Raw genomic sequence first — 54,817 nt, forward strand, 5'->3', positions numbered from 1 at the left:
CTGGCGTGCCACGAGCTGGCCATCGACGCCGGTGCGCCGGATCAGATGACCCTGCGGTTGGACAACCGTCCGGTCATGGCGGCCTGGTGCGGCGGACATGCCCCGGACGATCCCGGCAGCGACGTCCTGCTTGTCGACGTTCCGGACGCCGGGCGGGCGGTGATCGTGCTTGGGCAGACCGTCGAGCGCACCGAGACCGGCTTCCGCAAGGTCGACGCCCGAACCGCGATCTGAGCGGCGGATTACGTGCAAGGTGTCATCTCGACACAAACCTCCAGTGGCTAAAGGAGAACGGCAGATGAACTCAGTGACGGACGACCGACTCGCACGGATCGCCCAGTTCGAGACCAAGCTTCACCAGGCGATCGACACGCTCTCGGCGGTCATCGAGGACCCGGAGTTGAGCGACTACCAGCCGCGGCGCACAGCGCTGCTGGACGCGCTGAACTGGCTGGAGATGGAGGCAACCTGCGGTGACTGCATCGAGGGCCGCTGTCACTGGGGCGGTGAGAAGTCGCGTGCGTCCATCGCCGCGGCGGAGGCCGGCCGCGAGTACGTCGAGCCAGGGGTGGGGCGGTGTGGCTGCGGTCGGCACGAGATCAGCGTGCAGGCACGGCAGCGCCGAGCGCGGCTGCGCGCGGCCGGGATCCTGTCATAGCCACCCCTGTGCCCGAGGTCGCATCGGCATCGGCGTGACCAGGGCCGACGACCTTCTTCACCACGAGCATTGACCAGGAAGGACTTCACCACCGTGACCGAGGACGAGGCGGCCCGCCGACGCGCCTATCAGGAGCTGTACGAACGGCACCGCCAGAGTCAGCTCGCCCGGATCTCGACCGGCGGTTTCACGTACATCCACGACCGCGCCGACCCGCAGGCGCAGCTCGCCCGCCGGATTGGCGCCGCGCTGGTCGAGGCCGGGTTCACCCTCTACGACCGGGTCGCGGAGGACCCGCTCGGCGGAGCGATGATCATGCCGCGCACCGATCCCGAGGGCGGGGTGTACGTGGGCTGGACTATCCCCGACGAGCTCAGCAACGACTCCAGCAGGCCGGCGCTGCGCGCCCACATCACCAGGACGATGAACCAGGCCGTCCACGACGTCCTGGAGGCCTACGGCTTCGACGTCGGCGAACACCATCACCCTCTGCTGGTCACGTTGGGCCCGGATCCCGAGCGTGCCCTGGAGGAAGAGCTCGACGAGTTCGGTGAGCACGTGGTTGAGCTGTGCAACCAGGTTCGTCCCGGCGGTCACATCCCCACCGAGTGGCCCGAAGCCGACCAGATTGCCGTGGCGCTCGTGCTCCTGCAGCACTGGCACATCCAGGAGATGAACCGCACGCCCCGCGACGCGGCCCGCGAGCTGTTCGACGGGCAGGAAGTCAACCCGATGGCCTGGATCGAGTCGATGCGAACCGCGCTCGGGCTGCCCACGCGGGACCTGTGGTCCGCCGACTCGAGGCTGCCGATCACGGCGCTGCGCGTCCGGGCGGAGGGTCTGGTCGACTTCGAGCCGACCGACGAGGAACTCGCCGCGGTGTGGTCCGACGAGGAGTTCGCGGCCGAAGCCACGATCTTCGGCTGGGACGACGCGAAGGTCCTCGACCGGCTGCGCACCCACCTCACCACCCTGGGGTCGCTGCGGGCGCTCGGACCCGACGACCAGTAACCCGGACCGACGTAGCCGGCGAAGTCCCCGACGTCCATCGCGAACGAGCACACCAGCCCAGAGGAGGAAGAACGTGAGCTCCAGCCTCGTGCTGGCCGAACCGGCGTTCGTGCAGGAGTACCCGGAACTGCAGAACACCGGCGTGCCGGACTGGCTGCCGTTCGCGATGGAGCAGACCGTGAAGTGGCTGACCCTGAGCTACGAGGGCAGCCACCGCAACGGCGGCAGCGAGAACACCACCAAGAACTACGCGATCGACCTGGGTGTGCCGCGCGCGATGCAGACCTGGCGCGAGCCGGTCACCGGCAAACGCGGGCGCCGTTCACCCGGCCCGCGGCCCCAGGCGTTCCTGCGCTGGTGCGCGGCCTTCGACGTCAACCCGTTCACCGACGTCGACGTCGACCTCGCCCACGCGTGGACGCGGTACGGCCGGTTCTGCGGTGACGCGGACACCACGCTGCACCGCCGTGTCGGCGCGATCAGCGCCTGGTACTCGGCCATGCGCCGCCGCGAGCACACCACGATCGTGTTCGCCGACCTGATCACCAGGCAGGACCGTGAAAATCTCGGCATCACCGCCGTTCCGGCCTCGCCGACGGTGGCCGCGCCGCTGGCCGTGGTGCAGGCGGTGCAGGTCGCCGCACTACTGGACCCCTCGCCCCTGCGGACCCGCAACCGCGTGATCGCCGAGCTGCTGCCCGGCACCGGCCTGCGCGCGGCTGAGCTGTGCAACCTGGACCTCGACGACCTGCACCGCTCCGGACCTGGTGGCGTCCCCGCGCTCTACGTGCGCGGCAAGGGCGGCAAGTACCGCTGGGTCGCGCTCGACGACCACGAGATCGCGCTCATCGACGACTACCTGCCCGACCGGGTTCCCCCGGACACCGGCACCGACGTCACCCTCGCCGGACAGGTCGGCACCCGGCCCGCCGTGGCCCAGCCGCTGCTCACCTCGAGCACCGGACGGCGACTCTCGACGCAGGCGATCACCTACGTCCTCAACCGGCTCGGCCGCCTGCTCGACCCCGCCTCCGATCACCCCATCGTCGCCGAGGCCGCGCTCGTCCTGGCCGACGCCGGGCGGCTGCACCCGCACCAGCTCCGGCACGCCCACGCCCAGGAGGCCGACGACGCCGGCGCCTCGCTCAACCGGATCCGGCTGCAGCTCGGTCACGCCTCGCTGGCCACGACACAGCTCTACCTCGACAACGGCACCAACCTGCGCAAGTCCACCTCCGTGGTGGTCTCCCGGCTCATCCGCCAAGGCGTCGACCTCAGCACGCTTCCCACCGACGGCATCCGGCTGCGCGCCCTCCCCGAACTCGAGGACGAAGCGGAGCGCTCCTGACAGTGGGTGCGCGGGCTCAGTCGTCGTGGCGGCGGCCGAATTCCACTCGGTCAACGAGCAGGACGACACCCGACCCAAGGACGACAACGGGCAGCACGGTGAGGAAGTCACGAACCCAGTCACCGCCGGGGAACACCGAGACGACGGTCGTGATCACCAAGCACAGCAGAAGCTCACTCGCGGCCAGCGCGCCGAAGAAATAACGGGAACGCAGTTGGCGGCCACCCCTGCGCCCAGCCATAGCCAGCCTCAACATACCCCGAACAGCGGTACACACTCCATGATCACAAGTGTATTCGATGGCGTCGGGTATGCCGACCCTGTCTTGTTTCCCCGAGCCCCACGACCGTATTGGCGCAGGTAGTACCATTGTGAATCTGAATCGCAATGAGTGGAGGGCGACGTGGCGAAGGGCAAGGGCCCCGCGATGCGGAAGCTGGCGCAACTCGTCGCGAGACGTGTCCAGATCCGCGTGGACGCCGACTACTCCACGGAGGGCCGCAGCACGAAGTGGCACCTGACGTGGGACAACGGCCCGACGGCGGACGTCATGCGCCGGCATGTCCGGGCGGTGGCCACGTCGGTGCCCGGCCTGGACGTAGCCGAGGTCGGCTACCGCCGCGACTACAGCGATCGGCACGTGGTCGCGGCGTGGCTTCGCCGGGCAGAACGCGACGATCGGGTCGACGGCGGCCGGTGGGCGGCCGAGGGCTACTTCCAGGAGACCGGCTTTCCCGCCGACATCGCCGGCGACGACCCGCTGTGGGAACTGGTGGACTACGCCTTCGCCCTCTGCGGCGGACCGGATGCCTACGCCGAACGCGTCATCGAGCACGTGGCGAAGATCGGCCTGCGTGGGCTGCGCCTGGAGCAGTGGCTCGACCAGCCCGACGATCTCGATTCCGACAGCGTGCGGCGCCGGGTAGCTCCGCTGCTGGATGCCTCGGGGCTGTCGGAACGCACCCGACGAAACCTTCACGCGGTCGCGGCGGACATCGTGCGGGATCTCGCGGGCAACGGTCCGCGCCACGCCGATCCTCGGGTGCGCGTGCTGGTCGCCGAAGCCGCCCGCGCCGCGCTGACGCAACCTGTTGACGACGAGCAGCGGCGGCAGGCACTGGAATGCGTCGCGGACGGCACACCGCTCTACAAGCTGAGCTCCCGGATCGGGAAGTCGGAGTCCACACTGGTCAAACGCTGGAACCCGGCCGACTTCAACCGAGACCTCGCTCCGCTGGCCTGGCTCCAACAGCACGAAGAACGGTGGGCGCAGGCCTGCACCGACGCCGTCGCCGAGGTGCGGGCGAACCGCGAGCTGGCCGAGGGCCGCGACATCTGGCTGCTGCTGTCGTCGCTGGAACGAGCGGCTCAGGACAGCGGTGCCGGATGGCAGCGGCTGATGGAAACACCGCAGACGGCACGGAAGCTGCTGGTCGCGGTGCCGGAGACGTTCTCTCGGATACGCCAGGACCGGCTGACGTACCGCACGCTGGGCGGCGAACCCGAGGACGGCGAGCTGGCCGCCGGGCCGGCGCTGCACCGGCTGGCCGACATGCTGGCGCAGTACGACACGGCGCCGCCTCCTCGGCGCCGTGGTGGTGCACACCCTGGACGTTCACCACGGTCCGCTGCCTCCGACTGAGTTCCACGTACTCGTCCGGTCCTCGAGGGGGTTGTGCTGAGGATCGGCCGGCGGACGATGGGGACATGTCCCCACTGCGGTGGAGCGAGGTCGTGGACGCCGCTCGGCAGGTTGTCGAGGGCTATGCGCACGCAGTCACGTTGCGGCAGGTGTTCTACCGGCTCGCGTCGACCGGCACTCTGCCGCTGACCGCGACGGCGTACAAGAAGCTCTCGGCGCACCTGGCCGAACAACGCCGCCGCGGAGCGTTCCCGGACCTACTGGACTCCGGCCGGAAAGTGCACCTCGACCCCATTTTCAGTGATCCCGGCGAGCTGCTGGCATCGGTCCCGAGCTGGTATCGGCGCGACCGCACCACCGGACAGGACACCGCGCTGTACGTCGCGGTGGAGAAGGACACGCTGCGCCTGCAGGTGCCCGACTGGCTCGACGACTTCGGCGTGCCGGTGCTGGTGGTGCGCGGCTATGGCAGCCAGTCCTACGCCGACGTCGTCACCCGCCGCGTCGCCACCGACCCACGCCCCGCGTGCTGCTCTACCTCGGGGACCTCGACGCCTCCGGCGAGGACATCGAACGAGACTGGGTAGCGCGCACCGGTTGCTGGACCCACGTCCACCGACTCGCCGTCACCGTCGAACAGGCCACAGACCTCCCGGCCGCCGACGGCAAGGCGAGTGACCCGCGATGGCCAGCATTTGCCCTCCGGCACGGCCTGGATCCGACCCGACCGGTCCAGTGGGAGGTCGAGGCGATCGACCCGGCCACGCTGCGCGGCCTCCTGCTCGACACCGTCGACGGTTACGTCGACGCCGAGCAACTCGGCGCGGTCATCGCCGAGGAACGCGAGCAACGCGCACAGCTCGCGGCATTCCTACGCACCTGGCACCAGTGACACCCGTCAAATCGCTGACCAGCGACAACATTCGGAGCTTGCCAAGCCGTCGTGGCCTGACTGCGGCGTGCAGCACCTCCAACAGCCGTTCACGCCGGTTACTGAAGGAGCGCCTGCAGAAACTCGTTCCACGCCTCGGTCGCGTTGAGTTCGAGCGCGCGGCCCGCCATGTGCAGGAACGCTGCGGTGACCAGCACGTCAAGCACGTCGGCGGCGGCGACGATCTCGGCGGCGGCCTGGTTGGTCGGCGACGTGCTGAGGGGCGGCTGCTCCGGGTTGTCGGGGATCATCTGCGCCTGGTCGTAGGCGTCCCCGGCGTTCGTCAGTTCCTCGTCGGCGAGCTTCCACAGGTCGAGCGAGTACTTGTCTCCGAGCATTCCCGCGACTTCTGCTCGGGTCTCGGGTGCGTCAGGCAGGTACCGGTGCTGGGTGGTGGCCAGCCACTGGGCGCTGAGGGTGAGGATGTCGCGCAATCCGTTGGGGGACAGTTCTTTCCACGCGTTGAGGTCGGCGTCGGTGGCGAGCTTCCGTGCGGTGCTATCCAGCGACAGGTCCGCGCCGCCGCCCTCGTCCGGCGGGGTTTCCGCGAGCTGCGTGGCGATCCGGCGGGCCAGGTAGACATCGGCGGCTTCGATCAACTGCTGGCGGTAGTTGATGAGCGCGTTCACCGCGCCGAGGGTGTGCGCGGCCTTGCGCATCTCGGGTGGAAGGCCGCCCAGGTCGGCGACATCGACCACGTGCACCCCGTCGTGGCCTGCTGCGACCTGCCGGATCAGCGCGGTCAGGTCGAAGTCGTCCGGATCGGGCACGTCAGCTCCCTTGAAGTGGTGACACGGCGTGTCCATCCTGGCAGCCGGGCGCGATCACGGGTCCGCGCGGTCGCTTCCGGGAGGAAGTCCTTCTCACCGGATCTGGCGGACGTGCTCAGGGTGTGGGCGGGTTCTGGGACAGGATGATCTCCAGCGCGCCGGGGTACTGGGCCAGCAGGGGATCGAGCTGGTTGAGCAGCGAGCCGAAGGCGGCCATCGCGGCGTCTCGGCCTCCGGGGAGCGCGTCGTGTCGCAGGGTGTACTGCACGGCGGCGACCAGGATCATCGCGCTGAACGGGCCCATTTCGACGGTGACCCGCGAACCCGCAAGTTCGTCGTCGAGCATGTTCTGCAGTACCGCGACGGTCGGGTCTGGCTCGCCAGGATCGGGGGCCGACCGGGATACGGGAGAAAGGGGCAATGAGCCCTTGAACCCGCAGGTCAGCGAGTTAGCAGTCGACGCCGGCGGTCGCCACCGAAGACGTCCTGCTGGAAGTTTGGTCGCCGGATCAACCGGCTGAGGTCCCGATGTCGTCGAGTAGCCCGACCATGGCCACCATCACCTCCACGACCGCCACCGCCAGCTCCGGCATCACGCCCAGCTCGGCCAGGGTGGGCAGCGGTGTCAGCGGGCCGGCATCAGGACCGGCCAGCCCAAAGCCTTCGACCACGATGGCGTCGCGCACCAGGGCCGGGGTCAACTCGGCTGCCGCGAACCCGGCATCGGCGAGCGCGGCCAGGATGCCGACGAGCCCGGCCCGCACCGGGACCGCCAATTCCTCGTCCATCCCGTAGCCGGCGGTCCACCGCTCGACCAGCACCTGCACGGCCGCCGGCCCCCACCGGTCACCGCGCGCGTCAGCACCACGCACAACCATCCCCCCGAAACCTGGACAGAACAGACACCGACAGCTCTGTCGGCACCGTCGGACCCGGCGTTACACCGTTCGTGTGATGGACGTCCAGTTCATGGCTGGTCAGAGGTGGTCGTTGTTCTCGCCGCAGGGGCCGAAGAACCGGCACTCGATGAGGTCGCGGGGGTTGAGCGCGCGGGCGTGGGGTTCCAGCCGGTCCAGGACAGCGGCGACACCCTCGAGGTCGAGCTTGTCGTCCTGGCCGGGGACGCGGTGTTCCCGTTCGGTGTGCTCGTCGCAGCCCAGGTAATTGCCGGCGGAGCCGATGACCACGCCGCCCTCGTCATCGAGGTCGAGTCGACAGGTCAGGTGGTACGGGGTGACGTCACTGACCACGTGCATGGTGACGCCGCCGAAGCTGTCGGGGTAGCACCACCGCGCCTCGGGGTCCACGGGGTAGCCGTTCTCGCGGCAGATGAGTTCATCCAGCGTCCAGCCGCGTGTGGTGAGCAAGTCGTGCACAGCGGTCAACTGCTCGACGCTGACGCTGGGGCCGTACAGGATTCCCATCGCGTGCTCCTGGTGAGATCGATCGGTCACCGGCTGGTGGCCGCGCCCGAGGCCGCCGCCTTCACGTGTGCCTTCCACACCCCGTCGCGGACCTGGCGGGGCACCCGGACCTCCACCGCGTGCGGCTCGGCCTTGTTCGCCTTCAAGTACATTCCGTGGGTCTGCGGCGTGGTGCGAGCCTGCTCCAGCCCGTAGGGAGGCTGGTGGGGGCCGGCCCAGTCGGACACGGCGCGATGGTTCCACACCGTCACGCGGAACCACAGTTCCTCCCAGTCGTAGATCTCGTCGCCGTGCAGCGCGGCGAACCGACGCCCCAGCACCGCGGCCGCCAACTCCTCCGCGTTGCGAGCGAACTCCATCCCGCCGGACTCCCGGCTGCCGTGGACCGGGTGCAGTTCTTGCCACCAGTCCGCGCCGTCGTCACTGGTCTCCACCAGCCACGTGTACTCGGTGCCGGGATCGACGAACTCGTCATTGTCTGCCACCGCGCCATTCTGGTCGACTCGGATGTCCATTAGGGACTGACAGGGCCGCCGGGAGCGCCCGCACGAGTGGGTGATCCGGCTCAGTCGCAGTCGCGGGTGAACAGCCGTTCCTGGCCGGCGGGCCAGATCCGGAAGTCCATTCCGAACGGCACGCTCAGGTCGATCTCGCTGTGGTGGTCCAGCACGGTGAACCCGGCCCGCTGGTAGAACCGGTCCAAGCCCGCGGTGTCGGGCATGGCGCCGTAGAGGGTCTGGAAGCCGCAGTGGGCGTAGACCTGGCGGGCGCGTTTGAGCAGCGAGCCACCGATGTTGGCGCCACGGGCGTGCTCGAACACCGCAAGGGCCTTCACCCGCGTCAGCGCGACACCGACCAGCATCCACAGCTTCTGGATCTGCTGGATCGTGGCGTGCTCGCGGTGCATCTGGTCCACGATCCCCTCCACCAGCGTGACCGGCGGATAGGCCACCAGGCCGCCGACGACACCGTGGTCGCGGTGCTCGGCGACCAGGGCCAGCCCGGCGTCGAGGTAGGCGGCCAGCGGGTTGGCCTTGTCGTGGAGCAGCCGCGAGTAGCGCTGGCCGATGGCCTTATGGCAGGCGGTGTGGTCACCGCGCAGGCCGGCGCGCAACGCCGTGCCGAAGACCTCGCTGGTGATGGCGTCGCGGATCGGGCCCTCGAACGGGGCGCCGGCCAACCGGGAGACCTCCGCGAGCGCCTCGAGGTCGGCGGCGCGGGCCTGGCGTACCCGGACTCGGGGTGCTGCCGGCCATCCGGTAACCAGCTTGTTCTCGGTGATCGCCTTGTCCGAGGCCATCAGACGGTGTCCTTGCCCCCGGCGGCGGCCGAGGACTCGAGCACGGCGTCGACCCACTGGACGAACTTCAGTGCCGAGCCGTCGAAGTGGGCGCGGATGCGGTCGTTGATCGCGCGGATCTCGTGACCGGGCTTGAAGTCGCGGTCGCCCGACTCCCCGCAGCCGCATCCACAGGGCCGCAACAGGAACTGCTGTTCCTCGGGTAGGTCGCAGTAGGCGACCGGGTTGTGGGAGTTGGTGTCGGCCGGGTCGGGGCGACCGAGGTAGGCGTCGCGCACCGGGTGTCCCTTGGTCAGCACCTCGCCGTCGAGGGCGACCCGGTCGCCGTGGACGGTCAGGTTGGTGATCTCCCCGACCGCGAGTACCACCCCCGCGCCGACGATCACCGCGAACCGTTGCCGGCTGGCTTTGTCGGTGCGCATCCGCCACACCCCCCGACCGGCTTGCCACGCCTCGGACTCGGTCATCCGGGGGAAGCAGCCGATGTAGCCGCGGCCGAGGGGGTCGTCCTGCACAGTCTGGTAGTCGCCGAGCTTGAGCCGTACCGCCACCGCGAGCCTCCACCTTGTCGAGTCGGCCACCGTCTCGCACAAGGGGAGCACCGCGAAGCGGGTACACGGAATATCCGTGCCTCCATCGTGTGACCACCTGGCCATGGCGACGCCCATACTCATGAGGTCGGGGCGAGGGGCCGTCACCCGCTGTTGATCTTGTTGGGAATCGACCGATTCTCAACAAGATCATCTACTGCCTTCGGAGTGGTGAATTTCGCCCGGTTTGGTGTCCGGAAATCGTGTCGAGAAGTCGCGTGTCGAACAACTCCGACCGAGGCCCTTTTCCGTACACTCGGGCCCCATGATGGCACCTTGTGTGCACGACCGACGACGATGAGCAACCTGCCGGAGTGGGTCGCGCTCGACGGTGACCCGCTCGACGCGATCGGCGGCGGCGACCGGATCGGCTACGCCCGAGTATCCACCGTCGGGCAACTGCTGCGCCGGCAAACCGACGCCCTGGCCGCCGCCGGCTGCCGGCGGGTGTTCCGCGAGAAGCTCTCCGGGCGCACCGCCGAGCGACCCGAGTTGCGGGAGTGCCTGGAGTTCCTCCAACCCGGCGACACCTTGGTGGTCACCGAGCTGTCTCGGCTGGGCCGCTCGCTGCACGACCTGCTCGCCATCGTCGCCAGCCTGCGCAAGCGCGGCATCGGGTTCACCTCGCTGCACGAGAACCTCGACACCACCACACCCGGCGGCCGGCTGGTCTTCCACGTGTTCGCCGCCCTGGCCGAGTTCATCCGCGAGCTGATCGTGGAGGGCACCCACGAGGGCCTGGCCGCCGCCCGCGCCAACGGCGTCCGCCTGGGCCGGCCCCCGGCGATGACCCCGGAGCAGGTGCGGCACGCCCGCGACCTGCTGACCAACCCCGACAACACCATCGGCTCCATCGCCGAACTGCTCGGGGTGTCCCGGTCCACGATCTACAAGTACGTGCCCGACCTGGCCGAGGTCCGTGCCCAGCTCAAGCCCGCACCGGTGGCGGCCGCGCTGACCACCACCGGCACGATCGCGGTGATCGAACCGCTGACCGAGGCTACCGTCCCGATCACCGCCACGACCTGTCCCGGCCCCGACTGCGGGTTTACCGCGGTCACCGGCCCGGACCGGTTCCAGCTCCGCCGTGACCTCGCCGTGGTCTGGCTCTACGCCGATCCTCTTGCGCCGCACGGGATCCGGATCGTCCAGCACTGCCAGCACTGCCAACCCCGTGAGCACCTCGCGATCGTGGAGTGCGCCCGCTGCGGCCAAGGGCCGATGCTCGCCGGCCAGTTGGCCGACCAGGTCGACGGCGACACCCCGCCTGCGCTGGTGCTGCGCCGGCTGGAACGGGCCGGATGGCGCACCGAACCGGCGCTGATCTGCGCCGACCACACCTGACCACCGACCAGTGCGACGCACCGATTTCCCCACCAGGACAAGGAGAACGCGATGGCCGACGGCGTGACGGTGGAGCTGCCCATACAGGTCTTCGCCAGCCTGCTGGACGGCTATGTCAAACACACCGCCGAGCGGCAGCTGTGGCGGCTGACCCGCCGCCAGGGCCAGGCCCGCATCCTCAACCTCGACAACCATTTCGGCGGGGTGCTGGCCTGGACGTGGGGACGCGACCGCGACCGGGCGATGGTGATGCTGGCCGACCTGCTCGCCCAACTGCGCGACCATCACCCGCTGCGCCACGAACTTGAGCAGGCGATCACCCTGGACGAACTGCTGCGGGCGGTCCGCATCGCGATCCACCCCGACTTCGCCGAGCGCGCCGAACTGATCGAGACCGCGCGCCGGCGGGTGCCGGTCTTCTACGGCTCCAAAGCATGAGCGACCACCGAGCGCTCCCTGCCGCAGCACACAGGATCCGCAGCTCAGCGGCCTAGCCGACCTGCCGAGCCCTGGATTGTCGTAGGCGACTGGTTACATGCTGTGCATGACGACGTGGGCAGAGGGGCCGATGCTGGCCCTGGACACCGAGAGCACCGGCACCGACGTGCGTTCCGACCGGATCGTGACCGCCACCCTGGCCAGCATCACGCCGGGCTCGCCGCCCGTCGTCAGGTCGTGGCTGGCCAACCCCGGCGACGACGTGGAGATCCCGGAAACCGCCCAAGCCGTTCACGGCATCAGCACCGAACGGGCCCGTGCGGAAGGCCGGCCCGCCGTCGAGGTGATCGGTGAACTGGTCGCCGCGCTGGCCCAGCAGTGGACACCGGCCACCGTGCTGATCTGTTTCAACGCTCCGTTCGACCTGTCCCTGATCGAGTACGAGGCTCGCCGGCACCTGGACCCGCACCGGATGCTGGAGATCACGGGCCCGGTCGTGGACCCGTTGGTGATCGACAAGCACGCCGATCAGTACCGCAAGGGCAAGCGCACGCTCGGCGCGCTGTGCGAGCACTACCAAGTCACCCAAGACGGCCCGCACTCCTCGGACGGCGACGCGTTGGCTGCGGCGCGCTTGGCCTGGAGGATGGCGCACTGCCTTCCCGCGATTGGCGGCCTGGACCCGGCCGCGCTGCACGAGCACCAGGAGAAGTGGCACACCGCGCAGCAGCTCGGGTTCGCCCGCTACCTCGATCAGCTGGCCAGCGGGCAAGCCGACCCCGCCGAACGGGAGCAGCTGCTCGTCAAGGCCAAGGACGTGCGCAAGCACGCCGGCGGTTGGCCGCTGCGCTCAGCCGCCGTCACCCGCTGATCGAAACCCCGCCCCCGACGCCCACGGTCAGGTCCGTCGCCAGCGGAGGCGGCCCTGCACGAGGTCGGCGTCCCACACCGGCCCATCGGGGTCGGGCTCGAACACCAGGTCGGTGTCGTACCAGCCGCAGGACACGCTGCCGAACAGGAACGCCCCAGCGGTGCCGTGCACCCGGCGGTGAACCCACTCCGGGAAACCTGCGGTGGGCAAGGTCTTCTCCACCCACGCCTTGGCCACGGCCAGGCTGGGCAACTCCGCGTCGGCGACGCAATCGACGTTCTCGTCATCGCCAATTCCCACGCCGATCATCGCCTGCCAGGCGGTCTGTCCGACCTGGCGCGGATGCAGGTCACGTACGGTCCCCATGGCCACCAGCATCACCCCGCAGCGCGTCGTCGGCCACCGCAGGCCACCAGCTCCTGGAAGTGAGCGGGCGCTGGTGAGGGTGCTCAGGCGAAGGCGTGGACCCTGTGGGCCAGCGCGGGTAGCCCTGGCATCGTGGCCTGTTTCGGGGAGTTCATCAGGTCGGTGACCAGCAGGCGCACCGCGTTGCGGGTGCGCACCTCGCCGGGCGCGGCGTGTTCGGCCGCGAGCAGGGTCCGGTACGCCTGGCCGGGTTTGTCCCATCGGGCCCAGGCTTGCGCGGTGTCCACCAGCAGCCGGGCGCGGCGCTCGGTGGTCGGGATCGCCGCCAGCGGCAGCCGGTTGGCGTGCGCGAGCGCGGCGCCGGCGTCACCGAGCACGTAGGCGGCGGAGACCTGGTGGCTGACCACGTTCGCGGCCACCGCGCGGTGCCGCTCCGGGTCGTCGACCAGGCGATCTGTAGTGGTCGTGGCCTCGCCGAGCAGGTCGGAAGCGCGTTCGCGGTCGCCGGCTCGGGCGGCGGCGTAGGCGGCCGACAGGTGCAGCGTCGCGTACATCGCGAGGTGTTCGGGTGCGGGCCGGGCGCCGCTGATGTCGAGGTGGTCAGCGGCGGCCAGGGTCAGGCGTTGGGCGTGGTCGTGGTGGCCGGCGCGGCGGGCGACCGAGGCGACCATGCGCTGTGCCTCGGCCAGCGTGAGCGGGTGCTCGGCGGCGCGGGCGGCCAGCAGTGCGCGGTCGGCGGACAACCATTCCAGGCCGGAGGCCTCCAGCTTGATCAACGCGCGGGTGGCCAGGTTGTAGGACTGGGCCAGCACTCGCCGCACCGACGGGTCATCGTGGTCGGCGGCGGTGGCTTCAGCGGTGGTGATCAGCGCGGGCAGCCGGGTCGCCAACGGGAGATAGCGGCAGGTGGTGAACTCCTGCCGGGCCACGGTCAACGCCTCGGTGAGCAGCCCGACCGGTGCCGGGACACCAGTGGCGGCGGGGCCGAGCAGCACGTCACCGAGGTGGCGGGCCAGGACTTCGGCCGGGTCGACCTCGCTGGTGACGGCGTTGGCGGTGGTCGGCAAGGCCAGCGTGCTGCCGGTGAGGGCGGCGAGCTGGAAGAACGCGCGTCGGCGCACCGGGTCGTCCTCCTCGGTCCGAGGGAGCGTGACCCGGCCCACCCTATGCCCGGCGGCGGCCCCCGGCGCGCAGGCCGGCGCGGTCGTGTCGCCCAGCCCGAACACCGCCGGTGGCAGGCCCAGCACCTCGGCCAGCGTGCGCAGCAGCGGCATGTCCCGCAGCGGCAGCCGGTTGGTCTCCCACCGGGAGACCTGGCTGCCCGAGAAGCCGCAGCGCCGCCCCAGCTCGGCCTGGCTCCAGCCCAGCGCGGTGCGGGCCACGCGCACGACGGTGCCGGGATCGGGGTGGGTGTGCAGCAGTGCCGCGACGACCTCGCGGTGCGCGACCGGTGCCATGGCGCCTCCTGCGTGAGGTGGCAAGCCCTCCCACGGTAGCCGGATTTCCGGTGATCACCAGGGGGTTTGCAGGATCCGCACACCCTGTGCGGGACCGGTACAGCCCGGTGCCGACCTGCGGCGATGACGGCCAGCGTGACAGGAGCCCCACCACTTTTCCCAGGAAGAAGGGCTCCGACGATGTATGCCTCGACGCTCCCCAGCTGCCCGGCCACCGACGACTATTTGCGGGCCGGGCGGATCATCGACCCGCACGAGACCGCCCGCGACATGAACACCCGCATCGTGGTGGCCTTGGCTCGCGCCGACGCCGGCTTCGACCCGGCCGGCGCGCAGGTGTTCGCCGACCGGCTCGGCTGGGCCCTGGACACCGGGCGGATCGTGTTCTCCACGCCGATCATGACCAACGCCGGCCGCTACCCCGACCGGCCCCTGGCCGCGTGCGCGGTGCCGCCGGTGGACCTGCGCGGCGACCTCGCCCAGGTCAAGACGATCGTGGACGACTACCACCGGGCGGGGATGGGCACCGGCTTCACCCTGGACGAGGTGTCGGATCCGGTCGGGACGCTGCGCTACCTCAACGACATCGCCGTCACCGGCGCCGCCTCCGGCACGGAGGACCGGCCGGTGGGCAACATGGCCATCCTGTCCCTGGCCCACCCCGCCGCCGGCGAGTTCATCGGCTGCAAGGTCGACGCCGACACCCTCGGCGAGCAGTGGAAGTTCAACATCTCCCTGCACGTCACCGACGCCGACATGCTCGCGGCCATCACCACCGACGGCCGCGAACGCGAACTGCTGACCTCCGCCGCGCGGGCCGCGCACGCCTGCGCCGATCCCGGTCTGCTGTTCGCCGACCGGATGAACGAGGCCAACCCGACCCCGCACGTCGGCGCCTACGTCTCTACCGCCCCGTGTGCGGAAGTAGGACTTCAAGCTGGCGAAACATGCCAGTTCGGCTATGTGAACCTTGGTCGTTTCCACACCGGCACCGGCGCGGTTCCGGTCGACCTGGACGCCTTGTCGGACACGGTGCACACCCTGGTGCGGGCGTTGGACGACGCGATCGCGGCCAGCCTGGACCACTACCCGAACCCGCTGTCCACGCACGTGATGGGCGTCAAACGCAAGATCGGGGTCGGGGTGTGCGGGTTGGCCGATCTGCTGCTGGCCGCCGGGCTGCCCTACGACAGCGTGGAAGGCCGCCAGCTCGCCCAGGAGGTGCTGGCGGTGGTCAACTACAGCTCCAAGCGCGCCTCGATGAAGCTGGCCCGTGCTCGTGGCGCGGCTCCGGCGGTCGCGAGTGGACTGTCCCGCTACGCCGATCCCCTTTTCCTGCAACGGTTCTCCGCCGTTCCGGTCCGGAGCGTCACCCCCGGCGACTGGACCGCGCTGGCCGAGGAGATCGCGGCCACCGGGCTGCTGCGCAACTCCTCGACCGTGGCGATCCCGCCCACCGGCCGCAGCGCCCCGGTCGTCGGCGCCTCCACCGGAATCGAGCCGCTGTTCAAACTCACCGACCCGCATCTGCCCGAGCACCTGCACCCGGCGGCGGCCGCCACGCTGCGCGCGGCCGGCCACGCCGAACTGCTCGAGCACGTCGCCGCGCACGGCCGACTCCCGGACGGCGCCGGCGTCTCCCCGTACCTTCAGGCGGTGCTGGCCACCGCGACCCAGATCAGCCCGGCCGGGCACCTGGCGATGGCCGCCGCGGTGCAGGCGTGCGTGGACGACGCGGTGTCCAAGACGGTCAACCTGCCCGCCACCGCCACGGCCCTGGAGGTCTATGACACCTACGTGGCCGCCTGGGAGGCGGGCTCGAAGGGCATTACGGTTTACGTCGACGGGTCACGGCAGGTTCAGCCCAAGGCCCTCTGATTCTGGCGGAATCACTGGGATTCCCACCGACCGTCCCCGAGGTGATGATGAGCGAGCAGCAGGCCGGCCAGGACTACGTGTTCGACACCAAGCACGACCGCTACCCTCTCGCGGTGCACGTCTTCCTTGTCCAGCAAGGGAAAATCCTGCTGATGAGGCGCGCCGGAAGTGGCTACGCCGATGGCCAGCTCGGGCTAGCCGCCGGGCACGTGGACCGGGGGGAGACCCCGACCGCGTGCGCGGTGCGGGAGATCGCCGAGGAACTGGGGATCGAGTTGGACCCGACCGCGCTGAAGCCGGCCGGGACGATGTTCCGCCGCTCGCTGGAACCCCGCGTCGACATCTTCTTCACCACCAGCACCTGGACCGGACAGCCGGAGATCCGCGAACCGCACAAGTGCACCGAACTGGTCTGGGCCGACCCGGACGATCTTCCGGCGGACGCGTTGGACTTCCTGCCCCAAGCCTGGGCTGACGCGCAGGCCGGGCGGATGCTGCGGGAGTTCGGGTTCAGCCCGGCCTCGGTGTAGCCGACCAGGTGAGCGGCGGCCGAGGTGACCGGGGAAGCCCCTCGACCACCAGCGGAATCATCCCGCACCACCAGTAGGTCAGCGCCCTGACCCGGTGCGGCCGGGTCAGCGGATCGGCACGGCCTCGCCGGCGCGGTTGTCCCGGAACATCCGCAACGCGCGCGGCGGCGTCCCGTCGGCGCTGCCCATTCGCCGGGCCAGCTCGGCGTAGTCGCCTTCTTCCACGCGATCGGCACAGGAATCACACGAGAGCCATCCGATGTCCAGCGCGGCGCCGGCGAGCCGTTGTGGCGCCAGGCCGGCGAGCTGGGACGGCTGGACGGGGTAGATCCAGTTCGGGCGGTGCCGGGTGACCTCGCGGCGGCAGAAGTCGCAAGGATCCTCAGGCTCGGGTGCGGCGCCGCCGAAGGAGGTCAGGATGCTCGCGCAGTTGTTGAGTTCGCTGACGGCGGCCTGCACGTCCGCGACTTCCAACGGCTGGATGGCCAACCGGTCCCGCGCGGTCGCGGCGGCCATCGCCGCCGTGGCTTGGCCGGCGGCGACGGCGGCCTCCAGCAGCGGACCGACCTCGTCCAGGTAACGCCGCGCGGCGGCGTCACGGATCTCGGTGGTGGTGGCGTTGAGCAGGTCCTGCGCGGCAGAACGCGCCAAGTCCCGCAGCCGCTGGCCGGCGTCGGTGCCGACGGCGTCATCGCCCCCAGTAGTCACAGAGGGCATCGTAGGTGGTTGGCGGTGGTGCTCCGGCCACGCGTACCCGCCGACAAGGCGGTCCAGCAAAGGCTTCCACCGTTCGGGTCACCAACCTCCGGCGGGCCCCGTGATCTGTGCTGGCCACCTGGGTTGGTGGTGTTCGGGCCGGCGAAGGCGCCGGACCCGAACCTGTGCCGCGACGCAGCCCCGATCCACCGAATGCTGCCATCGCGACCCGCACGAGTCTAGATCATCACGCCTGGGCGAGATGCCCGATCCGGGCATTGCCCGGCAAGGCCCTCATCGACTGGGGCGGCCACCAGCGGGCACCATCGGCGCCGTGGCTCCCACAGTCGGGAACAACGCACCGGGCAGCAGGTCCAGCCGGGTCACCGGTTGCTGCGCCGGTGGGGACAGGTCGAGCACCCAGTCGCCGAAGCGGCGGATGGTGTGGGTGATGTACGGCGAGATCGTCGCCAGGTCGTCAGGGTCGACCGGATGCCCGTCTGCGGCCAACGCGTTCGCGGCGGCGGTGATGTCGCACGCGTTCTGGTAGATCACACAATTCGCCAGCAGCTCATTGAATTTCACCACCTTCTCCTGGTACTCCGGGTCGTTGCGGCCGATCACCTCGCCACCGAACCGCAGCCACGTGGAGAACCCGTGGAACGCCTCGACCTTGTTGGTGATCGCGGTGATCTGCTCCCGCAACGCCGGGTCGGAAAGGTAGCGAAGAAGCGTGATCGTACGAATCACGCGCCCCAGTTCCCGGAACGCCCGATACAGTCGGTTCTTGTGGGAGTTGTTGCGCAGCCGACGCAGCAGCGTCACCGACGACACCCGACCCTCCTTGATCGAGATGGCCGTGCGCAGCAGGTCCTTCCAGTGGGTTTCGATGATGCCCCAGTCGATCACGTTGTCGGCGAACAGCCCGTCGATGTGGGAGTAGTGGGCCTGCGTGTCGGGGCGGTAGAAGTTCAGGTCGTGCCAGTTGCGGATACGTGGGAGCAGGTCGAAACCTAACAGGGCGGCTAATCCGAAGACCGGTAGCGACTGGCCTTGGGTATCGGCGTGGATCGTGTCGGGCTTGATGTCGGAGTCATTCTTGAGTAGCCCGTCGATGATGTAGACGGCTTCCCACACGCCGCAGGGAATGAACCTGCTGAATAAGGCGATGTAGGTGTCGGAGATGTGCCGGTAGGCCAAACCGCCGTAGCCGCCGTAGCGGATGTGGGACTCGGCGAGGATGTTGTTGTCCCAGGTGTCGATCTGGGAGCCGTCGACCGCGACCGCGTGCCCGTCGCCCCACATGCCGGCCACGTCCAGCTTCGCGAACGCGTTGATCACGTCGGTGGACGCGGCGTCGATCTTGGGGCAGGTGGCGTGCTTGTTGGCCGCCAGCGACAGTTCGTGCACGCTGACGTCGTCGCGCATGTGCCGGGCCACCTGTGCCGGCCCGAGCAGCGTGCCGTTGGCGAAGACCATCAGCACGTAGCGCGCGATCGCCTGCTTGATCTTGGGGTCCGAGCCCGAGGCCGGTCCGAAGTGCCGGGGCCAGCCGACCAGGTGGGCGCTGCGCGCGAGGATGTCCAGCAGCCCGCGTTCGGGCAGCCGCTCGTGGATGGCCTCCTCCAACGCCACCGCCGAGGGTTGCCGGTCGGCGCCCTTGCGGCGGCGCAGCACCGGCCGGCCGTCCTCGAAGGACAGGTCGGTGTTGGCGGGGAACCCGGCGTCCACCTTCGTCGCGGTCGCGGCGAGCTTGTCCTTGTAGAACGCCACCAACTCCGTGGCCTCGGTGGGGATGCCGGCCTGGCCGCAGAACTCGGCGACCTTGGGCTCGCACTCCTGCCAGGACATCAACTGGGCGTGCAGGTTGCCATAGGAGTCCGCGCCCACGACCGCGATGTCTCCCGAACGCAACTCGGCGGCCAAGTAGGAGAACACGCAGACTTCCAGGTGGCGGCGCACGAGACGGCCGGGAAAGTTGTTCTCCCGCAGGATCTTGCGCCAGGACTCGCCGGCGAACGAGTCGACGTCGATGGTCAGCGTGATCTTCGACTTGGTCCCGCCAGGGGCGACCCGTTCGACGGTGATCTTCTCCGGGACGTGCTTGCCGACCCGGTTGCGACAGGCACGGACGAACTCCACCGCGTCCAGCACGCTGCGATCGGCGCTGGTGGCCTCCAACTCCACGGTGTCCAGCAGGGTGAACAACGCCGAGCGGTGGCTGGAGTAGAAACGCTCCAGCAGCGGCAGGTAGTTGTTGCCGTGGTGTGCGGACACCGCCTCGTGCGCGGCGGCCAACTCCTCCACGCCGCCGGCGTCGGCGAGGGTTTTGAGCACCGCGCGCCCGGCCCGCGCGGCCACCACGGCCGCCGAGGGCTTCCGCTGGGGCTTGACCGGTGCCACCCCGGTGGCGGGGTCGGGCAGCCCGAGGGCCTCCCGCACGTCCGACAGGACGTCGCCGAGCACCCCGAGCAACCGCTCGGACTCCGCGCGGTGCGCCTCGTGCAGCTCCTCGAGTAACTCGCGGCCCCTCTTGTGGATGGTGGCCATGCGCTTGCAGAACATGATCGCCACCTCGTCCCGCGTCGAGGTGCGCGCCTCGTGGATCAGGCTGGCCAGCAGCGTCCACCGCTTCGGCTCGCCCATGTCGCGCAGGTCCCCGACATCGGTCACCCGTGCCTCGCCCGCGAAGTGCGCGATCTTGGTCGCGGGGATCCCGGCCAACCACTTCTCGGTCGGCCCCAACGAGTCCAGCTCGCTCAGGTGGGCCAGCCGCAGTTTGAACTTGCCCAGCGACGCGGCCTTGGCGGGGTCCTTGAGCCGGTCGAACCGGCTGCGCCGCGAGGTCGGGTCGACCACCAGCAGCTGGGTCAGCCCAGCCCGGTCCGGCCGGGCGATCAGGCCGTCGACCCTGGCGAACAGCGCGGTGTTGTGCTCGGCCCGGATCGAGGTGGCCATCTTGTCCAGAGTGGTGTAGCCGAGCAGCTCGCACCGTTCCCGGACCAGTTCCTCCAACGCCACGTTGATCAGGTCGGCGGGGTCGTCCTTGTTGGTGACCGCCTCGCGGATCGCCACGTCGGCGACCTTGCGGGCGTGGCCGGCGTCGTAGGTCACCCCGAGGAAGTCCCGGACCAGACTCCGGTGCCACTTCGCGGTTCGCGTCGAGTCGTGCTCCAACACGACCTCGGCGTCCAGGTCGAGCAGGGCCCGCAGGTGCTCGGTGACCACCGCCGGCACGTCGGCGAGCTTGGGAAAGTGGCCGAGCCGCTGGTAGGTCTTCAACCATGCCACAAGGGCCAGCAGGTGCTGCGGCTTCGAGGTCTTGCCGCGTGCCCAGGTCAGTTCGGCGGTGGTCGGTGTGAACGCCTCCGATAACTCGCGGGCAGGCACCACTCGTTTGAACCGCGGGTACGCGGTCCGATCAATCGACGCCAACCCAGCACCCCAGAGACGATCACCATGACAGCCCGAACCCTATCCAGCACACGGTTTCCACCCCTGGCGGGCCGGTCGACCGGTGGTCAACATCTCCGCCCAGGCCAACGCTGCGCTGGGATCAGATGCGACTGACCTGCGGGTTCAGGGGCTCATTGCCCCTTTCTCCCGTATCCCGGTCGGCCCCCAGGATCGGTCATCGCTGTTCTCCCCAGGTCGAGTGGTCGATCATCTGCGCGGTGATCGGCTCGATCGAAGTGCCGCCCACAGCCGTGCCTCCTTGCCGTTCGCCACGCCGTTGAGAACCTGCCAGACGTCGAATCGCGTGAGAATCCGCCTCCTTCGGCGGCACGCACCAGCCGGACCCGCTGAGATGGTTGGAACCTCCACCATGCGACTCGAGGAGGCTGCCGAGTGACCAGCGGCGAGGAGAACTTGACCGAGGTCGTCCGCGTCATGGCGGACATGTTGCGGCGGGAAGGTCAAGGCGAACGGCTCGTGATCGAGCTCGGGCCGCACACCGCGTTGCTGCTGGCGGGCCAGTGCGTGGCGCGCGAGGACGTCGAGGTGCCCGTGTTGCCGCCGGCGGCGTTCGACGGCTTCCTGTCCGAGCTGCGCCGGGCGTTCGCTGGTGAGCCGGAAGTGCTTGCGCTGCTTCACCTTCGGGAAACGCCAGACGGGCGGAGCGTGTGACGGGCGGGTAGCACCTGGCCGCGATCAGGTGCCGTTGCGCGCGAAGTACGGCGGGCGGGGTTCCGACCGCTCGCGGGACGTCCCGTCGGCCGGTGGCTGGGCGCCCTCGGCGGCGATCACGCGCCGGGCGAGGTGGAGGAACTGGTCGCGGGCGCCGCGGTCGGCCCGGCCGGTGCCGCCGAGCAGCATGTCGGCGAAGGTGACCGCGCCCCAGCTCGCGGCGACGCCGTGGCGCGCGAGGTACAGGCCGACCGAGCGGATCTCGTGCCGGTTTTGCGTGTCGAGCCAGGTGTAGGCCAGCAGGCTCCACAACCAGCGGGCCAGGGCGGCGGTGTCGAGCTGGGCGACCGCTTTCGCCTCGATCAGCGTGCTGCCGACGAGCAGGTCGGCCTCTGCCCAGTGCGGCACGATCACCGGCCGGGCAGCGCCGAGGGGGCCGGGCTCGCGGAGTGGCCGGCCGGGGGTGTCGCCGCGCCAGTCGCGCAGGGTCTTGCTTGTGTGCAGTAGGCGTGCCAGGCCGACCAGGTCGGCGAGCGCGGTCTCGGGTACACAGCGCCGGAGGTCCTCGGGCGTGTGGCCGGGCTGGTCCAGCACCGCGGCGAGGGCAGCGGGGAACCGGTTGCGTGAGCCGGTTTCCCACGCGGCCAGGATCCAGCAGGACCGGGCGATCCCCGTCTCGGCGCCGCGGGTGCCGAGCGTGCCGGTCGGGGCGTGCTCCAGCAGGTACGCGCCGGTGCGGCGAACGAACTCCTCGAGCGCGGCTTCGTACTCCGGTGCGGCTTCGCCGTCGACCCGGCTAGCGTCGAGCCAGCCACGGCTGCCCGCGCGGAACGGGGACCACCGGTTGTCCGGGGTGCCGCCGGGCGCGGGGAATGCCTGCTGGACCCGGTCGGCCCAGTCCCGGCTGGCCAGGCGGGCGCGGACGGCGCCGAGCAGGGCGGTGGCGGGCGCGCTGCCGTCGACGAGGAACCCGAGCCGGAGCCGGAACGCGGCGGCCACGGTCCGCCAGTGGTCTTCCGGGATCCGGCCGTCCGGCGTGAGCGGCGCGGGGTTTCCGGCCGCCGCGAGCCGGCGGCGGACGTCGGCGATCAGGTTGTCGGTCCCCGGCAGGTTGGCCTCGCACCACCGGCCGAGCTCGCCGCGGTGGAGTTGGGTGGTCAGGGACACGGCCGCATTGTCCCTCGGGATGCGCTACCGCAGCGTCAGCGTGTGCCAGGTGTCGTCGCCGTGGCACTCGATGATCTGTCCGTTCAACAGCCTCACCCGGACACCGGGGTAGCGGCGGTGGTTCAGCGGGAGCCCACCGACCTGGACGACCCGCGTGGCTCGATCGTGCGGTCCGGCGCCCGGCCGCACTGGGACCCAGTTGCCCGGCCGGAGCGCCGAGGCCGTCGTCGAGGTGCTGGCGACGACGCGGGCGACCGGGTATCGGCGGCGGCTGGTGGACTCGCCGATCAGGCCGCCGACCAGCGCGAAGACGATCGTGGCGAGGAGGACACCGCCGACGTCGTGCAGGACGGCGCCGGCGAGGGTGCCTCCTGCGAGGAAGCCGAGCACCAGGCCCGCGAGGCCGAGCCCGGTCATCGAGATGCCGCTGTGCTGGGCGGCCACGCTGAGGCGGACGGTGCCGTCGCCGCGGTCGCCGGGCATGTCGGGTGGCATCTGCACCTGCTCGGTGTGGTCCTCGACCGGTGCGACGGGTAGGTGTTCGCTGCCCAGGGCCACGACCACCTGGTCGTTGGTGATCGGCTGGGTCTCGGAGCAGGTCGGGCACTGCCAGCGGATCCCGTCAGGAGCTCCGGGGTTGTTGTGGGCGACCATCAGGCCGTGTCCGGGCTGGCGGCACAACATGCGGTCGCCGTCCGGGACGTCCGGGCGGCGGTTCCACTCGTTGAGCGCGCCCACGGTCGTCGCGGCCGGTGCTGTGTCCGGTACGCGGTGTTGTTGTTCGTCCATCGTGGACATTCGTCCCCCCTGCCCCCTGGTCTGACCTCGGTCTTCACGCTACGTCGTGGGCCAGGGTGAGGCGAGCGGCTACAGCTCGCGCAGGCCCTTCAGGACCCGCTCCAGGAATTCGAGAGGCTGCGGTTCCCACGTCGCGCGCTCCTCCTGCGGGACGCTCGCGAAACGCGCGGCCTGCTCGTCGAGGTCCACCTCTGGCCACTCCGGGTCCGGCTTGGCGTCGCGGATCAGGGCGTCGAGGAAGTCCTCCCTCGACATGATCATCGACATGGCCGGGTCCGTCGGGCGCCGGGGGTCGTGCTCGGGACGGCTCTCGCCTGTCATCCGGAGTGCGGGCGTAACCAGTCGAGGACGTCGCGGCGGTGGAGCCGGGTGATCACCGGCCGGACCTTTGGCCTCATCGGCATTTCGCCCCCAGTTGTCCAGTGTGGCTTGACGATCGCCGCGTTTCCGCTGTTCAGAGGGGTGACGGATTGGGCCGATCGGTCGACTTTTTCACTTCACCTTAAGTTTAAAGGCTACCGTAAGGCAACTGTTCGGTAGTGATTCCTTGACCGCTCAGCAGCGGGATCGGGGGGCCAGTCCTCATGAACGACGTAGCCGCGGCCAGCAATGTGGTGCCGTTTCGCCGCCCTGCCGACGTGGGTCCCGACCACGACCAGGGCCCCTCCGATGCGGAACTGATCACCCAGGTCCGAGGGGGCGACCTGGCCGCCTACGGAACGCTCTACGAGCGGCACGTCGGTGCGGCGTACAACCTCGCGCGGCAATTCAGCCGGTCGAACATGGAGGCCGACGACCTCGTGGGGGAGGCCTTCGCGAAGGTGCTCGACACCCTGTACGGCAACAAGGGCCCGGACTCCGCCTTCCGCGCCTACCTGCTCACCACGTTGCGGCACACCGCCTACGACAAGACCCGCAGGGACAAGCGCCTCGACCTCAACGAGGACATGTCCGACCTCGGCGGCGCGGCCGGCGAGGCGCTGACCGTGCCGTTCTCCGACACCGCCATCGCCGGACTCGAGCGCTCGCTCGCCGCGAAGGCCTTCGCCCGCCTACCCGAACGCTGGCAGGCCGTGCTGTGGCACACCGAGATCGAGCAGCAGCGCCCCGCCGAGGTCGCGCCGATCCTGGGTTTGACCGCCAACGGTGTCTCCGCGCTCGCCTACCGCGCCCGCGAAGGCCTCCGCCAGGCCTACCTGCAGGTCCATCTGCGGGAGAGCACCGCCGAACGCTGCCGTGCGACCACCGACCGGCTTGGTGCGCGGACCCGCGACGGGTTGTCCAAGCGGGAGACGTCGCAGGTAGACGACCACCTCGACGAGTGCGAGAAGTGCCGCGTCCACCTTCGCGAACTCGGTGAGCTCAACAGCGCGCTGGCCTGATCGGGTTCCCAGCCGTTGCGCGGAACATGCCCGCTGTCCAGCCGGGCTGGACGATCAGCGGTGTCGATCAGCGGACCGCACGCGGGCGCGGACGTCGGCCAGCGCGAAGCCGATGAGGTTGAGCCCTGGCCATCGATCCGGCTGGTCGAGCCGTGGATCGTCGGCGGCCAGGCCGATGCCCCAGATCGTGTCCGCCGGGCTGGCCTCGACCAGCACCTGGTCGCCGGTCCCGGCCAGGAACTCACCCAGGCGCGGGTGCTGGGAGAACTTGGCGGTGTTGCCGGTCACGACGACCTCGTACCGATGCTCTGCCCAGCGCGTTCTGTCGAAGTCGCGGACCTGACGCCCGTGCTCCTTGGCCCGCCCAGGTTCGGCCGCGGCCAGGATCCGCGTCGCCGTCGCGGTGTCCCCGAACAGCTCGGCCTTGCGCCACATCATGTAGTGCTCGGCGGTCGCGAAGGTGGTGCCGTCGATCTCGAAGGCGGCGGGCCACCACTGGCTGAGGCAGCTCGCGCCGAGCGAGCCGTCCGCAGTCGGCTCGGGCCGCCAGAACGGCAGGTAGGCGAATCGGCGGCCCTGGTCCAGGGCGTGAATCAGCTCGTCGACGCTGCGCGGGTGTTCGGACACGCGGCCCAGTATGGCGCTGCGGCGCCCGCTCCCGCCGCCGCCGAGGTCCGGCGGCGGCCGGACGTGGTGGGCGGAGTTTCACGGTCAGTGACGAAGGTGATCCCGGCGCAGGTCCACCCGCCGTCGTGCCCGATCCCCGCTCGGGCCGCACGGTCTGCGGGCTCGACGTCTGGCCTCGAAGGGCGCACCCTGGAAAGCGGCTGGTCAGTGACGAGCGGCTAGCCCTGCGCGGTTCTGGGGGAACCGCGCTGTGACGTCCGGGGGGACACACGATCATGACCGTCGAACAGATCCGCGTAGTGCCGGTGGCCGACTTCGACTACCGAGTGCGCACGTTGACCCGGTGGCTGCGCGACACCGACAGCTTCACCTCCGCCGTGGCAAGGTGGCTGCAGGTCCCGGTGGAGCACGTGCTGCACCGGCAGGAGAGCGTCCCGCTCGACGTCGGCGACGCCGCCGCGCTGGAGATGGAGCCCGGTGCCGCCGTACGGCTTCGGCAGGGCGTCCTGCACGCCGGGCTGGCCGGGCCGACCCTGCTCGTCGCCGCGGTGTCGGCCCGCGTCGCGCAGCACCGGCTGAGCCCGGCGGCCCGCAAGGCTCTCGACGCCGGCGACCTGCCGCTCGGGGTGGTCCTCGGCCGCTACGCGGTCCGGCGGCACACCCACAGCGTCACCCGCGTCGACGAGGTCGACGAGCTCGGTGGCCGCCAGGTGCTGCGGGTGCGGGCCAGCCTGACCGTGGACGGCAGCCTGATCGCGGTGGTCGACGAGACGATCTACCGGCGGCTGCTCGAGCACCGGGTGCCGGGAGAGCTGGCGTGGGCGCGGCGAACGTCGGTCATGAAAGCCGCGCGGTAGTCTTGGTGCTCGTCGCGGTCGACCGGCTCGGGCCGGTCACGGCTTCGGGTGATCACGTGGAAGGCTCGCCTCATGAACGGGCTGCGGGTCGTGCGGGTGATCTCGTGCGGCAGAAACCACCTGCGCCGGATCCCTGTGCCGGACTGGGACGCTGCGGACGTGCAGCTCGTGTTGCGTGGTGTGCTGCCGAACCCGTTCCATGAGCCGGAGTTGCGCGATCTGTCCGGCCTGGACGCGCCGGTGCAGGCGTTCATCGTCAAGCAGGGCGAGTGGAGCGGGCTGCGCGACGACGTGATGGAACAGGTGCGGACGTTGCTCGACGCCGGGCGCCCGGTGGTGACGGTGGGCGTCAAGTGCTCCGGCGGGCACGATCGCAGCGTCGGCGCGGCCGAGCTGCTGGCGGCCGAATTCCGCACCTGGGACCGAGTGGACTCCTTCACGCGGCACCCGCACCTGTACTGCCGCACGCCGTGGGTGCCGCAGGACGCGCGCCGCGGGCGCTGACTCGACTGGTCGTCCAGTCCGGCTTGACGGCGGCAGGCCGACCGGGGTTTCCCGAGGTTTCGGAAACCGTTGGCGCACAACGGCCTCGAACCACTGGTCAAAGCCAGATTTCGGGTTTCCACGCGGGCTTGTCCTTAGTGGAAACAGTAAACTCCTTCCACACCAACGAAATCCGCATCAGGCTGGTGTGCATGAACACGACGACGGCGATCGCCGAACACGATGCGGAACTGGTTCCCGACGAGGCGCGGTGGGGGCAGGGCTACGGCGGCCGGGCCTACAGCCCGGCGGAGCTGGACACCATCGCCAGCAACGTCGCGCCCGCCCGCGGGCCCGGACATCCCGCCCGGCTGCACGCCGGCGACCCCGGCTTCGACTGGGTCTCGGACACCGCCGCGCACGTGCCCTCCGGCTACGACATCCTGAACCACCCCAACCGCGCCAACACCGACCCGGCCCGGCTCGACCCCGCCGCGCCGACCAGCGTGGACGGACAGCCGCAGGTCTCCAAGGACCTGCAGGCGTACTTCCGGCGCCGGGGCTGGGCCCTGGACCAGCACGGCCGGCCGCTGCACCCGCACGCCCGGCAACTCCTCGCCGATCCGCGCATCGGGCTGCCGACGTCGCTGGGGTTCGCCTACCACCTGGGGGAGTCGGTGGTCGCCGACGTCGTCGCGGTCGCCGCGGACCAGGTCGTGCTCACCACCCGCGCCACCCGGCACGAGGGCCTGATCCCGGCGCTGCCCGGCGGCTACGGCATCCCAGCCGACCAGGGCGCGACCGTCGAGCAGTGGCGCGGCGGCGCCCGGCCGGTCACCGCCGAGGGCATCATCACCACGGCGCGGCGCAAGCTCACCGAGGAGACCGGCCTCGTGGCCCCGCCGGACAGCCACGTCGAGATCGTCCGCGCGATCCGGCCGGTGAGCAGCGTGCACACGCTGCACGCCTGGACCGTCGTGTTCACCGTGCGCATCGACCTGCCCGCGCGGGCGAACCTGACGCTACGGCCGGACGCCGGTGCGGACTGGTGGCCGGTGGCGATGCTGCAGTCGATGTGGCCGGACCATCGTCGCGCGCTGGTCGCCGCCCTCGGCTGAGCGCGGACGTCCAGCCCGGCTGGACAGACGAGCGTGGTCAGCGGAGCGCGGCCAGCAGCGGCGGTGCGTGGCGCTCGAGTACGCGGGCGCCGAGCACGTCGATCAGCAGGTTGATGGCGTCCTGCTCGATCTGCGCGGCGTCGAACCCCGGTTCGTCGGGGAGGTGGTCGGCGGGCGGCGGGCCGGTGGCCATGACGGCCGCGAGGTAGTCCTCGCGTTCGTCCGGCCGCCACGGGTCGGCGGGCACCTTCTCGATCTCCGGGCAGTCGACGGCGGCCTCGCCGTTCCACATGGCCAGCAGGGCGTGCCATTCGCGACGCTCGGCGCGGTGGCGTTCGAGGCGTGCGGCGCGAAGCTCGTCGACGGCGTGGTCGGCCGCGACGTCGGTGAGGGTGCGGGTGGTGCGCCGGACCCAGCCGTGGCCACGCTCGACCAGGTCGAACTCGGCGAGCCGGATCAGAGCCTCGTAGACCTGGGACGTGCTCATGCCGGTCAGTTCGGGCAGGTCCAGCGGGCGCACGCTGCCCTGGCCGGCCGGGCACACGCGGTCGAGTACCTCGAACACCCGGCGGGCGGCCAGTCCGATGACGGCCCACGCCGGGTGGACCGGTTCGACCGCGGTCCGGGCGACGACGGCGGGATCGGCCGGTACGTCTTCGTCGTTGATCCGGGGCGTGACCAGGGCGTACCGGTCGGCCAGGGGCCCGACGCCCTTCTCCACCAGCAGGATGGGGGAACCGGGCAGCTCCCGGAGTACCCGCAGCGCGCTCGATACGGTCTCGTCCGCGAGCAGGCCCGCGGCGATCGAGAGCCAACGCCGTCCCTGGGCTATGGTGGGGGCCCCGGTGAGCTGAGCGGCGTAGGCGAGGGCCTGCCACAGTGCCAGTGTGGTCCACCGGGTCTGGCCGTCGAGCAGGCTGCAAAGCAGGGTCCACCGCTCGGCTCGGGCCAGCCACTCCCGCAGAGACCTCTGCCCCCCGGTGTGCACTTCTTCATGGGCGGAAAGCCGGAATTTTGGTGCGGCGTCGTTTGCCCAGGTCAGAGCCTTCTTCCAGTCGGCACGGAGGGCGCGTTCCCAGCGCGGGCCGTACCGGTCGTAGGCCGCGCGCATCCCCGGCCACTCGCCGCTGACGAGCTTGGCGAGCACGCCGGAGAGGTTCATTCCGCGCACGGCGGCGTGCGCGAGCACGGACTGGCGGGCCTCGTGCCGGGTCCACGGCTCGCCCTTGCGGTTGCGGCGGTCGGGCAGGACGCCGTGGACGGCGAACTCCAGCGCCACCGGCGGCAGGTCCATCACCTCGCCGTCGACGGCGGTGGTGTCGTCGTCCGGGTCGCCGAGCGCGGTGTCGGCCGGGGGCGTGCTCGCCGAGGCCGTGGCGGGGAGCGAGGAGAGGTCGAGCAGCGCGGCCAGGCGGGCGATGGTGCCGGGCGCCGAGCGGGTAGTGGCGGCGTCGATCGCCTCGTCGAGCGGGGTGAGCAGCCGCCGGTGGCCGCCCTCCTTGCAGGGCGAGCCGGGTGCGGTGATGCACCCGGTGGCCAGGTTGACCATCGGGATGATGTCCAGCGTCGGCAGGCGACGGGCGAGTTCCTCGAGGACCGGACGCAGGTGGCGCACGGCAAAGTCGACGCCGGCGGCCAGCGGCACGAGCACGTGCCGCCCGCCGCGGGTGCTCTCGTCGACGATGACCCGGCCCTCGGCTGCCTGGATCCAGGCAGCGGCCTGGTCGGCGTCGCGGACCACCTGCTCGCGGCCGTAGCCCTTGGGGTCGAAGTCGAGCGCGAGCAGCGTGGTCCGGCCGCGCTTGTCGAAGATCGGGATCGCGGCGGGCCGTTCGGGCAGCCGTCGGCCCAGTGGGCGGGCGTCGTCGAACCCGACGCCGGGGCTCCACAGCCGCACCGACCGGCGGGCAGCCAGCAGCGGCGCCAGAGCCCACGCGGCTTCGGCCTGGGAGAGAACGGGCGCGGTCATGCCGCGACCGCCCACCCAGCAGCGAAGATGCGGTGGGCGTGGCTGTGGTCCGGCCCGTCATCCGGGTCGGCGTGCACGCGCGCGTGCTCGACGCACCTCGGCGCACCCGCGCCGAGCACGACGGCACCATCGGGCCCGACGAAGAAGTCGGCCCGCGTGTCGTTCCGCGCATGTCTGGAAAGATCGTGAGGACGTGCGCTACCCTCACAGGTGCACCGTAGGACGTGCGCTCCCATGAAGTGAGGGGCACCAGGGAACGACGGATCGCCACAATCCGTCCTCAGCTAACAACTGAACAAAGAGGTCTACCGGCCCCGCCACAGGGCCTCTGGCCTACCCGATGTCCGTCTCACCCGCCCCGCCACAGGGCGGGTTCGTTGTTTTCTGGGGAAGATCGCTCTCTTGGTGCCGTATGCGGTTGTAGATCGCGCGAGGTGCGCGATCAGGACGACGCCTTAAGCAGCCACCTCCGTCGTGTTGGCATTGAGGTCCTTGGTGAGGAGCCAGTGCACGTAGTCCGCCTCGGACTTCAACCCCAGCTCGGCAATGCGGGCCTGCGCGGCCTGCTTCAACAGGTCGTCGACCGTGGTTCCGATCTTGTGAGGACCCCTGCCCGGCTTGGTCGGGCGCCCGCGACTGGCACGACGTGTACTCGTCTGGCTCGACATGGCGATCTTTCTATCGCATTTTTTGCTCCAAAAAATGCGACGCGCCGACAGTCCCATGCGAACAATCTGCTCCGCTGGCTCCGACCAGCGGAAACAGGACGATGATCTACCCGGCCGTGTCGCGTCGCGCGGCGGGCAGCCGGGGGCACACGATCCGGTCGCCGGGCATCCTGCCGTACCTGCCAGACCACGAGCGGGTTCGGCGGGAGGATCAGATCGAGACGACGGGGGCGGTGGCCGTGGTCCCGGAGTGGTGAGCAGCGAGCCGACGCTGGACGTAGCCGTGCAGGCGGTCGACGTGCTCGCGCAGCAGGGTGGGGTCCGCGCAGCAGACGGTGGCCAGTGCCGGGGCGCCGGTGCGGGTAGTCGGGTAGCGGCCCTGGTCGCCGCCCGCGTCGTGGTGGTCGAGGTCGCGGACGAACGCGACGACCAGGCGCTGTTCGGTCCCTCCGGCGAGCAAGTCGTCGCCGCGTTGGCCGAGGCCGTCCAGCAGCTTGGTGAGGCTGTGGGTGATCGGGAAGTTGTGGCCGTGCAACGCTTTCAAGCCGAGTTCGGCGAGCTGGCGGGCGAGGAAGAACGCGGGCTGCGCCGCGCCGCTGTCGATGGTGGCGACCGCGGCCCGGTGGAACTCGGCGAGCGTGTCCTCGACGGCGTCCGCGCAGTGCGTGCGGGACAGGCACAGCGCGTCCTCGCCGTTGTGGTCGCTGGTGTCGATGTCGCCGAACGGGCTGCGATACGTCATGCCCGGTCATTCTCCTTGGCCGCCGCGGCGGCGCGAGCGAGTATCGGGTGCCGCCTGCTCTACGGTGTCCCGATGGTCCTTCCCGCCGCGGATGTGTGGCAGAACTGGCAGGTCGCCCCCTTGATGCTGAACGCCGGGCTGCGTGGTGATCTCGACGTGCTTCAGCTCGGTCAGCAGATCGTGGACGCGCTGCGCGGCACGACCTGGCCGATGGCGGCCCGCGCGACGTGGATCGATCCGCTGCCCAGCGAGAAGCAGGCGGCGAACGCGCTCGCCGAACGCACCGGGCAGCGGGCGGACGACGACGTCGCGCTGTACCTGCTGCGCCTGCACGTCGCGCCGTTCGCGTTGGGAGACAAGGACGTCACCGCGGACGACGTCCAGATCGAGGCATACCGCGCGATCTGCGCCCAGGTCGCCGGGCTGCACGGCGACCTGGTCAACCTCTCGGCGTTGCCGATCCCGCCAGGGGAGACGTTCGAGCGGATGTGGCTGGCGGGCGAGCACGAGTTCACCACCGGCCCGGAGTCCGGGACGGCAGCCTGACGAACGCCGCGTTCGGGGTGCGGCCGAGCCGGCTACAAGCCCGTCGCCGCGAACTTCGCGTAGTGCTTGTCGGCACCGGTCAGGACAGTGCTCAGCAGCTCGGTCACCGGGCTGTACCCGGTGTGGCCGATGAGCACCACAAACCACTGGTCGCCCAGTTTCGCGGCGCTGAACACCGTGTGACCGGGGCCCACTGCGTGGGTCCACTTTCGGGCCCTTCCGGCCCTGATGTGCGCCTCCATCTCGTCACGGCTGATGGTCATCGCCGTGTTCCCCCCTCCGGTTGTGCGGGTTCGTGGCCCGTCGCCGCACGGCCTGGGGTTCTCGGGTCGTCCTCGTCAGCCGGATCCGGCCCCATTGCCGAACGAGGACGCGAGGGGCGCGAATCGGGGTCCGGCACGGCACACCCAGCGATTCGGCCCACACAGCGTCCATTCGGGAGGGTCGCCGAAGACCGAGCCGTGCAGCCCGACCGATTCTTTTCATCCCGTGATCTGCCAACAAGGACAACTCGTGGGGGTACCCCTGCGAAAACCACCCCTGGCAGGGGCACCGCTGACTTATGGTGACCCTTATGTTTCCAGGTCAGAGGGATTGCGCACTTCTCGTCATGAACAGACAGTCACGGCGCTGGGGCATGATCCGGCCCCCGGCGGGCGGAGTGTGGCGGTGATCACACCTCCGAGCTTCGGTGACTACCTTCGTCACCTGCGCACCGTGGGATCGGTCGCGACGTTCCCGGCCTCGCCGGAGCCGTCCCGCCGCCCCAAGCTCAGCCGCACCAAGGTCGCGGCCGACGCCGGGATCAGCGAAGGCTATCTGACCAAGCTGGAGCAGGGCGTTGCCGACAACCCGTCATCGGAGCTGGTCGACCGGCTCGCCCTGGCGCTTCACGCCACCGACCTCGAACACCAGCATCTGCGCGACCTGGCCGCGCCGCCGCCGGCGCCCGCGCACGATCCGGACCAGCGCACGACGATCACCCCGGAGCACCGGGAGTTCGTCGACAACGTGCACCCGCACCTGTCCGGGTACGTCGACGAGGCATGGAACGTGCTCTACGCCAACGCCGAGTACGCCCGGATCTTCCGGCGGATCCTGGACCACGGCAACGTGCTGGTCTGGTTCTTCGCCGAACGGCAGTCCCGCAAGGTGATGGTCGAGTGGGAGACCGAGGCCCGGCTCACCGTGGCGTGGCTGCGCAGCCACATGGCCCGGCGCCGCGGCAATCCGCTGTTCACCTCGATCCTGCAGGAGCTGGCGGGCTACCCGGACTTCGTGCAGATGTGGGAACGCCGCGAGATCCTGATGGGCCGCCACACGCCCTACATGAAGGTGCGCGACCTCGACCGCGGTGAGGAGCTGACCCTGCGGGCCCAGGTCTTTCCGACGCCGGACCCGCAGGAGGCGCTGCAGGTCTACCTCGGGGTGCGGGTCGCCTCGTCGGACTGCGCGGACTCCAGCCGCTGAAGGAACTCGGTCAGCAGGACGTTGACCTGGTCGGCGTGGGTCAGCGGCGGGGTGTGCGCCGCGCCGGCGATCACGTGGACGCGGTCGGCCCCCGGCAGCCGATCGCGCAGCAGCTCCATCCGGTCGTGCGGCAAGGAGACGTCGTGTTCGCCCCACATCAGCAGCACCGGGGCGTTGATCTCGCCGAGGCGGTCGCTGACGTCGTCGCGCTCCAGCAGGCAGTCGGCGGCCGGACCCAGCGGCAGGACCGCGTGCCTCCAGCGCTCGCGCCACGCCTCGCGCTGGTCACTCTCGCCGAGCAGTTGCGTGGAGAGCGGGACGGTGAGGTCGTCGATCGGGCCGTGCTCGGCCAAGGCGTCGAACATCGCCCGGTAGCCGGTCTTGTCCTCGGGATGGCAGGCGGTCGCCTCGGTGTCCCACAGCACCAGCCCGGCGACCCGATGCGGGGCAAGCAGCGCGACCCGCAGCCCGATGAACCCGCCCTGGCTGACGCCGCCGACCACGGCCTTCTCGACGCCGAGGTGGTCGAGCAGGCCGAGCACGTCTTTGGCCTGGTCCCAGTAGGTGTACGGGGCCTCGGCGGTGTCTGGGGTGGCGCCGTGTCCGCGCGCGTCCCAGGCGATGACCCGCCACCGCGGGCTCACGGCGGTCGCCTGGGCGGCGAAGATGCGGTTGTCCAGGAAGTAGCCGTGCCCGAGGAGGAGCACGGGTCCGTCCCCGCCGCTGTCGGTGTAGTGCAGCGGCAGGTCGTTGATCATCGCGACGGGCATGGTCGGCAGGGTCCCCCATATCGGCAGACGACGGTGCGGTCCGTCCGGACCGCACCGTCGCACAGCGGGCTGTTGGTGTCTCAGTAGTAGTACGGGAATTCGCTGAAGTCGGGGTCGCGTTTCTGCAGGAAAGCGTCACGTCCCTCGACGGCCTCGTCGGTCATGTACGCCAGGCGGGTGGTCTCGCCGGCGAAGAGCTGCTGGCCGACCAGGCCGTCGTCGGTGAGGTTGAAGGCGTACTTGAGCATCCGCTGCGCGGTCGGCGACTTGCTTACGATCGTCCATGCCCAGTCGAGAGCCACCGTCTCCAGGTCAGCGTGCGGAACAACCTCGTTCACCGCACCCATCCGGTGCATCTGCTCGGCGGAGTACTCACGGCCGAGGAAGAAGATCTCGCGGGCGAACTTCTGCCCGACCATCTTGGCCAGGTAGGCCGAGCCGTACCCGGCGTCGAACGAGCCGACGTCGGCGTCGGTCTGCTTGAACTTCGCGTGCTCGGCCGAGGCCAGGGTCAGGTCGCACACGACGTGCAGGGAGTGCCCGCCACCGGCGGCCCAGCCCGGCACCACCGCGATCACCGGCTTGGGCATGAACCGGATGAGCCGCTGGACCTCGAGGATGTGCAGCCGCCCGGCCCGCGCGGGGTCGACGGTGTCGGAGGTCTCGCCGCTGGCGTACTGGTAGCCGGAGCGCCCCCGGATCCGCTGGTCACCGCCGGAGCAGAACGCCCAGCCGCCATCCTTGGGCGACGGCCCGTTGCCGGTGAGCAGGACGCAGCCGACGTCGGAGCTCATCCGCGCGTGGTCCAGGGCGCGGTAGAGCTCGTCGACGGTGTGCGGCCGGAAGGCGTTGCGCACTTCCGGGCGGTCGAACGCGATCCGCACGACCCGCTTGCCTTTCCGGGCCTCGACGGAGCGGTGGTAGGTGATGTCGGTGAAGTCGGACCCGTCGATGGCCTCCCACGCGGCCGGGTCGAACAATTCTGATATTTGGTCGTCCACCAACCGCACCCTAGCCGGACGAGTCGATCACCGGGTGCGAAAGACCGGAGATGGATGTCTGTGAAACCACAGACATGGACCCGGAGGGGAGAAAGCAGCAGCTCAAAGGCTGTTCTCGACGGCCGTTCCTGTGCCGTTTCCGCGCTCGCGGTGATCAGCGTCCGGGGTGCCGCACCTGTCGTTCGAACTGCTCGGCCGCAGCGTCGTTTCCGCGTGCCAGGGCATCGTTGCCCGCGGCGAGTCCCGGTCGGCCAAGTCGACGCCAGGTTCGTGCCAAGATCCGGTTGGTCTCGGCGAGGGTTCGCTGGGTACGCGCCAGGGACTGGTTCGTGCGGTCCTGCATACGCCGGATGTCCCTGCCCGCCTTGAGGCTTAGCAGGCCCAGAACCACGACCGCGACCGCGGCCACCACGACTACGAGGGCCACCACGGCGCCGATCATGACTGACCACCCCGCCGGGCGGAACGCAGCCAGTTGAACAGGCCGCCGGACACGGCGAACAGCAGGCCGCCGACGAGCAGGACGACGCCACCGAGGAGCCGTCCGAAGCCGGTGATCGCGCTGAGGGCCTGGTGGCCGGGTCCGGTGGTGAACAGCGCGAGAGTCGGCAGCGTGTAGGAGGCAAGCCCGAGCAGTCCCAGCAGCGTGACCGCCCCGCTGATCAGCCAGAGGCTGATCCAGGCGAGCCGCGCCCGCGCGGCCGAGACCGCGACCGGGCGCAGTAGGTCCGTGGTGCGGGTGGTGGTCACTGCTGCTCCTCGGTGGCTGGCCGCAGGGTGGCGGTGTGGGTCAGGCAATTCTCGCAGGTCGCGGGGGCTTGCTCGGGGTCGCCGAGGACTCGTGGCTTGGCGCGGGACGCGGTCTCGCACAGCGGCGCGCCGGATCGGTGGCGGCGGGGCCGTTGCCCGGTGCCGGATACGGCGTCGACGAGCGGGACCGCGTGACGCAGAGGCTCGCTGTCGAGCGCACGGTAGCGGCGGCCCCCGGTGTTCGGACGGACCTCGACCGCGACCTGGCAGGTGGCCAGCGCCGTCTCCCAGTGCTGCTGATCGGCGGCGGTGAGCTCCTGGCGGCGCTGTTCCTGCTGGACGCGGTGCTGCTCTGCCTCGTCCTGCCACCCCCGGATGATCTTCGGCAGCGGCGGGTCGAGGTCGCGGCGGGCGGCCAGGATGAGCATCCGGGTCTCGACCGTGGACAGGCGCCGGACCTGATCGCTGGTCACCTCCCAGCCGAGCACCGCCCGGCACCACTGTAGGTCGCGATCACGGATGACGCGGTCGCCCTCGGCGACTTCCTGTGGCGACACGAACGGCCCGAACACGGCACGGGTCTCGGCGCGAAGGTCGTCGTACTCGGGGTAGCCCGGCTGCGGGTGGTCGCGCAGGTTCTGCCACTCGTCGAAGGTCGGCATCGGCTACCTCTCCTCCTGCGCGCCGTTGCCGGTGTTCTCGCTGGTCTGCCACACCAGGGCGTAGGCATCCTTGCGGCTATGCCCGGCGAGCAGGAAGTACGCCGCGGCGATGGCGGCCAGCACCTCGGCGGCCTGCCCGCCGACCTGGTCGACGACCTCGTCGTAGAACACCAGGGTGAGCCTGCCACGGTCGGCCGCCACCGGGGTGATCGACAGCGCGTCGAGCACGCCGCGGGCGCGGTGGTCGTCGGGGGAGTGGCGGCTGCGCGGGGCCAGGCTGAGTTCGTCGACCGTCACCTCGCCGTAGCGGCCACGACCGCGAGCGACCGAGTACTCGGTGTTCGACATGATCTCCAGCAGGCGGCCGGACAGGGCGATAGAGTCGGCGAGGTCGCGGTCGTCCTCCTCCTCGATCGGATCGGGGCCGAAGCCGATGAGGTGGACTTCGGCCATCCGCTGGCCGAGGTCCGCGATCTCCAGCAGGATGTCGGCGCGTTCGGCGGGCATGTGCGACCGGGTGAAGGTCTTCCACAGCTTGGCCGCGGCGTGGTCGGCGGCGAAGTAGTCGGCGCGGGCGCGGGCGTCCTCGGTGACCAGGCTGCCGAGTCCGCACCGGATGAGCAGGTCGGAGATCATGGGTGTGGCTCCGTTTCCGTGCTGTCGGGATATGGGGTCGTTGTGGGTCCTGGCTCCGGGGCCGGCGATGCTGGCAGGCGGGTCCGCTCCGGAGCCAGGCCGGTCAGTAGCCGGTCTGGCCCGCCAAGTAGGCGGCCGGGTGGTCGGCGGTCTTGCCGTGCACGGTGCCGGTCAGCCACTCGATGACGTTGTCGCCGTCCTCGGCGCGGCGGCGCTCGAAGTCCTGGTAGATCCCTGCCAGCAGCGCGGCCGGGTCCTCACCCTCGCGTTCGGCGTTGCGCAGCTTCCAGGCGAGGGAGACCAACGGGATCCGGCCGTGCTCGTCCGGCTCGCTGTCCCGCACGACGCGCTCGGCGAGGTCCTCCGGCAAGGCCTCGCGCACGAGGTCGGTGGCGTACTCCATCAGCTCCGCGTCGTCCATCATCGGATTCCCCTTCGTCACCGCTCAGCGTGTTATGTCTGTCTAACATAACACGCTGAGCAGTGAGTTCAACCGTGATCACTCGGTCGGGCTAGCTGACAAGTGCGAGATGTCCAGCGCGGCTGGACGCAGTCCCCCGCCCGCCCTACCGGCAGGCGTTCAGCGCCGAGGAGAGCGCGGAGCGCTCGGCGGCGGTGACGGTGAGCGCGTAGGTGGCCTTGATCCCCACATAGATCCGGGCGTAGCCGCAGCTCGCGGCAGGATTTGGAGGAAACCACTGGTCAGGGGTCTTGTCACCCTTGGACATGTTGGCCTTGCCGGAGACCGCGACGAGGTTGGCGAGGTCGTTGGCGAAGGCCACCCGCCTTTCCAATTTCCAGTCCGCAGCGCCGGATCGCCAGGCGACGGCCTCGGGGACGACGTGGTCGATCTGGATCTTGGCGAGGGATGTGACGTCGGTGTCGGTGTACGGGTCATGCAGGACCCCGGCGACGACCTTGCACCGGCCCGGCTGGCGCTTGGCTCCGTCGAGATCGCGCATGAGCACGTCGCTGCGCTGGTCACAGCCGTTGCCGTCGACGTCCTTCCAGGGCTGCCCGAACACGCAGCTCGGTCCGGCCGACTGGGAGCAGTCGCGGACGTAGCCGTCCATGCTGCCCGGCGCGGCGACGCGGAGCCCCGCGAGCTTGGCCTGGGCAGTGGCACGGTCCGGTGTCCCTGCGGGCGGGTTCCACCCTCCGGTCTCCGACCGCGCAATGCCGGAACACCCGCTGACCAGCAAGAACACGAGGATCACTGCGAAGGTGAGAGCGGCTGTCGTCGCGAGGTGGGTCCGTCGGCCGGACGGCGTCGCCGGCACCGCCGTCGGCAGTTGGGCCGCCACGACGGTGGCGAAGCCCTCGTCGGCCAACTCGCCGAGGTCGGCGGTGATGGTCTCGTGGGCCTTCGCGGCCCAGGCGGCCGGGACGCTCTCGGCGAACCCGCTCGGGCCCGGCACCGGGGACCGCAGGGCGCGGTTGCGGTAGGCGGCCACGTCGGCGTCCGGGTGGATGACCACGGCGATCGCGGGCACGCTGTGGTAGCGCGCGAGCTCCACCCAGGTCGCGCGGTGCGCTCGCGAGGAGGACGTGGCGTCGATGGTGACGGCCGTGCCGGACCGCACGTGGTGCGCCGCGGTCAGCACGGCGCGGGCGAGGGCCCGGTTCTGGGTGACCGGGCGCTGGTCGTGCCGATCACCGAGGTCGGAGACCTCGTCGCGCAACTCGTCCAGGGACACCACGGCGGTGGCGGCCAGGTGCCGCTGGACGAAGTCGCTCTTCCCGGCACCGGGGGCGCCGACGAGGACGATGATCCCGAGAAAGTTCGGAGGCGGGACGAAGGCCTGCGGGCGCTGGGCGTGCCGCCGCAGCAGGTCCTCCTCGAGTTCGCGGGTGCGCCTGCGGCGTTCACGGATGGCGAGCCCTGCCGCGGCGAGCAGCCCGACGGCGGCCAGGATCAGGAATACGGTGGTCGGCTCGACCGGCCCGGACGGGGCGGCCGAGGGCGCGCGGAAGTGCACGTGCTTCTCCTTCGGTGGGTGAGCACCACGAGCCGGGGATGCGGTGCGAAGGCGGGACCCGGCGTCGTGATGAAGAGGGTGCCGTGGGCGGGGCGATGCGGTGCGAAGGCGGAACCCCGGCCCTGGCGTGCTGGCTGACCAGCGCGAACGTGTTAGGTCAGCGCGGCGTCCGGCTCGGCCTGGCGGACGTCGTGCCCGGCGGCCGGTCGGGCTTTGAGGATCCCGCGCACGTAGTCCGCCGCCTCGGGCGGCAGGAGGACGGACGCGCGGCCGACCTTGCCGTCGTCGGTGCGGGTGTAGATGTTCAGTGACAGGCCGGCGCTGGTCAGGTCGGCCCGCACCAGGGTGGCAGTGCCGGTGACCAGGACATCCGGGTCGGGGTGGTCCATCAGCTCGGCTCCTTCGTGTCGGTGGGCTCGGTGCTGCCGTACTCGCGGTCGCACCACGCGAGCACCTCGCTCGCGGGGAAGTAGTTCTCGCGGCCGACGTGAGTTCCGGCGGGCCAGGCGTTCTCGCGGACATGCACGCTGTTGCGGGTCCGCGAGGTCATCGTCGTGACGACGCCGGGCTTGACCCCGGCCACCTCTGCCGCCACGGCGGTGGGCAGCCACACGTCGCCCGGTGTCGGCAGCGGCGGGAACCCGGATACCGGTGCGGACTTCTCGGGGACTCGGCCGGACCGCAGGGCGGTGCGCAGCTCGTCGCGGGTGGGCGCGGACTGCTCGCTCACCGCCGGGCCGACCCGACGGTGGTGCGGTTCTCGGCGGTGGACCCGGCCCGCCGGGCCCGGTTCTCCGCTAGTGGCGGCAGGGTACTCATCGACATCGGCGCCTCCAAAAGGCAAAGTTCAGCGTGTTGTGTCTGGCTAACATAACACGCTGAGCTGTCCTGAGACCTCGCGTCACCCGATCGGTCGGCACCGCCGTCCCCACCCCGGAAGGCGGCAGCCGCGGGGTACTGGGGGACACTGGTGCCCTCCTTCGGGAGGGTGGCCCCCGGCTTGGGTGATGCGTGCGAAGGCGGAGCTCGCGCCGGGGGTTCCTACTCGGCGTCCTTCGACTCCGGACGCCCCTTGCCCGCGCCCGCCTGGCGTCCGGCCCGGATGAGCTTGGTGACCATCTGCTCGGTGATGTGCCAGGCCGAGGCCATCACCCCCAGAGGCACGTCGTGGTTGTCGCGGGCCGTGGCCGCGACCTTCGGGTTTTCCGTGCGCAGGTAGAGCTCGATCGCGCGCTCGATCCGCCGCAGTCGCCCGATGGCGGCCACCGGGTTCTCGCCCGGCTCCTGCAGCGTCACCTCCGAGGCCAACCAGGTGATCTCGGCCTTGACCTGCTGGTCATCCGGCTTGGGCATCAAGCTCCCCTTCGACAGCGGCGGTAACGCAGTACCGTATCCGGGTAGCGTAGTGGAGTATCGCCTGGTCGCTCACGCTCGGCCAGCGAGCACAGCGCCGCGTAGACGTGCTCGGCCTGCCAGCGGGCGGTCACTCCGGCGTGCAGCTCGGCGAGATCATCCCGGCGCCCGGCCGCGACCTGCACCGTCGGCCCGCCGGATGCCAAGGTCACCACACCCAGGCCGTGGAAGTCCGCCTCGGCGACGCGGAACTCGCCTGCCTCGTCCGGCGGGACCAGCAGCGCTGCACAAGGCGCGGTGTTGAGCACGACGACGGCGGTCGTGAACGCCTCCGCCCAGCTCGTCGCCGGCGCGAGCATCCCCTCCACGACGACCGCGTTCGGCGGGAACCTCGCCCGGCCGCGCTCGGTGGTGAGCATCGACCGGTCGGGGGCGGGCGGCCAGCCGTGGCGCACGCGCCAGGCGTGGACCTCCGCATCCAAGCGGGCGGCGACCATCACGTTCCTCCTGCCGAACACCGCCTCGCTGCGGGGAACAGCGGTCACCACCGACTCCCGCCAACCGAGCACGGCGACAACCTCCTGTAGCCACATCCGCTCTGACCAGCCGAAACGATCCTCGCCAGTGTTCACGGCGTGCTGGTTCCGTCGAGATAATGGCGAGACTTGACGGCGTAAGCGCCCTCGCGGCCGTCCAGCGCGGCGCCGTCAGGCAGCAGCGTCCAACGCGGCGCCGAGCTCGTCGACAGCATCGCCTTCGCCTCCTTCCTGCTGGTCACGCCGGTTGTGCACCGTGGCGGCGGGGACGCCCGCGGTGAGCCGGCCCCGAATGCGCAGCACGGTGCGCTCGGAGATGCCGGTGCGCACCGCGATCTCGCTGTCCGTGGCTCGCTCGCGAACGGCGAGCAGCGCCACGACCGCTTCGCGTTCGGCGATCGTGGCCTGATCCGGCAGGTATCGGCCGAGGGCCATCCTGTCCACCACCACCTCGTCGACGTCGTCGCGCGACCGCACCCGCGTTCCGGTCAGCACCGGCCGGGCCGTCGGGTCGTCGATCGTCTCGTCGTCCCACGCCAGCGCTGAGCAGTATCCAGCCGCGAGCGCGACCTCCCGCACCTGGTCCGACGGGCCGGGGCAGCCCCACAACTCGTCGTAGAGCGCGGAGACCCGCTCGGCGGTCGTGCGCCGAACGTGCTGCTGGTCCAGGATCCGCTTCAACGAGTAGTTGGTCCGCGCCAGGCCGAGACGCGCGGTCAACGCCGCCAACGACCACCCGAGCACCATCAACGCCTGGATACGCCGTCGCGTGCCCGTGGCATCGACCAGACGGGGGAGGCTGCGGTTCTCCCGAAGACGCTTCCGGTATAACCGGTTCGCCTCCCGCGCATCCTCGCACCGGCAGCCGTGACCCTGATACGCCACTTCGTCCCCGTGTCGCTTCGCCACGCACGCCGATCTGTCGACCGACAGGCGCCGCGGCACAAGCGCGAGCTGAACCTGCATGATGGACTCCTCCGTATTCCGATTCCAGGGCGCGGGGAGCCTGGTGGGCGGATGACCGTCGAAAGCTGTCCGCCTGCCAGGACCAGCACAAACACCACTCCGGGCACATCCGCTCTCCAACTCAGGACACACGGTCAGCCGCCTCGCGACCGGCAAGGTCGAGGTGGCTCTGCTCAAGGCGCTGAAGCACCTCCCCAGCGGCAGGACCTGCGAGAACGCCCCTCACGGCGCGGTACAGATCCGCGTACAGCTCGGCTCGCTGGCCGTGGTCTTCGACCGTTGGATCTGCCAGCCGGTCGAGCAGGCCGCCGGCGCCTGCTTCCACCTCTGACCAGCCGGAATGCGGCCGGGGCGTCCCGGACACGCGAGCGGTCTCCACCTCCGCTAGCACCCTGGCCAGACGGGAATCCGTCGCCATGCCCATCGCCTGGTCGACGGCGTGCTGCCCATCGACCGTCCTGAAGGCAACCTCGTACATCTCGCTCGCCGCCGCGATGTTGTCGGCCAAAGCAGTCAACAGCGCAGCCCGCGCTGCCGGGTCAGCGATCGACCCGAGGCGCTCGTAAGCGGCTTCGCATAGGTCCAGCAACGGCAGGTAGGACTCCTGCGCCCGATCCGCGCGTTCGCCTCTCTGGTCCATCTCGCCCCCTTCGGTCTGGATAATTCAGTATGATACTCAAGTATCCTACCGGGATTGCGGCGACTTTGGGGCGGCTTCCGTCGCCCAGCGACTGGCTGTAGACTGCCAACACCCCATCTGACCAGCAGTTATAACGCTCTAACAGCCGCTCTAACACCGGTTCTAACAGTGGTTCTAACAGCCGTTCTAACACCTCTCAGCCTTACGTGGCAGGGCGTCCATCTTCGGGGCGGTGTGGCGACGAAACAGGGGATCAGACCTGCGGTAACCTTCGCAGTCATCCAGCCAGGTCACGCCACGACGAAGAAGGATGCGAGATGTCTGAGGCTTTGGATCTCGAACGAGCCCGACTGCTCGCCGAACTGCCACCCTCCGCATGGATGACACATGAGGTCGAGGACCCTGACAACGCTGTAGCGGTTCTCGCCAAGAAGGGCGGGACGAGCAAGACGAGTTTTGCCGCAGCGGCACTCGATGCTTGTGCACGGTTCGGCTTGAATGCGCTTGGGATTGACGTAGACCCCCAGGGCAATCTTTCGATTGCGACTGACAGCGAGGTGCAGCTCGTCCCATCAGGAAAGAAGGCACTCGGCAACAAGGAGATCCTTCTTCCAGACCGGGACACCATCGTTGAGGTTCTCGAAGCCGATTCGGATGGAGTTGTTGATGAGGGCTTCCAGATGGTGCCGTGGGAGTACAACGCAGAAGCAGACTTCACGCGTGGTGGTCCGCTCATCAAGGGAAAACTTGGAAAGCTCGGTATCTTGCCAGCGCACGAAGCGCTAGAAGATATCGCGCGAAATTGGAAGCTAGGCGACCTCGAACGGTTGAACCGTTCACTAAACGCACCATCAGTGCCAGGTGGCCTCATCCCGCGCAGGCGGTGGGATCTCGTGATCATTGACCTTCTGCCCGGTGGTTCCGACATCGGACGAATGGGCTTGAAGGCTGCTCGGCGATGCCTGATCGTGACAAGAGCAGAACCTTTCGGCATGAACGCCATCTCAAAGACCGTCAAGTTCGCATGGGATGTCCGCGATAACTGGAATCATCCGAACCTCAACGTGGCCGGTCTCGTGCTCAGCGCCTACAAGCCACGGAACAAGATTGTGCAAACGCAGCTCAAAGATCTCCGGGTTGCACAAGAGGGCAATGTTCAGGAAGTACAGGTAGACCTCTGGAAGCCAAGGATTCCTGATCGAACAATCTTCCCGACCGCACAGGACTACCGAGCACCGATCAGCGCCTTCCTTTCAGAGCGCGGCCAGCGCAAAGCTGCAACGGAGGTCTGTCAGGTTGCAGAGGCCATCGTCCTCAAGTTGCTGCATCAGATGGCTCACCCTGACGCCACGGAGCTTCAAGAGCGGTGGGAGCGAGCGTGGCCAGAAATCTCTCCTTGGGCCACGGGGGATCTGCCGGAGGTTGAACTCTGATGGCCTTGCAACGGAAGGGCGTTCTTCAGGGAACGTTCGGCGCTACCGCCGAAGTCGCCGAGCAGGAACAAAAGCCCGTCGAAGAACCCAAGGCAGACGATCAGACCGTCACTCATTCTGAGCCGGAGCCGGAGCCGGAGCCGGAGCCCGAACCCGAACCTGAACCGGAGCCCGAACCTGAGCCCGAGCCCGAACCTGAGCCCGAGCCCGAGCCCGAACCTGAGCCTGAGCCCGAGCCCGAGCCCGAGCCCGAACCTGAGCCCGAGCCTGAGCCCGAGCCGGAAGCCGAGACTGACGATCAGGACAGCGATGACGTCGAGGCGACCGCCTATGAGTGGGCGCGAACTGCTGTCGAGGTGTCCTACAAACTGGCCCGCCGGCGACCAAAAGCATGGGGGCCCGTACCCGTACGACTGGCGAGCGACGCGAAGGAACGTCTGGAAGCACGTCGTGCGCGCGATCATGAGGCGCTCGGGGTCAACTTCGCCGAAACGCACTACGTCAACGCCGCACTCGAGAACATCCCGGACGGTCTCGACGACGCCATCCAGATGGTGGAGGACTACCTCGACACCCTGGGCTTGAAGGCTCCGACCAGCGTCGGCACCACCGGTCGGGTCTTGAAGACGACCGCGGCAAAGATGGAACGACTTTCGCGGGACATGCGAACGCACGCGGGCTACGGCAAGGTCGGTGCACTTCAGACGGCTGCAGTTCACCGTCTGCTCGATGCGCTGGATCGCCTCGATGAAGGCGCTATTGACCTGGACAAACTGCAGTCCAAGGTTTGAAAACCCCGGCCCCACGACGCCGTTCTTCAGGTATCGCGTACCGGGTTGAAGCTACATATTTGCTGGTCACCGGGGCCGGGACTGCGCCGAGAGCGCATCGTCCCGGCCCCAGACTGCGTAACCCGTTGCCTCCGAGGGTGAAGCCACCGCGAAGTGCGCAAGGGTCATGCTGTGGCGGGGAGTTCGAGTTTGGCGACGTCGTCCAGGGTGATCATCTGTCGGCGGCCGATAGCACGCCTGATGCACAGCAGGCCGGCGTCGTGGGCGTCGACATCCCTCTTGGAGTGGCTGGCGCAGGCGTCCGTGATGACCAGGGGGCGGAGTCCGCGCTCGAAGGCACTGACGGCCGTGGCGAACACGCAGCTCTCCGTGGCGATGCCGCAGATCAGCAGGTTCTGCCATCCGCGCTGGTCAATGAGTGCGACGCCCTCGTCAGTGAACAGGCTGTAGGTGGTCTTATCGAGCACTTCGCCGCGGCCGGTGTAGGGCAGGAGTTCGTCGACGATCTCGATCTCCCGGCCGCCATCCTCGCGGCGCATGTCCTTCCAGCCGATCAGCTTCTCGTACGGACTGTCCACGTAGTTGAGGTAGCGGGTGAACAGGACGTCGCCGCCTTCGCCCTGCCAACGTTCGACCAGGTCGACGATGCGAGGAACGACATGGCGCGAGGGTTCCTTGACGAATCCGTGCTGCACGTCCACGACGACCAGCACTGTCCGGTCAAGATCCATCTCTACCGCCCTACGAGTCTGAGTTCGCGCAGGATCTCCTGCGCCTGCTTGAGCTGTTCGGTCAGCCTGCTGGTGTCCAGGATGGCATCCTTCATCATCCGCAACTGGCCACTTTCGCGTGGTTGCGCGCCGGTCAGTGCGGTTCGGCAGCGAAGCAGGAACTTCGAGTCGTACTCATCCGGGATACCGGGAACCTCTCCTAGCTCGAACTGCTTGGCGATCATGTCGGTGTAGCACCAGAGGGCCTGGACCAGGGTCTCGAAGGACACCAGCTCCGGCTGCGTGATCGCGCGGGTCTGCGAGACCGGCAGGTAGGACACGCCGGCCCAGCTCGCGAAGCCGACGGAGACGCCATCGATGCCGAAGTCGGTGATGCCGGGGTTGGCGTAGCCGTCCCGGAGCCGGACGAGCTCGGTGAACTCGGCCTTGCGGAGCAACTCCTCGTCGGGGATCTCCTTGTCGCGCTCGAGGAGCACGTTGGGCACGCAGATCAGCCGGAGAGCAGTCGTCAGTTCGGTGCCTGACCAGCAGGTATCGGTGACCCAGAAGGCGGAGAGGACGTACTCCGGGGTGCCGTCGAGGCTCGGCCAGCGGCTGGCGAGCAGGTCGGTGACGGCGCGCTGCGCGGCCGGGTAGCTCTTGCGGCGCCACAGCGCGAGTTCGGAGATGCTGGCGAACTGCAGCTCCTCGACGACGTGGAAGACCGCGACGCCGAAGTCGAAGACGGTGAGCGTGCAGGTTCCGTCGGGGTACGGGAGCGTCGCGACGCTGGTGTGCAGCCATTCGCAGGTCGAGGTGCTGAAGGCGGGGTCGGCCGCGAGATGGGTCGCGGCGTCGGCTCCGAGGAAGATCGGGATGAACTTGTGGCTGACGACAGTGAGGCCGTCGGTCGCGGCTCCGTTGCTGGTCACCTCGCCGAAGAGCTCGTTCGCCGACTTGCCCAGGGCTGCGCAGAACACCGGCAGGTAGAACTCCGCGCTCGGCCGCCGGGTCCGCCCGGTCTCGCAGCGGTGGATGGCCTTCTCGATGTAGTCGATCTCCGGGATGCCCTGCAGGCGGAGGCGGAGGGCTTCGTCCCGCATCCGCCGCGCGAGCTGGCGCTGGGTCATCTTCAGGGCTTCGCGGGCGTTGACGAGCGCGGTGTTGGGCTGCCGCTCGGGGGTTGTCATGGCCGACGACCTGCCTCTCCGCTCGCTCCCGCACCGTGACCAGCGGATTTCAGGGCCGGTGTCCAGGATTTGTCACATTTCTGACTACTGGCCAGTTCACCACAGATGTGGATCGCCCACAAGGGCTATTGCTTAAATTTAAGGAGCCTTGTAACCCACGCGCGTGGGGGGCGATGGGGGGCAGTTGGGGGTAACAACGCCGCTGGTCACTGGCCATGATCGTGATCAAGGGGTGCTGACGGAGTGACGTTCCGCCAGCACCCCGGACACCGACACTGACCACTGGAAGGACCAGACGGTGACCGATACCAGCGTAGTCGGCACGGAGCCGGCGCCACCGGCTCACGCCAACTTGATCGACCCTCCTGACCAGCAGTTTCAGACAGCCGCACGGCCGCCGATCTCCTCGCTCTACCCGGCCGACGACTTCCTTCCCGCCACGGTGATCGCGACCAGCCCGAGCGGCACTCCCTACCTCGTGCCGGTGGTGTGCGAGCGGGTAGCCGGGATGGCGATCTACCCGGAGCCGCACCTGGAGCAGCCCGCCGGCGCAACCACGCCCACGTCGGTGCGCTTCGAGCTCGAAGGCTTCTGGAGGTTGCAGCACGTGGAGACCGGCACCGAGCTGCCGGTGCGGATGTTCGACCACACCGCGGCTCGCGACGCGGCGAAGAGGCTGGCCGCCGACGAGCAGCACGGCCACGTTCATGTCCGGTGCGCGCACGACCTCCGGCGCTGGACCGCCGATCTGTGCTCCGTGACCAGCCAGGACGTCGAGTCGACGTCGATCACTCCGGCCGGGAGGTTCGCATGACCATCACCGCCGAGCGGAACGGCCACGCGGTCGGCACTGGTTCTCTGCCGACGGCGCGGGTCGACGACGACCTCACGCCCATGTCGACCAGCGGCAACGAAGTCCCGGACGACATCCGGGGTCTGCTTCGCGAGCGCGACGCCGAGGTGATGCGGGACGAGATTCTCCGCGACCCGATCTGGGTGCAGAAGCTCGACCCGGACGAACTCGACGACGAGCACGACGTCAACAAGCAGATCCGCGCTGCTCAGCGCGAGTCCCGGCTGAAGCTCGGCCTGGAGAAGGTGGCGGCGCAGGAGGAACTGGCTCGTACGGCCCAGCAGTCTGAGCTGCAGATCAACGCGGCGAACGCCAAGCTGGACAAGCTCGACGCCGACGAGAAGGTGTGGGCGCGGCGGGCACTGCGGAAGCGTCGTCAGCTCACCGACCCCGATGCCAAGCTCGCCGCGGCTCTGCTGCGCTACCGCGCGGTGAGCATCGCGCTCGCCGTGATGACGGTCGGTGGGATCTCGTGGACGTCCTACGGCGTCGCGCACGCCCTGGCGGCCCTGGCGGGCGAGGCGACCCCGAGCCCAATCCTGTACGTGGTCGAGCCCCTGTTCTCGCTTCCGCTGCTGGTCATCGTGTTCATGCAGATCACGGCGGCCGAGCACGAGCGGCTGCGGAAGCTGCGGCGCTGGCCGATCATCGGCACCGAGATCCTGCTGCTGACGGCCACGCTCGCGATCAACGTGACGCCGGTGCTCACCGCGGACACATTCTCGGTCGAGATGTTCCTGACGCGGTTCGCGCCCCCGATGTTGATCGTGATCTCGGTCAGCCTGCAGTGGGTTGCCTCCGACCTGTTCGGCGAGATCCTGCGCGACGCCCAGGTAGAGGTCGCCGACATGCGGCTCTCCGAGGACGCCACGCGCTCGGCGAACCTCGCCCTGGACGTCCTCGACGCGATGGCTGCGGGCCGCTTGAAGCCAAAGGACGGCGACAAGCTGCCGTCGATCACGCAGATCCACCTCTACTTCAACGTCGGCAAGAAGATCGCTCAGGGCACGCACGACTACCTGAGTCGCGTCGGCCGTCACCTGCGCATCTGAGTGCGGGTCGCAGCGACAGCGGACCGATCAAGAACCCCGAAGACGCCCGTGACCAGCAGGTTTACAGGCAGACAAGGAGAAGATCATGGCGATACCTGAGACCTCGTCCGAGGCGTCCGCCTTCTTCATGAGCCTGGCCGTGCAGCACGCCAAGCTCATGGCCGGCTGGGAGCAGCTGCAGCCGAAGACGATCGCGGGCACGGACGGGGAGCCCACCACTCCGTTCGATGAGGAGACCGCGAAGCGCCTCAAGGACGCGGGAGAGGAGTGGCTCGCCGCGCTGTACCTGCTGCACGGCGGCTACAACACCGCGTCGTTCGGCGAGCAGAACGCGCTGCGCGAGGCACGGGCGAACGGCCAGTCGTACCAGCAGCTCCCTCAGCCCGCTCCGGGGCAGGCGAGGCCTGTTGCCCCCTACGCCAATGGCCAGCAGCAGCGAGTCCCTGAACACGCCTGGTGACCGCCCCCAAGGGGCCCTGACAAGCACGAACACAAGTACGGGAGGAAGGAGGTAGCCGTGACCGCTGTCGATGAGAGGCCGATGGTGATCGACGTGCCGGTGGTGGAGTCCACTCCGGTCGCGGTTGAGCCGGTGGCGTCGAGGGCGTCGTGGCTGACCGCGAGCGGCGCGACGTCCACGACGCTCACCACCGCGCAAATGCTGGGTGGGACGGCCGCGACGGTGACGGCTGGGGCCGTCGGTGCGGGGCTCGTGCTGACTGCGGCTGCCGTGCGGAAGTTCGCGCCGGGGTTCTCCGAGCGGGTGGGTCTCCGGACGCCGGACCGAAGCCGGGCCCACAAGATCACCAGCGCTGGTCGGAGCGGCAAGGGCCTGCTTGGTGGTCGACGTGGCAGCGGCGGAGGTTCCGGCCGCCGGGCTGGCGGCCGTGGCGGCCTCTTGGGTGCAGCTCGCAAAGTCGCCGGACGCAACCGGTCGGGAGCTGGCAGCCGGTCTGGTCAGGGCCGTGGCCGCAACGGTGTCGTAGCGGGACGTCGGCGCAACGCCGCTGGTCAGGGTGCGGGCCGTGGAACCGGTCGCAAGAACGCCAGCACGGCGGCGGGTGGCCGCAAGGGCGGCCGTGGGCTGCTCGACCGGATGCTCGGCCGCGGCAAGGGGACTGGCTCCGGTGCTAAGGGTTCGGGAACCGGCAAGGGCCGCAGCGGTCGGGGCACCGGCGGCAAGGGTTCTGGACGCAAAGGCTCCGGCGGTAGCGGGTCGCCGGGTGGCAAGAAGGGCGGCAGCGGCAAGGGGAAAGGCGACCCGAAAGGCAAGGGAGGCAAGGGAAACAACGGGTCGAAGAACGGCAGCAAGACGAAGAACGGCCTGCTGGACTGGGCGAAGGCAAAGCTCGACGACGACGCCACCGGGCGGGAAGCAGCTCGTCGGGCATTGGCGGAGGCCGAGACCTCTCGCCGGCGTGCCGGGATCCTCCGTCGTCAGGAAGTCGATGGCGACTCGGTTCCCAACGCTCCAGAACCAGCTCCGACCAGCACAAACACAGGTAAACGCACTCACTACGGGAGTTCAACGATGCCGAACCCATTTGATCAGCACAACGAGGCGATGGTTGCCGTGGGCAACGGTCTTGAGGTGAAGAACGCGATGGCCGTCAAGGACTGGGTCACGCACGCGCCGGACGCCGCTCTCGCGCAGGCAGGTGTGTGGGACAAGCACATCGACGAGATCGACGCGAACGTGGCGACGGCGCCCGAGTTCGTCGACGCGATGCGGACCTACACGGCCACGTTGAAGGCGCAGCAGACGCAGGTCCAGGAGGCCGCCGGTGTGTTCACCCGCAGGCACGCCGAGCAGCTCGCCGACATCGAGGAGAACAACCCGCGCAAGAAGGCGTGGGATATCTCGGCCAACCAGCCTGCCTGATTTCCGGAGGGCCTGAACTCGCTCTGACCAGCGAGTTCAGGCCCTCTCCCCCTACTTTGGAAGGAGCACATCGACGATGACAGCGCCCACCGAGACGCGGGCCAAGCCTCGGCCGCGTGGCGGCGAGGTTGCCCCCGTGCCGACCAAGCGGACGCCGCGGGACGCGATCCGCACCTGGAATCCTCACCCCGGCTGGTTCGTGCCGTTGATGGTCGGGGTGGTGCTCTACAACCTCGCCGCGCTGCCCGTGTGGGCCGGGTTGTCTCCGTGGGTCATGGCGCTGGTGGGGATGATCGGGACAGCCGTCCTGACGGTCGCTGCGCATCGCCGGTTCAACGCCGACGACTACGGCCGCGCCCACAACCGGCGCGTGCTCGTGTTGTCGCTGGTCACAGGTGCTGTGGCGAGTGCCTGGTTGGTTTTTGCGGCCATCGTGAGGCCGACGGACATGATCGCGCTGGGACTCCTGGCGCTCGCGCTGGTCGCGGTCGGCGCTGTGTTCGCGCTGGTGCGGTCGCAGGCCCCCAAGCAGAAGCAGCAGCAACAGCAGGTCAAGGAGCAGTTCTCGCTCGAACAGGCAGAACAGCACAAGGAGTACATCGAGGAGCGGACCGCGGCCCAGCACTCCGACCTAATGGCGCAGGCCGGCCTGGAGGGCGTCAAGGTCATCAAGCGGGAGGAGACCGTCTTCGGCTTCCGGCTGACGCTGCGCGACCGCACCAACAAGCCGGTCAAGTACGCCGGAATCCAGGGTGCCGTGGGGTCGCTCGCCTCGATCCTGTCCGCAGAGCTGGAGGGCGACGGCATCGAGCTGGGTGAGCAGCACGTTCGCGCCGAGGAGACCGGGTCGGCACACCTCTTCCACATCAACGTCCGCACCAAGGACGTGTTCAAGATGCCGATCGACTACCCGCTGGGCCAGCCGGTCGGGTCGATCCGCAACACCGTCGCGCCGGGCCTGTACGAGGACCTGGCCCAGGTCCTGATCACGATCCTCGCAATGAACGGGATCATGGTCGGCGCCACCGGCTCCGGCAAGACCGTGTTCCTCAACAACCTCATCGCCGCGGTGACGCGCACCAACGACGCTGTGGTCTGGCTCGGCGCGACGAAGAAGTTCACGCCGCTGGTGCTGCCGTGGCTGGCGCCGTGGCTGCTCGGCAAGACCAACCGGCCTTTGATCGACTACGTCGCTGGTCCGGAGCCCTACCGCGTGCTCGAGATGCTCGCCGACTTCTACAAGCTGGTCTGCGAGCGCAACGACGAGCTGGGCGCGGAGTCGAAGTTCACGCCCTCGCCCCAGGACCCTGCCGTGATCACCTTCATCGACGAGGCCTCGGACCTTCTCGACCGGCACTCCGACGTGAAGATCCTGACCCACGAGGGCAACGAGTGGAACGCATCCCGGCTGGTCGACGCCATCATGGCGATCAACCGCGCGGCCGGTTCTGGCATGTGGCTGCTGACCCAGCAGGGCCTGATCGACGCCTTCGGCCCCTACGGCACGATGCTGCGTCGCAACGCCGTACTGCGCGTCGCCGGCCAGACCACCACCGACTACGACGGCACGGCCACCCTGGTCGGCCTGGACAACGTCCGGACCACCCGCCTGCGGAACTACGAGCTGCTGATCCAGGCCAACGTCGAGAGGCCGCGGGCGGTGCCGTTCAAAGCCTTCTACCTCGACGGCCTCGACCTCATCGGCCCGCTGGCGGAGGTGAACACCGCGCACAAACCGGTCCTGCCGATGGCCCTGAAGATGAAGCTGAGCAAGGCCTACCAGGATCGCTGGAGCGCGGAGCGGCTGCCCAGCGTGGTCAAGGCCGCGAAGAAGGACCTCGGTGTCGACTGGCCCGCTCGCCCACACGACACCCAAACCCCGGTTTCTTCGGAGCCTCCGGTGGGGGACACTAACGAGAAGACCGAAGCCCAAAAGCCCGAGGCCAAACCGACCCGAACGGCCACGAAAGAGGAAGTCAGGTCAATGACCCAGCAGGCGCACACGAAAATGCAGAACGCAATCGAAGCAATGGAGATGTACGGGCCTCTCGGTCGCACGATGGCACCGATTATGGAGGTCCTGCTCGCCGAGGATTGCCCTGAATTCACGCCTGCCTGGATGCTCGCCGTCGTCTCCGGATTGACACCACGGGACGCCGAGAAGTCCGTCTGGCTCGCGGCCGGGGACGACCTCGTCAAGGAGATCGCTGGGGCGCCGTGGTACCTGGAGGCCGAGGAGCGGGCTGGCGACAAGGGGTGGACCCGGCAGGCCCTCCTGGACCGTATGAAGGAGTTCCTGAAGGGCGAGCCGGCCGCGTCGGCAACCCCGTCGGTCCCCGAGCAGCGCCCGGCCCAGGTGCGTGAGCCGCTGAGGACTCTGCTGGCCGCGCTGGAGGGCGACGACCGGCAGTTCATCACCTCCACCGAGGCCGCTCAGATCGTCGGCAACATCAGCGCCGCAGAGCTCCAGAGGGTCATGGAAGGCGAGTTCGATCTGCCGGTCCAGCGCCCTCGCCTCGACGGCGATGAGGGCGAGAGCCGCCCGCGTGGCTGGTTCCTGGCGGACCTGCGCAGGGCAGCGATCCGCGCCGCCTGACGGTGACAATAAGTAGCGAAACGGCCTACCGGCTAAGCCAGTCGGTAGGCCGTTTCGCTGTATGCGGGTGTGGACCAGGGCGTGGACCACGACGTGGACCGGCTGTGGACCAGCAGGGACCACCTGGTCCACGTGGACCGGCAGGGACCAGCAGGTCCACACGCGCGGTCCACCACCTGAGCAGGGGGAACGTGACGGTCCAGGCCGGTCCACGCCCAAGGCGGTCGGATTCGACGCGGCAGCATGATCTTCGCGTGAGCTGCGGAAACTCGCGGCACGTGCCGGTGGGCGCCGCGCAGTCTGGACCGACGTGGACCGCGTGGACCGTGCCGACGACCACCGGGCGCGGATCACGAGCTCACCAATCACGGTAGGTAGCAGGCGGGTTGTGCTACCAGCCGCCGGTGTCCGGGTCGTGGCTGCATCGCACGGCGCCGACTTCGTCGTCGATGTCGAGCCAGCCGTGTTCGTCGCACAGCTCGCAGGCGTCGACGGCGGCCCGGCGGGCGAGGCCGCGCTCGGCGTCGCTGCGCCGCATCCGCTCGGCCCGCCGCTCGGCGTGGTCGGCGTTCTCCTCCTCCACCAGGTCGGCCGCGAACTTCACCGCGGGCCGAACGCCGGCGACCGCCTTGCGCAGGCTGGCCCGGATCCACCCGCGCGGGTTGGCGATCTCGCGCGGGAGCGCCTCGTAGACGCCGCCGCCGGTGACGACGTGCCAGTAGAGCTCGTCGGCGGTCCACCCGGCGGCCACCAGGTCGCGGATCTCGCGCACGAGCCAGCGCTCGCTGACTCCGGCACGGGCCCGTGGAGGCAGGCAGACCCGGTCGTCGGGCACGCCATCCACAGGGGGTCGAAGCAGGGCCTGAGCGGCTTTCTGAGCCCTCGAACGGTGGTCTACCTTGACTTTTCGACCCTCGGTTTGGCCAAACTCCTCTTTGTCGATGCCGCGCGAAGCGCGTCCTTTTTCCACATGCCCTGCATCTATTGGATTCTCTCCCAAAGGGAGAGAAACGGAGGGGAGGAAAAAACGTTGTTCAGCGAAATCCGGGCCTGTGGATGAAAAGCCCGCTGAGGGCTCACAGGAGCCGTTAGAGCCATCGTCGGCACCATCGGCGCACGGCGGCTCCGTGCAGGCGTCAGCGTCGTCCTGGGCGTCCTTGGCGGGCCCGCTCAGCGGGTGGTGCTGGGGGAGTTCGACGGGGTCGACCGGCAGCCGGAGTTCGTAGACGGCCGCGATGTGCAGCAGCGGGCGCTGCACGATGTCGTCCTGGTCCTCCTGCGGCGCTCGGTAGGGCTCGACGTCGGTCGGCGCTGCCGGGATCGGCTGGCCGGTGCGGAGGGCATCGAGTTCGGCCCGAGCGTGGGCACGGCCTGCGGCTCGGCGAGCGTCCTCGGCCGTCTGGCGCGTCTGCTGCACCTCGCGGGCCTCGGCCTCGCGGGCGGCTCGCTCGGCGGCTTCCTCGCTGGTCTCGTCCTCGGGGACGGCGAGCATAGGCAGGCAGCAGCCGGGCATGACCTCGGCGAGCAGGCCGCGCTGGCGGAACCACTTCAGCACGTTGCGCACGTGCCGGTCGGTGATGCCGACCTGGGCGGCGGCCTGTTCCTGGGTGACGCGGGTGAGCGGACGGCGGCCGTAGGGGCAGCTCAGGGCGTAGGCGGTGGCCACGCGCTCGTAGGTGCGTTTGCGGCGCTGCCGCCAGGGCTGGCAGAGGATGTGCAGGCGGACCTCGGCCAGCCAGACCTCGGCGCCTTCCCAAGCAGCGCGGGTGTCGGGCTGGGGCTCGCGGGTGGAGACCCACTGGGCCATC

62 protein-coding genes and 1 pseudogene (2 of these 63 running past the window's edge) are annotated in these 54,817 nt (G+C 69.5%); 26 read left to right on the top strand and 37 right to left on the bottom strand.

Features of this window, described 5'->3' with window-relative positions; translation table 11 throughout:
- The 4 genes from C503_RS0127200 to C503_RS0127215 form a co-directional block, all read left to right on the top strand.
- Positions 1-234 carry the 3' portion of a hypothetical protein gene (locus C503_RS0127200; RefSeq protein ID WP_018685381.1) on the top strand. 216 nt of this gene lie to the left of the window's left edge, so 234 of the gene's 450 nt are visible here — the last part of the coding sequence; the start codon falls outside the window, past its left edge; its stop codon occupies positions 232-234.
- A gap of 64 nt (positions 235-298) precedes the next feature.
- Positions 299-658 carry a hypothetical protein gene (locus C503_RS0127205; protein WP_018685382.1) on the top strand — a complete coding sequence of 120 codons (360 nt, stop codon included), beginning with the start codon at positions 299-301 and terminating at the stop codon, positions 656-658.
- 93 nt (positions 659-751) lie between these two features.
- Positions 752-1,669, top strand: a complete 918-nt coding sequence (locus C503_RS0127210; RefSeq protein ID WP_156893535.1) for a hypothetical protein — start codon at positions 752-754, stop codon at positions 1,667-1,669.
- Positions 1,670-1,742: 73 nt separating this feature from the next.
- On the top strand, positions 1,743-3,017 hold the full coding sequence (locus C503_RS0127215; protein WP_018685384.1) for a tyrosine-type recombinase/integrase: 1,275 nt from the start codon (positions 1,743-1,745) through the stop codon (positions 3,015-3,017).
- Positions 3,018-3,033: 16 nt separating this feature from the next.
- On the opposite strand, the gene C503_RS0127220 is transcribed toward C503_RS0127215, so the two are convergent.
- Positions 3,034-3,258: a hypothetical protein gene (locus C503_RS0127220; protein ID WP_156893537.1), complete on the bottom strand. Its 225-nt coding sequence runs from the start codon at positions 3,256-3,258 to the stop codon at positions 3,034-3,036.
- A gap of 162 nt (positions 3,259-3,420) precedes the next feature.
- On the opposite strand from C503_RS0127220, the gene C503_RS0127225 reads away from it, so the two are divergent.
- The 3 genes from C503_RS0127225 (at position 3,421) to C503_RS46955 (ending at position 5,551) form a co-directional block, all read left to right on the top strand.
- Positions 3,421-4,659: a hypothetical protein gene (locus tag C503_RS0127225; RefSeq protein WP_033401112.1), complete on the top strand. Its 1,239-nt coding sequence runs from the start codon at positions 3,421-3,423 to the stop codon at positions 4,657-4,659.
- Positions 4,660-4,724: 65 nt separating this feature from the next.
- Positions 4,725-5,246 (top strand): hypothetical protein, encoded by a 522-nt coding sequence (locus C503_RS46950; RefSeq protein WP_026316743.1) that lies wholly within the window; start codon positions 4,725-4,727, stop codon positions 5,244-5,246.
- Complete coding sequence (locus tag C503_RS46955; protein WP_033401113.1) at positions 5,186-5,551, top strand: hypothetical protein; 366 nt, start codon at positions 5,186-5,188, stop codon at positions 5,549-5,551. The genes C503_RS46950 and C503_RS46955 overlap by 61 nt, the downstream gene beginning before the upstream one ends.
- A 98-nt stretch (positions 5,552-5,649) precedes the next feature.
- On the opposite strand, the gene C503_RS0127240 is transcribed toward C503_RS46955, so the two are convergent.
- The 7 genes from C503_RS0127240 to C503_RS0127270 form a co-directional block, all read right to left on the bottom strand.
- A complete protein-coding gene (locus C503_RS0127240) occupies positions 5,650-6,360 on the bottom strand; it encodes a hypothetical protein (RefSeq protein WP_018685387.1) in 711 nt (236 codons plus the stop codon).
- A gap of 115 nt (positions 6,361-6,475) precedes the next feature.
- The gene (locus tag C503_RS0127245) at positions 6,476-6,706 is read right to left on the bottom strand and encodes a hypothetical protein (RefSeq protein ID WP_018685388.1); all 231 of its coding nucleotides are present in this window, start codon (positions 6,704-6,706) and stop codon (positions 6,476-6,478) included.
- Between the two features lie 163 nt (positions 6,707-6,869).
- Positions 6,870-7,232: a hypothetical protein gene (locus C503_RS0127250; RefSeq protein ID WP_156893539.1), complete on the bottom strand. Its 363-nt coding sequence runs from the start codon at positions 7,230-7,232 to the stop codon at positions 6,870-6,872.
- A 105-nt stretch (positions 7,233-7,337) separates the two neighbouring features.
- Positions 7,338-7,784 carry a hypothetical protein gene (locus C503_RS0127255; RefSeq protein ID WP_018685390.1) on the bottom strand — a complete coding sequence of 149 codons (447 nt, stop codon included), beginning with the start codon at positions 7,782-7,784 and terminating at the stop codon, positions 7,338-7,340.
- A 26-nt stretch (positions 7,785-7,810) separates the two neighbouring features.
- Positions 7,811-8,269 carry a hypothetical protein gene (locus C503_RS43660; protein WP_156893540.1) on the bottom strand — a complete coding sequence of 153 codons (459 nt, stop codon included), beginning with the start codon at positions 8,267-8,269 and terminating at the stop codon, positions 7,811-7,813.
- Between the two features lie 80 nt (positions 8,270-8,349).
- On the bottom strand, positions 8,350-9,084 hold the full coding sequence (locus tag C503_RS0127265) for a GNAT family N-acetyltransferase (RefSeq protein WP_018685392.1): 735 nt from the start codon (positions 9,082-9,084) through the stop codon (positions 8,350-8,352).
- On the bottom strand, positions 9,084-9,635 hold the full coding sequence (locus C503_RS0127270; protein ID WP_018685393.1) for a hypothetical protein: 552 nt from the start codon (positions 9,633-9,635) through the stop codon (positions 9,084-9,086). Before C503_RS0127270 ends, C503_RS0127265 begins: the two co-directional genes overlap by 1 nt.
- 336 nt (positions 9,636-9,971) lie before the next feature.
- Here C503_RS0127270 and C503_RS44975 point away from each other — a divergent pair, with 336 nt between their 5' ends.
- The 3 genes from C503_RS44975 (at position 9,972) to C503_RS0127285 (ending at position 12,327) form a co-directional block, all read left to right on the top strand.
- Complete coding sequence (locus C503_RS44975; protein ID WP_018685394.1) at positions 9,972-11,018, top strand: recombinase family protein; 1,047 nt, start codon at positions 9,972-9,974, stop codon at positions 11,016-11,018.
- A gap of 51 nt (positions 11,019-11,069) precedes the next feature.
- Entirely contained in the window at positions 11,070-11,456 is a 387-nt protein-coding gene (locus C503_RS0127280) for a hypothetical protein (RefSeq protein WP_018685395.1), read from the top strand.
- A 106-nt stretch (positions 11,457-11,562) separates the two neighbouring features.
- Positions 11,563-12,327, top strand: a complete 765-nt coding sequence (locus C503_RS0127285; protein ID WP_026316747.1) for an exonuclease domain-containing protein — start codon at positions 11,563-11,565, stop codon at positions 12,325-12,327.
- 27 nt (positions 12,328-12,354) lie between these two features.
- On the opposite strand, the gene C503_RS0127290 is transcribed toward C503_RS0127285, so the two are convergent.
- Together C503_RS0127290 and C503_RS41080 are read right to left on the bottom strand one after the other, a co-directional pair.
- Positions 12,355-12,693 carry a hypothetical protein gene (locus tag C503_RS0127290; protein WP_156893544.1) on the bottom strand — a complete coding sequence of 113 codons (339 nt, stop codon included), beginning with the start codon at positions 12,691-12,693 and terminating at the stop codon, positions 12,355-12,357.
- Positions 12,694-12,776: 83 nt separating this feature from the next.
- Positions 12,777-14,150, bottom strand: a complete 1,374-nt coding sequence (locus C503_RS41080) for a helix-turn-helix domain-containing protein (protein WP_018685398.1) — start codon at positions 14,148-14,150, stop codon at positions 12,777-12,779.
- 180 nt (positions 14,151-14,330) lie between these two features.
- Here C503_RS41080 and C503_RS0127300 point away from each other — a divergent pair, with 180 nt between their 5' ends.
- Positions 14,331-16,028, top strand: a complete 1,698-nt coding sequence (locus C503_RS0127300) for a vitamin B12-dependent ribonucleotide reductase (RefSeq protein WP_018685399.1) — start codon at positions 14,331-14,333, stop codon at positions 16,026-16,028.
- 47 nt (positions 16,029-16,075) lie between these two features.
- The gene (locus tag C503_RS0127305) at positions 16,076-16,558 is read left to right on the top strand and encodes an NUDIX hydrolase (RefSeq protein WP_051114949.1); all 483 of its coding nucleotides are present in this window, start codon (positions 16,076-16,078) and stop codon (positions 16,556-16,558) included.
- Between the two features lie 105 nt (positions 16,559-16,663).
- Here the strand turns inward: C503_RS0127305 and C503_RS0127310 are convergent, their stop codons facing one another.
- Both C503_RS0127310 and C503_RS0127315 read right to left on the bottom strand, forming a co-directional pair.
- Positions 16,664-17,266, bottom strand: a complete 603-nt coding sequence (locus tag C503_RS0127310) for a hypothetical protein (RefSeq protein WP_018685401.1) — start codon at positions 17,264-17,266, stop codon at positions 16,664-16,666.
- 282 nt (positions 17,267-17,548) lie between these two features.
- Positions 17,549-20,689 carry a Tn3 family transposase gene (locus tag C503_RS0127315; protein WP_051114947.1) on the bottom strand — a complete coding sequence of 1,047 codons (3,141 nt, stop codon included), beginning with the start codon at positions 20,687-20,689 and terminating at the stop codon, positions 17,549-17,551.
- 414 nt (positions 20,690-21,103) lie between these two features.
- On the opposite strand from C503_RS0127315, the gene C503_RS0127320 reads away from it, so the two are divergent.
- Positions 21,104-21,382, top strand: coding sequence for a hypothetical protein (locus C503_RS0127320; protein WP_018685403.1), 279 nt, complete (start codon positions 21,104-21,106; stop codon positions 21,380-21,382).
- Between the two features lie 24 nt (positions 21,383-21,406).
- Here the strand turns inward: C503_RS0127320 and C503_RS41085 are convergent, their stop codons facing one another.
- From C503_RS41085 to C503_RS0127335, 3 genes are all read right to left on the bottom strand, one after another.
- Positions 21,407-22,549 (bottom strand): hypothetical protein, encoded by a 1,143-nt coding sequence (locus C503_RS41085; RefSeq protein WP_018685404.1) that lies wholly within the window; start codon positions 22,547-22,549, stop codon positions 21,407-21,409.
- A 24-nt stretch (positions 22,550-22,573) separates the two neighbouring features.
- Positions 22,574-23,347, bottom strand: coding sequence for a hypothetical protein (locus C503_RS0127330; RefSeq protein ID WP_026316750.1), 774 nt, complete (start codon positions 23,345-23,347; stop codon positions 22,574-22,576).
- 69 nt (positions 23,348-23,416) lie between these two features.
- Positions 23,417-23,668, bottom strand: coding sequence for a hypothetical protein (locus tag C503_RS0127335; protein ID WP_018685406.1), 252 nt, complete (start codon positions 23,666-23,668; stop codon positions 23,417-23,419).
- A 263-nt stretch (positions 23,669-23,931) separates the two neighbouring features.
- Here C503_RS0127335 and C503_RS0127340 point away from each other — a divergent pair.
- Positions 23,932-24,723: pseudogene (locus tag C503_RS0127340) on the top strand (sigma-70 family RNA polymerase sigma factor); the annotation flags it as partial.
- Between the two features lie 60 nt (positions 24,724-24,783).
- Here C503_RS0127340 and C503_RS0127345 read toward each other — a convergent pair.
- The gene (locus C503_RS0127345) at positions 24,784-25,356 is read right to left on the bottom strand and encodes a riboflavin biosynthesis intermediates N-glycosidase (protein WP_018685408.1); all 573 of its coding nucleotides are present in this window, start codon (positions 25,354-25,356) and stop codon (positions 24,784-24,786) included.
- A gap of 275 nt (positions 25,357-25,631) precedes the next feature.
- Between C503_RS0127345 and C503_RS0127350 the strand changes: the two genes are divergently transcribed.
- The 3 genes from C503_RS0127350 (at position 25,632) to C503_RS0127360 (ending at position 27,814) form a co-directional block, all read left to right on the top strand.
- Positions 25,632-26,213: a hypothetical protein gene (locus C503_RS0127350; RefSeq protein WP_018685409.1), complete on the top strand. Its 582-nt coding sequence runs from the start codon at positions 25,632-25,634 to the stop codon at positions 26,211-26,213.
- A gap of 72 nt (positions 26,214-26,285) precedes the next feature.
- Positions 26,286-26,717 (top strand): RapZ C-terminal domain-containing protein, encoded by a 432-nt coding sequence (locus C503_RS0127355; RefSeq protein ID WP_018685410.1) that lies wholly within the window; start codon positions 26,286-26,288, stop codon positions 26,715-26,717.
- Between the two features lie 191 nt (positions 26,718-26,908).
- A complete protein-coding gene (locus tag C503_RS0127360) occupies positions 26,909-27,814 on the top strand; it encodes an NUDIX hydrolase (protein ID WP_018685411.1) in 906 nt (301 codons plus the stop codon).
- 37 nt (positions 27,815-27,851) lie between these two features.
- On the opposite strand, the gene C503_RS0127365 is transcribed toward C503_RS0127360, so the two are convergent.
- The 3 genes from C503_RS0127365 to C503_RS0127375 form a co-directional block, all read right to left on the bottom strand.
- Positions 27,852-29,783, bottom strand: coding sequence for a hypothetical protein (locus C503_RS0127365; RefSeq protein ID WP_018685412.1), 1,932 nt, complete (start codon positions 29,781-29,783; stop codon positions 27,852-27,854).
- Between the two features lie 455 nt (positions 29,784-30,238).
- Positions 30,239-30,508 (bottom strand): hypothetical protein, encoded by a 270-nt coding sequence (locus tag C503_RS46285; RefSeq protein WP_156893546.1) that lies wholly within the window; start codon positions 30,506-30,508, stop codon positions 30,239-30,241.
- Positions 30,509-30,662: 154 nt separating this feature from the next.
- Complete coding sequence (locus tag C503_RS0127375; RefSeq protein WP_018685414.1) at positions 30,663-31,193, bottom strand: HEPN domain-containing protein; 531 nt, start codon at positions 31,191-31,193, stop codon at positions 30,663-30,665.
- A gap of 72 nt (positions 31,194-31,265) precedes the next feature.
- Here C503_RS0127375 and C503_RS0127380 point away from each other — a divergent pair, with 72 nt between their 5' ends.
- On the top strand, positions 31,266-31,739 hold the full coding sequence (locus C503_RS0127380; RefSeq protein WP_018685415.1) for a hypothetical protein: 474 nt from the start codon (positions 31,266-31,268) through the stop codon (positions 31,737-31,739).
- Between the two features lie 32 nt (positions 31,740-31,771).
- On the opposite strand, the gene C503_RS0127385 is transcribed toward C503_RS0127380, so the two are convergent.
- A complete protein-coding gene (locus C503_RS0127385; protein WP_018685416.1) occupies positions 31,772-32,002 on the bottom strand; it encodes a hypothetical protein in 231 nt (76 codons plus the stop codon).
- A gap of 406 nt (positions 32,003-32,408) precedes the next feature.
- Between C503_RS0127385 and C503_RS0127390 the strand changes: the two genes are divergently transcribed.
- A complete protein-coding gene (locus C503_RS0127390; protein ID WP_018685417.1) occupies positions 32,409-33,209 on the top strand; it encodes a helix-turn-helix domain-containing protein in 801 nt (266 codons plus the stop codon).
- Here C503_RS0127390 and C503_RS0127395 read toward each other — a convergent pair.
- The 14 genes from C503_RS0127395 to C503_RS0127460 form a co-directional block, all read right to left on the bottom strand.
- Positions 33,158-33,979, bottom strand: a complete 822-nt coding sequence (locus C503_RS0127395) for an alpha/beta fold hydrolase (protein ID WP_018685418.1) — start codon at positions 33,977-33,979, stop codon at positions 33,158-33,160. The two genes, C503_RS0127390 and C503_RS0127395, sit on opposite strands and share 52 nt — an antisense overlap.
- Positions 33,980-34,059: 80 nt before the next feature.
- Positions 34,060-34,983, bottom strand: a complete 924-nt coding sequence (locus C503_RS0127400; protein ID WP_026316751.1) for a 1,4-dihydroxy-2-naphthoyl-CoA synthase — start codon at positions 34,981-34,983, stop codon at positions 34,060-34,062.
- A 151-nt stretch (positions 34,984-35,134) separates the two neighbouring features.
- On the bottom strand, positions 35,135-35,422 hold the full coding sequence (locus C503_RS0127405) for a hypothetical protein (RefSeq protein ID WP_018685420.1): 288 nt from the start codon (positions 35,420-35,422) through the stop codon (positions 35,135-35,137).
- Complete coding sequence (locus C503_RS0127410; protein ID WP_018685421.1) at positions 35,419-35,730, bottom strand: hypothetical protein; 312 nt, start codon at positions 35,728-35,730, stop codon at positions 35,419-35,421. Before C503_RS0127410 ends, C503_RS0127405 begins: the two co-directional genes overlap by 4 nt.
- A complete protein-coding gene (locus C503_RS0127415; RefSeq protein ID WP_018685422.1) occupies positions 35,727-36,392 on the bottom strand; it encodes a hypothetical protein in 666 nt (221 codons plus the stop codon). The genes C503_RS0127410 and C503_RS0127415 overlap by 4 nt, the downstream gene beginning before the upstream one ends.
- A gap of 3 nt (positions 36,393-36,395) precedes the next feature.
- Positions 36,396-37,028, bottom strand: a complete 633-nt coding sequence (locus tag C503_RS0127420) for a hypothetical protein (protein WP_018685423.1) — start codon at positions 37,026-37,028, stop codon at positions 36,396-36,398.
- Positions 37,029-37,131: 103 nt separating this feature from the next.
- Positions 37,132-37,452 (bottom strand): hypothetical protein, encoded by a 321-nt coding sequence (locus C503_RS0127425; RefSeq protein ID WP_018685424.1) that lies wholly within the window; start codon positions 37,450-37,452, stop codon positions 37,132-37,134.
- Between the two features lie 142 nt (positions 37,453-37,594).
- The gene (locus C503_RS44980) at positions 37,595-39,007 is read right to left on the bottom strand and encodes an AAA family ATPase (RefSeq protein WP_018685425.1); all 1,413 of its coding nucleotides are present in this window, start codon (positions 39,005-39,007) and stop codon (positions 37,595-37,597) included.
- 152 nt (positions 39,008-39,159) lie between these two features.
- The gene (locus C503_RS46960; protein WP_018685426.1) at positions 39,160-39,396 is read right to left on the bottom strand and encodes a hypothetical protein; all 237 of its coding nucleotides are present in this window, start codon (positions 39,394-39,396) and stop codon (positions 39,160-39,162) included.
- On the bottom strand, positions 39,396-39,737 hold the full coding sequence (locus C503_RS46965; protein ID WP_018685427.1) for a hypothetical protein: 342 nt from the start codon (positions 39,735-39,737) through the stop codon (positions 39,396-39,398). Before C503_RS46965 ends, C503_RS46960 begins: the two co-directional genes overlap by 1 nt.
- 311 nt (positions 39,738-40,048) lie before the next feature.
- Complete coding sequence (locus tag C503_RS0127445) at positions 40,049-40,360, bottom strand: hypothetical protein (RefSeq protein ID WP_018685428.1); 312 nt, start codon at positions 40,358-40,360, stop codon at positions 40,049-40,051.
- On the bottom strand, positions 40,360-40,905 hold the full coding sequence (locus C503_RS43670; RefSeq protein WP_156893550.1) for a hypothetical protein: 546 nt from the start codon (positions 40,903-40,905) through the stop codon (positions 40,360-40,362). Before C503_RS43670 ends, C503_RS0127445 begins: the two co-directional genes overlap by 1 nt.
- 162 nt (positions 40,906-41,067) lie before the next feature.
- Positions 41,068-41,862: a helix-turn-helix domain-containing protein gene (locus C503_RS43675; protein ID WP_018685430.1), complete on the bottom strand. Its 795-nt coding sequence runs from the start codon at positions 41,860-41,862 to the stop codon at positions 41,068-41,070.
- 121 nt (positions 41,863-41,983) lie between these two features.
- The gene (locus C503_RS0127460; protein ID WP_018685431.1) at positions 41,984-42,502 is read right to left on the bottom strand and encodes a hypothetical protein; all 519 of its coding nucleotides are present in this window, start codon (positions 42,500-42,502) and stop codon (positions 41,984-41,986) included.
- A gap of 317 nt (positions 42,503-42,819) precedes the next feature.
- Between C503_RS0127460 and C503_RS44985 the strand changes: the two genes are divergently transcribed.
- Positions 42,820-43,935 (top strand): ParA family protein, encoded by a 1,116-nt coding sequence (locus C503_RS44985; protein ID WP_084477345.1) that lies wholly within the window; start codon positions 42,820-42,822, stop codon positions 43,933-43,935.
- On the top strand, positions 43,935-44,726 hold the full coding sequence (locus tag C503_RS46970; RefSeq protein WP_169514619.1) for a hypothetical protein: 792 nt from the start codon (positions 43,935-43,937) through the stop codon (positions 44,724-44,726). Before C503_RS44985 ends, C503_RS46970 begins: the two co-directional genes overlap by 1 nt.
- Before the next feature lie 164 nt (positions 44,727-44,890).
- Here C503_RS46970 and C503_RS0127475 read toward each other — a convergent pair whose 3' ends face one another.
- Together C503_RS0127475 and C503_RS41105 are read right to left on the bottom strand one after the other, a co-directional pair.
- The gene (locus C503_RS0127475) at positions 44,891-45,439 is read right to left on the bottom strand and encodes a cysteine hydrolase family protein (RefSeq protein WP_018685434.1); all 549 of its coding nucleotides are present in this window, start codon (positions 45,437-45,439) and stop codon (positions 44,891-44,893) included.
- Positions 45,440-45,459: 20 nt separating this feature from the next.
- On the bottom strand, positions 45,460-46,626 hold the full coding sequence (locus tag C503_RS41105) for a helix-turn-helix domain-containing protein (protein ID WP_018685435.1): 1,167 nt from the start codon (positions 46,624-46,626) through the stop codon (positions 45,460-45,462).
- A 298-nt stretch (positions 46,627-46,924) separates the two neighbouring features.
- On the opposite strand from C503_RS41105, the gene C503_RS0127485 reads away from it, so the two are divergent.
- The 5 genes from C503_RS0127485 (at position 46,925) to C503_RS0127505 (ending at position 53,009) form a co-directional block, all read left to right on the top strand.
- A complete protein-coding gene (locus C503_RS0127485; RefSeq protein WP_018685436.1) occupies positions 46,925-47,440 on the top strand; it encodes a hypothetical protein in 516 nt (171 codons plus the stop codon).
- On the top strand, positions 47,437-48,531 hold the full coding sequence (locus C503_RS0127490) for a hypothetical protein (RefSeq protein ID WP_018685437.1): 1,095 nt from the start codon (positions 47,437-47,439) through the stop codon (positions 48,529-48,531). Before C503_RS0127485 ends, C503_RS0127490 begins: the two co-directional genes overlap by 4 nt.
- A gap of 85 nt (positions 48,532-48,616) precedes the next feature.
- Positions 48,617-48,991 carry a hypothetical protein gene (locus tag C503_RS0127495; protein WP_018685438.1) on the top strand — a complete coding sequence of 125 codons (375 nt, stop codon included), beginning with the start codon at positions 48,617-48,619 and terminating at the stop codon, positions 48,989-48,991.
- Between the two features lie 57 nt (positions 48,992-49,048).
- Entirely contained in the window at positions 49,049-50,413 is a 1,365-nt protein-coding gene (locus tag C503_RS46295) for a hypothetical protein (RefSeq protein ID WP_156893552.1), read from the top strand.
- A 136-nt stretch (positions 50,414-50,549) separates the two neighbouring features.
- Complete coding sequence (locus tag C503_RS0127505; RefSeq protein WP_018685440.1) at positions 50,550-53,009, top strand: hypothetical protein; 2,460 nt, start codon at positions 50,550-50,552, stop codon at positions 53,007-53,009.
- 391 nt (positions 53,010-53,400) lie between these two features.
- Here C503_RS0127505 and C503_RS0127515 read toward each other — a convergent pair whose 3' ends face one another.
- On the bottom strand, positions 53,401-54,817 hold the 3' portion of the coding sequence (locus C503_RS0127515; RefSeq protein ID WP_018685442.1) for a hypothetical protein. Its footprint extends 299 nt past the window's final position; only the last 1,417 of its 1,716 coding nucleotides appear in the window; its start codon lies off the right edge, out of view; the stop codon is at positions 53,401-53,403.

The sequence above is a fragment of the Actinokineospora enzanensis DSM 44649 genome, assembly GCF_000374445.1.
GTDB lineage: Bacteria > Actinomycetota > Actinomycetes > Mycobacteriales > Pseudonocardiaceae > Actinokineospora > Actinokineospora enzanensis.

Bases quoted from the DNA above. Each gene is read 5' to 3' on its own strand.
- C503_RS0127205 (WP_018685382.1), top strand. From the start codon at position 299: ATGAACTCAGTGACGGACGACCGACTCGCACGGATCGCCCAGTTCGAG.
- C503_RS0127220 (WP_156893537.1), bottom strand. From the start codon at position 3,258: ATGGCTGGGCGCAGGGGTGGCCGCCAACTGCGTTCCCGTTATTTCTTC.
- C503_RS46950 (WP_026316743.1), top strand. From the start codon at position 4,725: ATGTCCCCACTGCGGTGGAGCGAGGTCGTGGACGCCGCTCGGCAGGTT.
- C503_RS0127245 (WP_018685388.1), bottom strand. From the start codon at position 6,706: ATGCTCGACGACGAACTTGCGGGTTCGCGGGTCACCGTCGAAATGGGC.
- C503_RS0127255 (WP_018685390.1), bottom strand. From the start codon at position 7,784: ATGGGAATCCTGTACGGCCCCAGCGTCAGCGTCGAGCAGTTGACCGCT.
- C503_RS0127265 (WP_018685392.1), bottom strand. From the start codon at position 9,084: ATGGCCTCGGACAAGGCGATCACCGAGAACAAGCTGGTTACCGGATGG.
- C503_RS44975 (WP_018685394.1), top strand. From the start codon at position 9,972: ATGAGCAACCTGCCGGAGTGGGTCGCGCTCGACGGTGACCCGCTCGAC.
- C503_RS0127280 (WP_018685395.1), top strand. From the start codon at position 11,070: ATGGCCGACGGCGTGACGGTGGAGCTGCCCATACAGGTCTTCGCCAGC.
- C503_RS0127285 (WP_026316747.1), top strand. From the start codon at position 11,563: ATGACGACGTGGGCAGAGGGGCCGATGCTGGCCCTGGACACCGAGAGC.
- C503_RS0127290 (WP_156893544.1), bottom strand. From the start codon at position 12,693: ATGGGGACCGTACGTGACCTGCATCCGCGCCAGGTCGGACAGACCGCC.
- C503_RS41080 (WP_018685398.1), bottom strand. From the start codon at position 14,150: ATGGCACCGGTCGCGCACCGCGAGGTCGTCGCGGCACTGCTGCACACC.
- C503_RS0127300 (WP_018685399.1), top strand. From the start codon at position 14,331: ATGTATGCCTCGACGCTCCCCAGCTGCCCGGCCACCGACGACTATTTG.
- C503_RS0127305 (WP_051114949.1), top strand. From the start codon at position 16,076: ATGAGCGAGCAGCAGGCCGGCCAGGACTACGTGTTCGACACCAAGCAC.
- C503_RS0127330 (WP_026316750.1), bottom strand. From the start codon at position 23,347: ATGTCCACGATGGACGAACAACAACACCGCGTACCGGACACAGCACCG.
- C503_RS0127335 (WP_018685406.1), bottom strand. From the start codon at position 23,668: ATGACAGGCGAGAGCCGTCCCGAGCACGACCCCCGGCGCCCGACGGAC.
- C503_RS0127350 (WP_018685409.1), top strand. From the start codon at position 25,632: ATGACCGTCGAACAGATCCGCGTAGTGCCGGTGGCCGACTTCGACTAC.
- C503_RS0127355 (WP_018685410.1), top strand. From the start codon at position 26,286: ATGAACGGGCTGCGGGTCGTGCGGGTGATCTCGTGCGGCAGAAACCAC.
- C503_RS0127360 (WP_018685411.1), top strand. From the start codon at position 26,909: ATGAACACGACGACGGCGATCGCCGAACACGATGCGGAACTGGTTCCC.
- C503_RS0127365 (WP_018685412.1), bottom strand. From the start codon at position 29,783: ATGACCGCGCCCGTTCTCTCCCAGGCCGAAGCCGCGTGGGCTCTGGCG.
- C503_RS46285 (WP_156893546.1), bottom strand. From the start codon at position 30,508: ATGGGACTGTCGGCGCGTCGCATTTTTTGGAGCAAAAAATGCGATAGA.
- C503_RS0127375 (WP_018685414.1), bottom strand. From the start codon at position 31,193: ATGACGTATCGCAGCCCGTTCGGCGACATCGACACCAGCGACCACAAC.
- C503_RS0127380 (WP_018685415.1), top strand. From the start codon at position 31,266: ATGGTCCTTCCCGCCGCGGATGTGTGGCAGAACTGGCAGGTCGCCCCC.
- C503_RS0127385 (WP_018685416.1), bottom strand. From the start codon at position 32,002: ATGACCATCAGCCGTGACGAGATGGAGGCGCACATCAGGGCCGGAAGG.
- C503_RS0127395 (WP_018685418.1), bottom strand. From the start codon at position 33,979: ATGCCCGTCGCGATGATCAACGACCTGCCGCTGCACTACACCGACAGC.
- C503_RS0127405 (WP_018685420.1), bottom strand. From the start codon at position 35,422: ATGATCGGCGCCGTGGTGGCCCTCGTAGTCGTGGTGGCCGCGGTCGCG.
- C503_RS0127415 (WP_018685422.1), bottom strand. From the start codon at position 36,392: ATGCCGACCTTCGACGAGTGGCAGAACCTGCGCGACCACCCGCAGCCG.
- C503_RS0127420 (WP_018685423.1), bottom strand. From the start codon at position 37,028: ATGATCTCCGACCTGCTCATCCGGTGCGGACTCGGCAGCCTGGTCACC.
- C503_RS0127425 (WP_018685424.1), bottom strand. From the start codon at position 37,452: ATGATGGACGACGCGGAGCTGATGGAGTACGCCACCGACCTCGTGCGC.
- C503_RS46960 (WP_018685426.1), bottom strand. From the start codon at position 39,396: ATGGACCACCCCGACCCGGATGTCCTGGTCACCGGCACTGCCACCCTG.
- C503_RS0127445 (WP_018685428.1), bottom strand. From the start codon at position 40,360: ATGCCCAAGCCGGATGACCAGCAGGTCAAGGCCGAGATCACCTGGTTG.
- C503_RS43675 (WP_018685430.1), bottom strand. From the start codon at position 41,862: ATGCAGGTTCAGCTCGCGCTTGTGCCGCGGCGCCTGTCGGTCGACAGA.
- C503_RS0127460 (WP_018685431.1), bottom strand. From the start codon at position 42,502: ATGGACCAGAGAGGCGAACGCGCGGATCGGGCGCAGGAGTCCTACCTG.
- C503_RS44985 (WP_084477345.1), top strand. From the start codon at position 42,820: ATGTCTGAGGCTTTGGATCTCGAACGAGCCCGACTGCTCGCCGAACTG.
- C503_RS46970 (WP_169514619.1), top strand. From the start codon at position 43,935: ATGGCCTTGCAACGGAAGGGCGTTCTTCAGGGAACGTTCGGCGCTACC.
- C503_RS41105 (WP_018685435.1), bottom strand. From the start codon at position 46,626: ATGACAACCCCCGAGCGGCAGCCCAACACCGCGCTCGTCAACGCCCGC.
- C503_RS0127490 (WP_018685437.1), top strand. From the start codon at position 47,437: ATGACCATCACCGCCGAGCGGAACGGCCACGCGGTCGGCACTGGTTCT.
- C503_RS0127495 (WP_018685438.1), top strand. From the start codon at position 48,617: ATGGCGATACCTGAGACCTCGTCCGAGGCGTCCGCCTTCTTCATGAGC.